Genomic DNA, 57,671 nt, shown 5'->3' with positions numbered 1-57,671 from the left:
ATTAAAGGTATCAACTCCAAAATCCTTATTTGTTGGCATATAAAACATCTTTAAATGCTCTTCTTGTCTATCTTTAGTTTCTTTTACAAAGCATCCTTTTTTACCATATAAAACAAAGCTAGGTCTTTCTTTTATTCTAAAGTAACTAGATTTAACAGATACTTTTAATACTCCATAATATAAATCCAAATCAAAATAGTCATTCATTCTACCTGTTCCTAGTAATTGTCTAACATCATAATTAATTTTATCTGGTTCTCCAAAATAACTTATAACTTGATCTAATGTATGACAAGCATGACCATATAAATATGAATCATAAGGTGAAAAACTATTAGTTGATTCTGGCACCTCTGGACGATAATAATCAAAATGCATCTCAAGCTCTAGCAAATCCCCAAGCTTACCTTCTTCTATTACCTTTTGAACTGTTAAAAAGTCACTATCAAACCTTCTATTTTGATATGCTTGAACTATTAGCCCTTTTTCCTTTGCTAAGTCAAATATTTCTTTTGCTTCATCATAAGTTTTCATAAATGGCTTTTCAACTAAACAATGCTTGTTATGCTCCAATACTAATTTTGCGTAATTATAATGACTATCTTGCCTTGTACAAACTACGATTAATTGTATATCTTTATCATTTAATAATTCATCTAGGTCAGATGTATAATTTACTCCTTCTATTCTATCCCAAGCTTCATTTTTGGGATTTCTTTGATATATTGTCTTTATATTTATATTTTTTCTTTGTAAAACAAATGGTAAATGATATCTATTAGTACTTTTACCATTTCCTATATAACCAATTGTAAGCATATTTCTCCTCCGTAAAATTTATATTTTATTTAAATTATATCATTTTTTTAGAAACTTCTATATTTTTATTATTTATTCTCTTGATTTCTTAACTTCCTCAATATATTCCCATGTTATTCCATCATCCTTTGATTGATATAATGCACTAGAATTCCCATTATAATCTCCATCAGCACCTTGACCAACTAATACATTTAAAACTCCATTTTCTTCATAAGGCATTTCAGGAAAATCAAATGGAGAAATAACACTTCCATTATCAAGAGTTACCTCTATCTTAGGAATATCTATTACTTCAAAAGATAAACCTCCATCTTCAGTACGATATAGTTCACCATAACTACCACCACTATGTGATAAAGCTATAAAGCCAAGCTTCTCATTTATAAAGGCTACTCCTGATGCTCCTCCACCTCTTCCCTTAAATGGATCTTCATTTATAATATCCCATGTAGCTCCCCCATCCTTAGTTCCTTCTAAAGAATAAAATCTACTACCTGCTGCTGCCCCAACAACTCTTAATTTATATCCAGTACTGTCGGATAAATAGAATTCTTTATCTTCACTATTTGCTGTACTCACAGGTTTTCTATTTTCAGTTTTATTTAGCTTATCGCCTTTTATATTATTTAACTCTTCCACTAAGTTATATCTAATAGGAGTATAAATATCCTCTTTTCCTGGAACATATACAGAAACTGTATAGCCTATTATTTCAGAAGATATTTCATCTGGTGACTTTGTATTACCCTCTTTATCTATATAAACAACCCCTTCTTTATTAAAACCAAAGCTTCTTTTTCCATAATAAAGAATTCCAAACTTATTTTCATTCCATTTACTTACTGTATCTTTAATCGGAATAACTTTCAATGTTTTAATTAATGGTTCTAGAAGCTTATCCTCATTAAAATCTGCATTAACATATCCATTTAAAGATATACTTATCTTTTTAGACTTATTACTGTCATACGAAATTAAATAACTTTCTAATTCATCTTTATCATTCTTTCCATAAAGAAAGCAATAAAAAGACTGAATTGTTCCTTCCGAATCAAACTCAAGACTAAAGTCATCAGAAAGATATAAAGTTTCTGGCATATGAAGCTTGTCATTAATATCATTAAATAGGCCTTCTATACCATCTTCATAAATATTATTATGTTCTAGTTTTATTTCTTTTTTATGACCTAAATCATATAAAACCCATGAAAGTTTTCCTCTAAAGTTGGTTGCACTATGATATATTTTTGCCCCATAAAATAATGTTGTAATAACTATAATAATTATTGCTATATATGTCCAAATTGTTTTTAAAGAAGATTTATTCAATGTACTTACATAATTATTTATGGAGTCCCTTATATTTTTTATTTCATAAGGAGTCTTATTCCTCATATTTAAAACTAAAATTTCTCTATTTTTAAATTCTATATAAGCATATTTATTATTTATTTTAAACAATTTAATTTCTTCAAAATCAAATCTTATTTCTGTATCTTTTAAAATTATTATACTATCACTGTAAAATATATAATTATCTATAATACGCCCTGAAGAAATCATGTATCTCCGCCTAGTCATGTCAATTAAATATATAATACATGACAAAAAGAATATCATACATATTTTTAAAAGTGTAATATTATGATCAACTCTTCCAAATCTACACAAAGTATAAAATTCATATAGTGATATCAAATATACTATTACAAATATTGGATTAATTATCATTGATAAAAATGTTCTAAACATTATTATTGCTTTATACTTTTTCATTTAAATTTTCCTCCTTCTTAAATATTATTAATATAGATAAATTATACACTATTATCTATAACTTAAATAAATTTTATATTTTAAATCCACGCTTGTCTCCTTACTATCAACTTCAGATTGTAATTGCTTATCTTCAAAATACTGATAATATTAAAATAATCATATAATAATTAATCTTTCAAATTCATACTAATCATTAAATATTATAAAAATCAAAAAAGCTCCTTAAAACATATATTAAAATATGATTAAGGAGCTTTTATTACTATTTATATAATTTTATAAATTATATTCTCTTGGTGGATTTCCTGAAAAATCTGATATTACAGCCTTAACTTCTTGAAGATAAAATATTTCAAAAATTGGATTTTCAGCATTTTTATATAAGGATTTAACAAGGCTGCTAGATTCTATAACTTCCCTTTTTATATCTAAATCATTTGAAAATACTACTTTCCCATTTAGTCTAAGCCACTCAAATTTAGGGCTTGATGCGCATACTTCTACATAAGGATTATTCTTAATTTCATTAAACACATCCTTTTTATTATTTGTACAAAAATATAGCTTTCCTTCCTTTTCAATCATAAATTGAAATGGACGTACTTTCGCCTTTCCATCTAAACCTACAGTTGCAAAATATTGAACTGGATTTTCTTTTAAAAATTCTACTACTTCATTCATCTTAAATTACCCCCCATTAATTTATTATAATTTTTCCTTGCAATATAATAATAAATTCAATAATATCAATTGTATAGTAAGCACTTGAAAGTGCTATAGTATCTATTTAGATACTATTGAAGGGGGATGTACATTATATGAATAAAGAACTACCGGCTTGTCCTGTTGAAGTTACACTACAACTTATTGGAGATAAGTGGAAGGTATTGATTATACGTGATTTACTTACTGGAACAAAAAGATTTGGGGAATTAAAAAAATCTTTAGGTACTATAACCCAAAAAGTTCTAACTTCAAACCTCCGCTCAATGGAAGAAAGTGGGCTATTAATCAGAAAAGTTTACGCTGAAGTTCCACCAAGAGTTGAATATACTTTAACAGAACTTGGACATAGTTTAAAACCTATATTAGATTCTATGCTTGAATGGGGGGCTGACTATAAAATTAATTACTTTAAAAATGTGGATACCTAATAACTAGAAACGGGGTCGCGAAACGCGACTCCCTTTGCTTATTTAATCTCTATTTCTTTCTTATCGGTATCAAAACTTCAAATTTTGAATTTTCAAGATCATTATTTAAATAAACTTCTATTATGGCATACTATTAATATATAAACTTATTTTATGATTAACATTTAAAATACCTATTTCTAGTTTAAACAAGAAAAGTCTATAATAACTATATTATTTCACTTAGGAAGAAGGTTTTATTATGAGTATTAAACTTATATGCATTGACATGGATGGAACACTTTTAATGGATCAACATAATGTTTCAGAGGAAGATAAAAATGCAATTAAATATGCATAAAGAAAGGTGTTCATGTTGCAATTACTACAGGAAGGGTTTATAACTGTGCTAAGCTTTATTCAGACTTAATAGGATTAACTACGCCTATTATTGCTTCTAATGGTGCATTTATTGGTGGTAGTGATGGAAAAGAAATATATAATAACCCTTTAAATATTGATGATGCTGAAAGTTTCCTAGAAATTTCTAAAAAATATAATTTATTTTCATATTTAACAGCTAATTTTGGAATTGTTTCTATGGAAGATTTACCTGAAAATAATATTTATAAAATATTAAATAAAACACTTAAGGAAGAAGATAAAATTAAATTAGAGGTTTTAAATAATATTCATGATATTTATAAATTATATGATGGTCAAATTTTAAAAGGAGTCTGCATAGAAAAAAATGACACTGCTAAGTTATTAAAAGCTAAAGAGGAACTTAAAGAAAAATGTCCTAACTTAGAAATAGTTTCTTCTTGGAATGATAATTTTGAGATTATGAAAAAAGGTAGTTCTAAGGGAGAGGCTGTAAAATATCTTACAAAATATTTATCCTTAGATAGAAGTGAAGTTATGTGTATTGGTGATAGTGAAAATGATCTTTCTATGATTGAGTTTGCTGAAGTTGGGGTTGCAATGGGAAATGCTATTGATAAAGTTAAAGAAGCTGCAACATTTATTACAGAATCTAATACAAATGCAGGTGTCGCTAAAGCAATAAGAAAATATGTATAATAATATGCCTGATGTTTAAAGTAACCATATATCTACATTATTTATTAGTAATAATCTCACCAGTATGATAATATTAACTAGACTAAATAAATCTAAAATACAATTTAATTTATCCAAATGGATTAAGATGGAGGCAATAATGGCTGTAAACCAAAACACAAAAAGAAATTTTCATTATAATAATATAGAAAAGAAAGATAAGAACTTTATGTATCAAAATCTTGAAAAAAGTAATTGTTATAACTGTAATTTTGCTGGTTCAAACTTTGATTATGTAAATTTTAGAGGAGCACACTTTAAATCATCTAGCTTTATGAAATGTAGTTTTAAATGGTCTGAATTTATAGGAACAAATTTTAGAAAGAGTAATTTTAAAAATGCAATTTTTGAAAACACCATATTTGACTCCGTTAAATTACAAGATGTTGACTTTAAAGATGCAAAATTTATAAATACTATATTTGTATCAACAGATATAAGTAAAGCTAAAAATTTAGATATTAATAATCCTGAAATAAGAATTTTTGATGAAATGCCTAAAATAGAAATAAGTGAAGAACTTAAAAATGCAGCTTTTAATACTTTCAATAATAAATACATAAAAGCTTCAAGAATTCTAGACACAAAAGATGGGGATCTTAATTACTTAAACATTATGATTCTTTTAGAAAACTTTAATGAAGAAACATTAATTAAAGGGTTAAATTATATTACTAATGAATTAGATAGAGATTTTTATACTCTAAGTTATATAATAAAACTTATTAAAAATATGCCAGAATCTGAAAAATAATAAATCTTAAATAATAATTTTTTTTAAAAGGGGCTCGCGTTTCGTTAGCCCCTTTGTGATTAATCTATAAATGTTACAACTTCTTCTAATGCTTTACGTGGTGGCTGTTTTGGAGTATTATCCTCAGGTACACCTAAAGCGACCATAGACATAAGCTCGTAACCATCTTTATTAAAGTTAATTAAACTTTCAATTTCACTTTTTGCATGTGTAGGTCCTGTCATGTAACAAGTTCCATATCCCATTTCTGTTGCTGCAAGCAATATATTTTCCACTGCTGCTCCTATTCCTTGAGCTGCTGATTGTGGTGATAATAATACATCTAAAACTTCTTTTGGTGCATTATTTTCTTTTAATATCTTATATTCTATCATTTTATATTCACTACCATATACTAATATCACAACAGGTGCATTTTTAAAACATGTATAATAGTTTATTACACTCATATGTCTTTTAAAATCTTTTTCATTTTTTGCAAGTTGTCCAATTCTTTCATGGCTTTTAGTAACTATATTAGCTACTTCATCTATTACTTCTTTATTCTGTAATACAACAAAGTGCCAGTTTTGTTGATGCTTTGGAGATGGTGCATAAGTCCCAGCCTTTATTATTTCTAATATATCTTCCTTTTTTACTGGTATGTCCTTAAACTGTCTTATACTTTTACGATTATAAATAAAATCCAAGTTTGTCATTAGCTATTTCTCCTTATAAACTTTAATACTACTGAAATTATAAATAAAAAGGCATTTCACGTCAACTTTTTAGGATACATACTACTCTTATTAAATACGCATTAAATTTTAAAATTACTCTAGCAATAGATATAAGTTGCTTTTCTCTTTCTGATAACTTAATTCCACAATCTCCTACAATAGTATTTTATAATTCCATCTATAGTTATTTTTACTAAACTATAATAAATTTTCTTTTATCCATGATGATGGTGACATCTTCCTGCTCCACATTTTCTATGATGGCAACTATGTCCATGATGCCCCTCTCCACAATTGTCATCATCCTCACCTATATTATTTAGTGATTCAAGATTCTTATTTACTTTATTTATAATACCTAACATTTTTTCTTTTTCTTCAACAGTTAAGCAATTAAATATTGAATTTGATAAATTATCATTTATATTTTCAACTTCTTCTAATGATGTCTTTCCAGCTTCAGTTAAATAAACATGCATAATTCTACGATCCTTTTCATCTTGCTCACGTTTAATTAATGAATTCTTTTCTAAACTAGAAAGCATTTCTGTCATTGATGATGGTCTCATATCAATCATTTCTGCTAAATCTCTTTGTATAATTCCATCATTTTCTGAAATTAAAGCTAATAATCTCATTTTCCCATGATGAATCCCATCTTTTGATTTCATTGCTTTATGTCTACTTCTGTGCATATATCTATTTAACTTTTGCATAGCATCATATAATTCACTTGAATTTTTATCTGTCATTTTAATTCCTCCAAACTATTTTAAATTACTTAGGTACCTAACTAATTTTAGTATATGCTACTATTTCCATAAATGTTAACAAAAATATTTAGGTTCCTAACTATTTTTGTATTTTTAAAATATCTTAAATAAAATATATGTTCAACAGATAAACAAAAATAATAATTATAAATTACGAATATAAATGCTACGATAACTTATATTCTGCCACTTTACACAGTTAAATTAGGAATTAGCCTCATTAATGATATGCATTAAATTGGAGATTTTATTATAATGAGAAACTACAAGTTAATACATATCATTATGTTTAATTCTCAATTTATAACTAATTTTAAAGTTTTTTAATCCATTCTACTGCTAAATTAAACCAAGTAGATACATGATCATTGATGTGTTCACTTTGCCCATTCATAGCAGTAAGTTCTTCACAAAGACTTAATCCATGTACACCGCTTGGATATATATGAAGTTCAAAAGGTACATTATTAGCTGCTAATGAATTTGCAAAAAATAAAGAGTTTTGTACTGGAACTGCTCCATCATCAAAAGTGTGCCATAAGAATGTTTTAGGTGTATTTTTTGATACTAATTTTTCTAAAGAAAGTTTTTCTCTTTCACCTTCACTTGTATTTTCTCCTAATAAATTATCAAAAGAACCTTTATGAGCAAATTCACCACTAGTTATAACTGGATAACAAAGTATCATTGCATTTGGTTTTATATCATCTTTGCTTAATCCTAAAGTTTCCTCTAAAATTTTATTATCCCATAAAACTCCTAAACTTCCTGCAAGATGTCCACCTGCTGAAAATCCACATACTATAATCTTATTACTATCAACATTCCACTCTTCACCTTTACTACGAATATAATTAACAGTAGCTGCAAGTTCTGTTAATGCTTTAGGAAATTTATTTGGAGCAACACTATATCTTAAGACAACCACATTGAACCCTTCTGCAATAAATTTAAATGCAACTGGTTCCGCTTCTCTATCAGATGTTCCTACATATCCCCCTCCTGGGCATATAATTATAGTTTCTCTTTTCTTATTTATATTAATTTCTTCACTATTTTCTGGAATATAAGTACTCATTATAGCATTGCTATCTTTTAATTTACTTGAAATATCCCTTAGATTTATTTTCTCATATATCATCTCTAACTCCCCTTTTATAATATCTATTTTATTTTCATATTAATTATATATCTTTTACTTTATTTTTTAAATGTATATATTTTATATTAATAATAATTCTTTTATTGACCTTACGCCTTTAATTACATAAATATATTTATACAGCTTTAATTTAAAATAAGAGACTATCACAGGAAATGTAAAATTAAGGATACATTATTTCCATTTCTTGTAGAATTATATTTCAAATAAATGTATAATTAAAATATATATTATTGCGTAATTGTATTAAAATATGAATTATTAGGGGGGATTTCAGATGGGAAAAAATAAGGTTATAACTATTTTTATTATTGATTTAATATTCATCATACTTATTCCCAAATTATCAAATGTGTTTACAAGGAATGGGTCTATTTTAGATTACTTAATACCTTTTTGTTCAAGTTTTATATGCTTTTTGACAATTGGAATATTAGTTGGAGTGTTATGCATTAAGAAAATTTCACAAAAATAAAGTATACTCTAAGGTGGTTATTAGTGTTTATTTAAAATCTGTAGAGAGCAAATTTAAATTAATTATAATTATTTAAGGTAATCCAATAGAATCTTTATGTACTAAATTTTAAACTATTACGAATTAAAAGTGGATAAATTTATTTATCCACTTTATACTTTCCATTATCAATAGCAATTTAAAACAGAGCCTAAATTTTTAATTATCTTTCTTATGCTCCTTCATTTAAGAATTTATACTGTGTCATGTATAAGTCATAGTAGCTACCTTTATTATTTAGCAACTCATTATGGCTACCCACTTCTTCTATTCTTCCATCATTTATAACCATAATTTTGTCACAATCTCTTATGGTAGATAATCTATGTGCTACAACAAAGGAAGTTCTTCCATGAAGCAGTTTTTCTATTCCTTCTTGTACTAATTTTTCTGTTTCTGTATCTATATTAGATGTTGCTTCATCTAATATTAATATTCTAGGATTTGCAAGTAATGCTCTTGCAAATGATACTAACTGCCTTTGTCCTAAAGATAATCTTGTACCTCTTTCATTTACTTCTGTGTTATATCCATTTTCTAATTTTAAAATAAATTCATGAGCATTAACTGCCTTTGCTGCATTTATAACTTCTTCATCAGTTGCATCCAATCTTCCATATCTTATATTTTCCATTATAGTTGTTGAAAATAAAAATGTATCTTGAAGCATTATTCCCATTTGACTTCTTAAAGATTCTAAATCTACATTTTTTATATTCTTTCCATCCACTAAAACTTCTCCAGATGTAGGATCATAAAATCTACTTAATAAAGAAACTATAGTTGTTTTTCCTGCACCAGTTGCTCCAACTAATGCTATTTTTTCACCTTTATTAACTTTGAAGTTTATATCTTTTAAAACTTTTGTATTTTCATCATAAGAAAAATTAACATCTTTAAATTCTACAATACCTTGAATCTTTCCTATTTTCTTTGCATTTTCTTCATTTTTTATTACTGGCTTCATATCTAAAATATCAAATATTCTATCTGCTGCTGAAAAGTTTGTGATTAAAGTATTATAAAAACTTGAAAGATTCATTATAGGTCTCCAAAACATTCCTACATACATTGAAAATGCTATTAATGTTCCTATTTGTATTTCATTATTTATAACTAATTTATATCCAACTGCAAATACTATTAAAGTACCAGCTCCCCATGATAATTCTACAAGTGGCCAAAAGAAATCATTTAACATAACAGCTCTTACAAAAGAATTACTTAATTCCTTTACCATTGATTTAAAATTATTTTCTGTTCCTTTTTCTTTAGCAAACCCTTGAACTATTTTTATTCCTGAAAAATCTTCATGAGTAAAACCATTCAAGTTTGACCTCTTATTTCTATAAATTTCCCATCTTCTTCTTGAATATATTTCAATACAAAACATAGCTATACCAAGTACTGGTAGTAATGCTACTGAGGCTAAAGCTAGTTTATAGTTAAGAAAAAACATAATAATAGCTACACATAAAAGATTTAATAATTGTGGTATAAGAGATTGAATACTTTGAGAAAATAAATTTTTTAATGAATTAACATCTGAAACTACTCTTGAAAGTATTTTCCCAACTGGTCTTCCATCAAAAAAATCAAATGATAAGTATTGTATATGGCTATATAATTCATGCCTTATATTAACTAAAATATTATTAGTTATTGAAGTTATCATATTCCATCTAATTTTTGATAAACCCCATGCAAGTAAATTTAATACTATTAGTATTATTCCTATTAAAATCAATCCTTTTACATCCTTATTTACTACATACTTATCTATTGCTATCTTTAAAAGCAATGGATTAACTATTGAAGATATCATAACAAATATCATAAGTAATATAACTATAAAGGATTTAAATTTATAAGGTTTAAGATATTCTAAAAGCTTTACTGTTATTTCGCTTTTACTTCTTCTTATTACTTCTTCATCTTTTTTTATTAAATTTGTATTTTCCATCTTAAACCACCTCCTCTTCTATTTCATTAAAGTCTTTAAATTGGTTGCAATAAATATCAAAATACTTTCCCTTAAGCTTTAATAGTTCTTCATGGGTTCCCTTTTCTTTTATTTCACCATTTTCTAAATAGATTATTATATCTGCATTTTTTACAGCAGAAATTCTATGAGCTATAATAAAAGTTGTGCTCTTTACATCTCTTTTTGATAGATTTTTTAATAATTCATGTTCTGTTTCCATATCTAATGCAGATGTAGAATCATCTAATATTAATACTTTAGAGTTTCTTACTAATGCTCTAGCTATTGATATTCTTTGTTTTTGTCCTCCTGATAAACCAAGTCCTCTTTCTCCTATTTCTGTATATAAACCTTCTTCTAGTTCTTCTATAAAATCTAAGGCACATGCTAATGAAGCTGCTTTTTCAACTTCTTTTGTTTGTGCATTTTCATTACTAAATTTTATATTGTTAATTATTGAATCTGAAAATAAAAATGTATCTTGTGGAACAATAGACATATTTTTTCTTAAAAAGTCTAAATCATAATCTTTTATATCTACATTATCTATTTTTATATTTCCTTCACTTAAATCATAATATCTTCCTATCAAATTAATTAAAGTTGATTTACCTGAACCTGTAGTTCCCATTATAGCTACTGTATCTCCAGATTTAATATCTAAATTTATATTCTTTAAAACATATTCATCATTATATTTAAAGCTAACGTTATTAAAGGTTATATCTCCTTTTAAGTCATCATTTTTATAGCTTTTTTCTTTACTTTTAATTTCAGGTTCTCTATCCATTATTTCAAATATCTTTTTAGCTGAAGCACTATTTCTAGAAAGTAAATCTATTAATTCTCCTAACATTCTCATTGGCCATATAAGATTCCAAATATACCCACTAAATGCTACTAGAACTCCTATAGTAATATTTTCTTTCATAACAAGATATCCACCAAAAACTATCATTATAACCAATGATATATTTGTTAAAAATTCTATTGGTGGAAAAAAGTCACCGATTATTTTAGCTTGTTTCATGTTTAAATCATAGTAACTTCTATTCATCTTTAAAAATTTAGTTATTTCATATTTTTCCCTTGAAAATGCCTTTACTAATCTTACCCCTGCTATATTTTCTTGAGCTGTTGTATTAATCTTAGCCGTTTGATCACTTATCTCTTCATAAGATTTCCCAAATTTATTTTCTAACTTTATTGCTATAAAACCTATTGGTATCATTATGATAAAGCAAGCTAAAGCTAAGGTAAAATTTAATTTGAATAAGATAACTGTAGAAACTACAAAGTATATTATATTTTCTATAAACAATCTAAGTCCAAACCCTATAGTTTGCCATATATTTTCTACATCTTCTCCTATTCTTGACATTAGCTCACCAGTATTCATATTATCAAAATACTTAAATTCTAATTTTTGAATATGATTAAATAAATCATTTTTTATATCTTCATGAACTCTTACACTTAAAAGATCATAAAGAAATTCTTTTAAATATCCAAAAATAGCTTTTATTATTGTAATTAATAGCATTCCTAACAAAACTTTAATTATTATATTGTTGTTTCCTGCTATAACTCCATCATCTATAAAGATTTGTTGCAAGTATGGTATAAATAAATCTACCCCAATTACTGCAAGCATAGATAATGTTCCAATTATTAGCATCGACTTGTATTTTGAAACATATTTTAGTACTCTAGTCATAAAATTTTCCCCCTTTAATTCATTACTAATATTATTTTTGATTATTTGTTATACATACACCCCTCTCTCCTTCTTAAAAAGACAAAAAGGCCACAGTTACCCATGACCTTTTACTTATATGTTTTTATAATTTTAAACAAAATAAAAAGCCAGGAGTAATAACCCTTGGCCCTAATTATCTTTATATAAATTCAAGTAATATTCTTATATTTTTAACGAATATATACTTTTATAAAGTAATATTGTATAAATCACCTACATATAAACTTACACAATGAGATAGGATTATTAATATAGTCTTTAATATATTTACTTTTATTATCTTTAAATAACATTTCTAAATTAAACATAATGTTTGACATTTTCCTACCTCCTTTTTATATTTTTACTTTATTACTTTACCATCATATTCCTATTTGTAAATTTTGTCAATATATTTTGTTGCTTTTAAATACTTTTTTCTTTGTTATAACTTTTTTATATTTAATTTAACTATAACTCAACCTTATCTTCATTAAGGTTTAAATACTTAAAAGAAAATATTAATCATTTTTTATTATACCACTGCAATCTATATTAAATATATTCTTTTATTATATCTTTCATTTCATTTTATATAAAATAAAAAAGGCTATCATAATTAATGGTTTTATATCCGTTAATTAGATAGCCTCTTTTATATTAATTTATATTTCTTAATCTAAACTATTAAAAATATAAATATAATTTCTAATAGTTATTATTCTGTTTTACTAACCTTTGATTTCATAATTGGTACTGTAGTAGCTATAACTAAAATAACTAATAATATTATAGCCATCATATTACCAGAAGCAAATCCAACTGGAGTTTTAGGAGTTATTAAACCTGTTACTTGTAAGATTATTCCTACTAGTCCTATTATTGAACCTCCTGCAACAAGCCCTGAAGATAAGCTTATTCCATTTGCAACTTTAGCTTCTTTTTCTTTTTCGTTCTTACTCATCTTTTCAACAAACACACGAATTAATGCTCCAACTAATATTATTGAAGTTGTTGATATAGGTAAGTAGAATCCAATTGCTATTGTCATTATTGGTAGATTTAGTAAGAATAAGAATAATGCCATAACAATACCTACAAGTATCATAGGCCAAGGTAAATCACCTGACATAATACCTGATGTTAATGTAGCCATTAAATTAGCTTGTGGTAATGCAAATTGTGCATCTGCACCAGTAACTGCTAATTGTTCTGATAGTATCTTTATTGTTCCTGTAACAACAACAACACCTACTATACTTGAAATTAAAAAGCTATTTTGCATTTCTTTTTTACTTCCACCTATTATGTAAGATACTTTTTGAGATTGACTGTATCCTCCAGCTACAGATATTGCAACAACCATAAATGCTGCAAATAAAAGCAATGATTTATTATCCGCTTGGCTACTCCATCCCATTATAACAAAAACTAATGTTAATATAACTAATGAAGCAATTGTCATACCTGATACAGGAAGGTTTGATGTTCCTATTGTACCTGTTAAACGTCCAGAAACTATTACAAAAAGTAAAGATAATAATAAAGAAACAATAACAGCTATTATAGCCATCTTAATACTTTGAGATATCATAAATGCAGCTATAAATGCAATAATGCTACCTGCTAAAAGTATTATTATTTCACTTGAATCACTTTCTGAGTTACTATCTTTGCCTGATTTTGCTTTTAATGTTTCTTTAATTGAAACAACTATAGTTGGTATAAGTTTAATAGCTCCTATTAAACCTCCACAAAGCATCATTCCAGCACCTATGTACTTAACGTAACTTCCTGATATCGCATTTACATCCATTTGGTTAAGTAATAATGAAGCATCATTCCAAGAATGCATATTATTTGCTGCCATATCAGTAAAATATCCTATTAATGGTGAAACACCAAAATTAGCTAATATTGAACCTGCAAACATAGTTAGTGATACTTCTAATCCAACTATAAAGCCTATACCTAGTAAAAGTGGATTTACTTCAGTAGAAAACTTCCATTTATAAAATTTACTTCCTACATAAGTTATACTGTTGTTTATAATGTTTAAAAATGATCCTGTTAATACATTTATAATACCACTTATTACAAATCCAATTCCCATGAACTTTATAGCATCCCCATCACCTTCTGAAGCAATAAGTGTTTCAGATATAGCCATAGATTCTGGATACATAAGTTTTCCATGCTCTTCTACTATTAGATATTTATAAACTAAAGATAGACATCCCATTCCAAATAGAACTCCACCTACACCTACAATTAATCCTTCTAAGAATGTAATATTACTTCCTATTAAGATAATTGAAGGTAATACATAAATCATACCACTAGCTACAGACTCTCCACCACTTGCCATACCTTGTGTTATATTTTTTCCAAGAATACCTTTATTACGAGCAAAAGCTCCTATAAGCATTGAACCTATTATAGCCCCTGGTATTCCTGCCGCAACAGTTAATCCTGACTTCATTCCAGAATAAGCAGTTGATGCTGCAAATACAGCAGACAATACTATTCCTATTATTATAACAGATAGGTTTGTTCCACTCTTCGACTTATCTGTTATGTATGGTACATAATCTTTACCATGTACGCCACCATAAGCTTCTTTAGACAATTTTTTCTTCATACGTACTCTCCTTCTTTTTATTGTATTTATTATTATATAGTTAGTATATCCATTTTTCAGTTTAACATAATTAGACATATTTTTTTTATAAATACCTTTATATTATGCCAAAAATATATGAAAAAGGAAAGCATTTTTTTTGCATAATATAAAAATCTTAGAATAATATTACAGCTTATTTATTAAAAGTATATATAGTAATATTATTTTTATAAAAAATAGAAGCAGATTACAATAATCCACTTCTTCTAGACCATATATATTTTTTAATAATGTTTAAATTTTTTAGAACTTAGGATCTATTTCTGTCATTTGTATTCTTTTTAAATCCTTTTGTCTTAATCTTGTTTCTTCCATTATTTTATCCCAAGACTCTCCTGCTATTATCATTTCCTTTGCTTTTGCATAAACTTGATTTTTAGTAAATTTATTAAAATATATTATTAGTTAGCTAATATAATCAATAATATTCATTTAACATAGTTTTTCATAAAATATAAGTGATTCATACAAAAATTGGAGTTGATATTTTTATTTTCATGTAAACTTCCTACTATCTATTCCAATATGGTGCTACTAATATCAAATATATTTCCATATCCACATGTTTCAATATAATTTACATTCCAATATGGTGCTACTAATATACTTAATTCAATCTCATCTTCTTCTATATATACATAATTTACATTCCAATATGGTGCTACTAATATGGCCCAACTGCAAACTTTAGAAAACCAGCTTGTAAAATTTACATTCCAATATGGTGCTACTAATATTATTAGGGTCATCTTGTCTCATACATAAAACTTTAGATTTACATTCCAATATGGTGCTACTAATATTCCACTAAATTCATATTGTAGTAACCTTTCCATCTCATTTACATTCCAATATGGTGCTACTAATATTTCAAAGCCTTTTTCATTAACTGTGTGTATTCCTTCATTTACATTCCAATATGGTGCTACTAATATTACATCCAGTCAAACTTGTTCCTGTTGCTACAGTTTCATTTACATTCCAATATGGTGCTACTAATATGCCCTTCTTATACATTCTTCTTTATCTGTATCTATAATTTACATTCCAATATGGTGCTACTAATATCATCTATAAGTAATTTATCTGCTAAGTCATAAAAAATATTTACATTCCAATATGGTGCTACTAATATGAAAGGGGTTGATTTTTTGATGAATTTGTGTTATTTATTTACATTCCAATATGGTGCTACTAATATTATATAAAATATATCCATATTATAACAAGATACTAAATTTACATTCCAATATGGTGCTACTAATATTCCATAAACTCTTACAGATCTATTAGTAAGATTGAAATTTACATTCCAATATGGTGCTACTAATATGAATCTTTCACCTAAACTAATCATCATTACATCAAATTTACATTCCAATATGGTGCTACTAATATGAAGAAAGAGTATTAAACTCTTATATAAATAGTGTATTTACATTCCAATATGGTGCTACTAATATAAACAATTTGAAGAGGAAACAAATAATAAAGTATCTATTTACATTCCAATATGGTGCTACTAATATGAAGATATTTTAATTCCATATACTTATGTATTCGGATTTACATTCCAATATGGTGCTACTAATATCCGTTCTCCGACAATCTACACTATTACTTATGTCTACGGGTCATTTTTGTCTATCTACTAATAATAAAATTATATTACTAATATAAACTACATAAATTATATAAAATATTTCTCTAATCTCTTAATATTACTATCATTGTCTACTTCCCTATATTTTAACATTATCTTAGATCGACAATTAAATAAAATTGCTAGTCTTATCCTCTTTTTTACCCCACATATCTTTAGATAACCATCTTTCATTTCTACTTTTAAATAATATTATAGAATCTTTATCCTTTCTTATTATACCATCTAATTCATATTTTAGCTTAATTATTTGTGACTCTGCTAACTCCCCTTCAAATACTGAGTTTTGTATATGAGATAAGTATTTTTTACATGTTTTAAAAGTCTTATTTAAAACTCTCTGTCCATCATCATCACTTTTTATATCATAAACTAATATAACATACATTTAAATCTCACCCCTACCACCATATTTTAAATGGATCATAATCTTTCTCTCCTAATAAATGCTTTATAAGTTTATAACATTCAAGCCTCATTAAATATTCATATGATACACTTTTATTTAAATCTTTATGTTTTATAGTTGTCTGTAGCCTCTGATCTAATTCTCCTACTATTATTTTTGATGCCTCTTTTGTAAGATGTAAGTAATTTAATTCTTTAGTAAAACTTTTTTCAGTTATCTGTTTTTTATTTAAAAGTGAAAATATAAGTCTATCTGCTAATATGGGTTTAAATATTTCTGCTATATCTAAACTTAACGAAAACCTTCTAACTCCTGGCTCATGAAGATAACTAACTGTAGGATTTAGTTGTGTATGATATATAGCTCCTAAGACTTTTGTGTAAACCAATGTATTTACAAATGATATTAATGTATTTATCATATTATCTGGTGGATTTTTCACTCTTTTAACAAAATCTATCTTTTGGTCTATAATTATATTCCAAGCCTCATAATATACTTTTCTTATATTTCCTTCATATCCCATTAACTCATTTATGTTTTCGCTAGTGTATATTCCTTTTCTTAAGGTTTCTATTTTATCCATATATATTTGTACATCTTTACCTCTTCCATTATAGTATCTTAAATTTCTATATATATTATAACTTGCTCCATCTATAAATTTTTTCGCTATTTCTAACCTTTTCTTTTCATCTGTATAATGAGCTACTTGATTAACTAGTAAATTTCCTGATACAAGCTTTTCTCTTGGCTGAAAACTTCCAGTATAAAAACTATAGTAATTAAAGAAATGTATCAATACATCATATTGCGATAAGAAATTTATTAAACTTGTATTAAAATTCATTTCAGACATAACATAAATTTCATTTACTGTCTCTATGGGAATATATCTCCTCTCACCTTCTTCATCTATAAATGCTATAGAGTTATCTTTTCTTTTTAGTTCACCATTGTTATAAATATAATAACTTCTTTTCATAAATTCTCATCCTCCTTTTATATAAAACATAAATCATAGTACGCACAAGACTTACATATTCTCTTTTTTTCTAAGGGAGGAGGATTTATAAATGCAACTATTTTTTGTATCTCCTCTAATATTTTTTCTATCATAATAATATCTTCGTCTGTTATCTCTACATCTATACTTTGTTTAAGCAATGGATAATCTATTTTTGCTTTTATATTTTCCACCCCTCTTTTGCTAAGAAAATATAAATAGTATTTTACTTGCAATATACTTGCTTCTTCTATTTTTTGCTTTTTTTAACTTCATGTAATACGCCTTTAGATCTTATGAAATCTATATTTATTATGTTATCTATATTTATGTGTTTTTTATCTCTCTTATAAGTTTCTTCATCTATTGCTTTACCTATCTCAACACTTTCATTACCTTGCTCCATTTGTATTTCATTATAAAAATACCATAGTTTTCTTTTGCAAACTTCATAGTAATATACCATTACTCCAGTAATTTCTTTTTTCATTTTCATACCTCTCAAAATACTCTATCACCATATATTAGTGCTTCTTCTCACTTCATCATACTTAATCTTTTTATATCCAACCTCATCATATTCACACTCTATAACCCTTATATAGTCATTTTTATATTTACTTAAACAAACCTTTTTAAAATTTATAGCCTGACCACTTGCCATTGCTCTCTCATAATTTTTAACATCATTTAGATGTATTGATAATGTAAATTTTCTTATTTCATCTTTTAACCTTATCCTTTCATAAGGACTAAGATTTCCATGTAATAGCTTATTCTCTATTTCTTCTATTTCTTCTAAATATTTTTCATAAACAGGACTTGGAATTATTTCTTCTGATAAAATATTTCTTAAATCTATTTTTTCTATCTCAAACTCATATGGTGGAACTATTTTTATATAATCATATATCTTTTTATATTCCCTCATATAATCACTTCCCTTAAGCTTTTCAGTTGTAAGATATGTTTCTATAAATTTTATTTTTTCTTGTTCTGATATTGGCCCATCATATGAAATTATTGCCTCTCTTGATAATTCGTATAACCTTTTATCAATAAATCCTTTATCTCCATTAGTTAAATTTGCATTATCAATTTCTGTATAAATATAGCAATTATAATTACTACTATCCTTTTTACCTTTTCTGTTACATCTTCCTAGCCTTTGAAATAATGAGTTTAAATCCTGTAGCTCTGTAAATAAATAATCAAAATCTATATCTAAACTAGCTTCAACTATTGATGTTGATATCCATATGCCATTTCGTTTATCTATATTTTTATTTTCATCAAAGGTTCTGCCAAACTCTATAATTTCTCCTTCTTTTTCTAGCCTATCTTTTCTTATAAATTTACTGTGTAATATATGAATTTCTTTTTGAGGAACTAAATCTTTTATCTGCTCATAAAGTTTTTGAGCTTCTTTTATTGTATTAGTTACTACTAATATCTTATTATTTTTATCTAATCTTTTATTTTCACTATACTTATTGTAAATATCTTCACTATTTATTCTTCCATTTAGTACTTTTAAATTATGTCTTTTGGTATTATTAGTAAAAGGGACTTCATTTTCCTTAAATCTTATATTTTTCATTAATAAGTCTTTTATAAACGGTGGTAAAGTAGCTGTAAGTATAGCTACTTTACCACCTAATTCAACGATTTTTTCTAACCCACATATTAAATATGCTAACAAGTCTGGCCCATACGCTTGAACTTCATCTATAACTATTTTTGAGTAAGATAACGTGGTAGCTTTTAATTCGTAACCTTGATATTTATATACAAAATCAAATAATTGATCCATTGTAGATATATTTAACGGTATTGATAGCTGTTTCCCTACTTTATGATAATTAAGCAAATCAATTTCTTCTTTTTCAACATTATCATTTTCAATATTTTTTATATAATATTCTAATGCGCTAGAATGAAGTATTGATATTCTTTCATCTATTAATTTATTATCTAATATATCCTTTCTTGCCCTATCGTATATTGCATTTATAGCAGTTCTAATAGGTAATACAAAAAAGCCCTTATTATTACCTATCCATAGCAATCCTGCCTCAGTTTTTCCCATACCTGTTTGTGCTATAGCTATTATATTTTCATTTCTATTTTCTATACAAAACTTTTGAAGTTTATTCCAAGAAGCTTCACTATTATTATTTTTCCACTTTTCCAATAACCCATAAAGTGAATCCTCTAAAAAGTTATTTGGATACTCTATTTTATCTCCTGAACTTGCACTATAATCACATTTGTGTAAGTATCCCTTTATTTTTATGCTTTCATTATTTTCTACTATACATTTAAGCTTAGGCTTTATTTTTCTCTTTACTTTATAAGTTTTAAAATCTTTCAATAAATTTCGTATTAATTCCTCTTTTTCACTTATTTCATCAAAATTATTACAATAGTTATGATGATTTAATACACTATGAGCAACTTTTAAATAGTCTTCAAAATTTTCAAAACTTTTACTGTCAATAAAGTATAATGATAATACATTATGAGCAACCTCCTTAGAGTCATCAAATCTTTTGCTTTTTCCAGTAACCCTATATTGAAATTCACAATTAAGTTTTCCTAAATCATGGTATATGCATGCTTTTTCTACTAATTTAAACAACTTACCTTTGTGTATATATCCTAATCCCTCGAGCACATATAAATTATCAAGTAAATCTAGAGTATGTTGTTTTATTGTTTTATCTGGCTTCGCCATATATTTCTGTATTAATTCTAATGTACCCTTATCTAATATATCTAATTTTTCCTCCATAGAACCTCTCCTAAATTTAAAGCAGCAAGGCTATTACCATACTGCTCAACATTCTTTTATATAAAGTTAACAATATATTCTTTATTATCTTCATCATCTATAAATACATTATCACTTGTACTTTCAATTATATATTGTGATGCATAAATAACTTTCTTTTTTTCGAAAATTCTTTTACCATCTTCTATTTTATAGTTTTTATTTAAATAATACTTTGTTCCACTAATACTTTGTCCTGCCTTTGCTTTATCAAAATATATACATTCATTTTTTACATCATCATAGTTTAAGTATGCAGAGTAATTACTTATAATATCGCAGTCATCATCTTCTTTTAGAGTTACAATTTTAGCTTCTGCTACATCTACAAAATCCTCACTTCTTCCAATTGACTTTAAATTATAAATATTTTTTTCTATATCTTTTAAAGTTTCATCATCACTTCTGACATGAATAACTAATTCTATATTATTTAATATTTCATAATATTTTAATGATGTTGTTAATGATCTAAATTTTGATATTGGTTTAATATAATTATATACTTCATAACTTTTTACTTTTTCTTTAAATTCATTTTCTTTTATTTTAATTTCTTTTTCCTTTTGAGATAACTCTAAAAATTCTTTTGATTTTTTATCTAGCGTCTTCTTTATTTCTGCAAGTTTAGCTTTTTCACTCTTAAACTTTTGTAGCTTTTCTTTATACTTATTCTTTTTATATTCATCTATTTTATCTTTTATATCTTTTAAATTCCTGTATTCATTTAATAACTGTTCATTATAAACTTGTATAGTTATTCCTTTTCTAAAACTATTACCTTGAGATTTTTTAGCACTAGCAACTTTATCAAAAACACTTGATAAAAGTCTTTCATTTTTCATCTTTACTAATATCCCTCTATCATCCATTATAGAGTTTAAAAAGCAATAGTCAGTATATGGCTCATTATGCATTGATTCAAACTTACCTTGTACACTGATATCCATAGCATGATATTCTCTATAATTGCAAGCATTATGAATAGCTCCTATTATTGTGGATATTGGTGGTAGCGGATAAGTCATTTTATTATCTATTGTTTCTTCTCTTTTATAGTTAGCACTACTTTGAGTTAGCACTATTCTTAATGCTTTCACTATAATTACCTACTTTCTTCTTTTATACTTATACATTAAAGTAAGTATTTACTTCATTTCTAACATTATCAAAGAACTTTGTTATAGAAATTGGATTTAAGTTAGCTTTTATTTCATTTTCATTTTTCAATGCTTTTCCTTCAAGTAAGCCAACATAGTAACCTTTTTTTATTTTATCCTTTAAATCCTCTGATATTATTAATTTATCTTCTTCTACCTTTACAACATTCTCAAAATAATGTGTCTTTCTATCTGATAAACCTCCAACTATAAATATTGGTTCTGCATTATCTAGATTTCCTTTAACTATTAAGCTTAAGTTTTCTATTGCCTCTAAAATTGAATTTATTCTATCTGCTTTTTCCTTATTATCTGCTTCTTTATATCCCTCTTCTTGTTCAAAATTTTCATCTTTTCCTATCATCTCTAAATCTACTGTTATGCTATATATTTTTAAAGATTTATCATATTCATATTGATAAGGCATAAGTCCAGCTTCTCCATCTTTTTCTTGTAAATTGATATTTTTACTCTTTGCTTCATTATTAGCTAAATATAAATTATTATGGAACCTTGTTTCATTTACAAAACTTTCACATGATATTGCATCTGTTAAATAAAAAGAACTTTTTCTAATATATGTAGTTCCTTTTGTACTCATATATCCCCCTTCAAGGGCCCTGCAATTAGATGCGTTTAAATCCTTATTAGCCAATTTCTGTGTTGCACCGTCAACTTCTGTTTCTAAATCATCATACATACCACTTTGAACCATAATAGAATTTTTTAAACTTTCCCTACTTCTTATAGTATATACTTTCCTATTTTTAAATACTTTTTGTACACTTGCTATATTACCTAACCCTTCCGAATAATTTGAAGTCATATTTGCTACTACAGTTAAAGTTAATGCTTTTTTATTTTTCATAATTCCACCTCTTATTATTTATTCTCGCTCTTTTTTGATAATGCATTTATAAAGGTATATGCTAAATCCTTATTTTCTTCAAAATCATCAAATAAATCATATACAAATCCAAACTCTACTCCCGAGTAATTGGTTAATTGAAGTAATATTTGACAAACTCTATCATAGTCTTTAAATATAATCGAACTTGTTAATTTTTGTTTATAGCTCTCTAATTTATTTATTTCTAATACTTCTGCTACTTGTTTAGCATTTTTATATGCCCCTTTTAATCTATCCTTCATTGATTTATCCCTCCTTATTAATACATTTATTTTTATAAGTTGACTTACTAAGCCATTTCTATATTTTTCCTTTAAAAATATTTCTATTAAATTATCTAATAATAAATTATTTAAAATACTATCGGTTACTTGCTTTTGAATATTTATATAATACTTTTCTGTTACCTTATAAGAAAAGCAAAATGACCTATAATCTATATTTTCTTCAGCAATTTTTTTAAATATATCTATACTTTCTTTTCTTATATATAAAGTTTCAAAATATCCCTTATCTCTATCCTTAAATATTACTTCTACATCTCTATCTATAAAATCTGTACTTTCTATAATTCCTTTAAATAAAACTTGCCTTGTATCTTTTGATTTGCTACTCCAATCTAAGCCACTTTCTACCTTTATTCTTAGAGTTTTATTAGATATTTTAAGTCTATCTATAGTATAATTATCATTTATAAAAAAAGCTTCTCTTGTTCCTTCAAAGGCAAATGGAATAAAATCAAATTCTCTTTCATCACATCCAACAAAAGTACTTATATTAAAATTAAACGCTGTAGATTTACCCTTTTTCCCGGAATCTATATAATATCCAATCAATCTGCAATTATTTTGAGAATCATTGAACAGTTGATTTGTATTAGCATAATTAGCATACATATCACTTTTACTTCTAAAAGTTTCTCTAATTAGCTCTTTTCTACTTTTAATAATAATATCTAATATTTCTTGTTTATTTGTTTTATCGTATTTTAACTTTCCAAAAGTCTTTTTCATTATTGTATTAGCTGATAACTTATCATTCACCAATTTTATTTCTTCATCACTTAACTCTTCTCTGGAAAGGATATTTTCTACAATCTTATGATGTAATTCTTCCCCATATTTATATTCTACAAATTCTAAGTACTTTTCTTCATTAATATCTTCTCTATTGTAATAAATACAATCGTCTTCTATCCTATAATCTAAATCATGATAATCTAAATATTGCATTAACCCAACTATAGCTGCTGAAAATCTCCAATCTGATGGTTCTAACATAGTATCATAACTATTATTTTGTAAATTTGTTTTCATATTACCCTCCTTTCTTATACTAAGTCTTGAGTTACTAAATCTATCATTCCGAATCCCATGCTATGCCTACTTCCCATGCCTACATCATAAAAATGTTGTAATATTCTATTATTAGCTTGTACCTCAAATATTCCAATTGTGGTGTCTATATATCTTCTATAATGCTTCACTACAACGTTCTTACACTGTATAGGATTCACCTTTACCTCTTCAGCCTCTTTTTTAGTAAAGCCTGCATTCAATAGTTGATTAGTTAATACTATCTTTAGCTTTTCTCTAAATCGCTCGTCACTGTATACATAATAAATATCTTTATTTGTTTCTATGTCATGATCTCTTACACATAAGCCACTTCCTAATGTAGTCTTAAATATAACTTTATTATTATATATCTCTTCTCTTTTATGATTTTTTATACTTTTCAAAATCATAAAATTATTATTGGGTAGTGGGTACTGCTTATTTTTTTGAGCAATAAATGCGTTATATAATATAAAGCCCATTCTATTATTATCAGTTGAAAAAAATATCCTTATCTCATTTCCATCTAGTATTATTTTATCTTTAATAAATTTAGATTTTGGTAGTATTACTGAAAAGCAATAATCCTTTTGCTTTGTGTCTTTAAAAAATTCTTCATAATATTTTCCATTATTACATTTTGATATTGCATTTTTAATATAGCTTAATATAACTTTTCTATATTCTATTGGTAATATATTCTCTTTCAATTGTAATATTAAACAAAATCGCATTTTTTTCTCCTTACTAACTATTAGAGTGTTTAATTTATATATAATCAATTATATTTTACATCATACTTCCTAATTTTGAAATATTTCCCAGATATTTTTTTTATTTATTAATCTTTCTATTATACTACTCACTTTACTCACCTCTTAACAAATAAAAAAGACAGGTAATAGAATTGCTTTTACACAGATCTATTCCTGTCCAGGTGTCTTTTACATTAATTCAAATTAAAATTTCATCTCACATTTCAATGTTATGCTACCCTGTAAGTTTATTGAGAATTAATTTCAAAATAATTCCTAATAAGTTTTTTAAAACTTAGGATCTATTTCTGTCATTTGTATCCTTCTTAAATCCTTTTGTCTTAATCTTGTTTCTTCCATTATTTTATCCCAAGACTCTCCTGCTATTATCATTTCCTTTGCTTTTGCATAAACTTGATTTTTAGTTTCTCTGTTCATTTTTTCCTCCAAGGTTTTATTAAGCATTTATAGCTCAATTTATTTTTATTTACCTTTATATTATTGGGAAAAATTATATTAATTATTACATTTTAAAAGTAAATTTATAATATACCGATTTCTTATTTATTAGTTTTATATATCTAACTAACCTAAAAGGACACCATTTCGGTATCCTTTCTCTCTATCTTTATTATTTTATATTTAAAATAGTTTTCTAATCTTTAAATTAATCCTATATCATTTCTAAAATATTTATCTCTAAATTCTACTTTTTCTATAGTATTATAAGCATCTTCTCTTGCTTTTTCTATTGTTTCTCCAAATCCAACCACTGAAAGAACTCTTCCCCCATTAGTTTTTAAAATTCCATTTTCAAGTTTTGCACCTGCTAGAAAAACTTTATCTTTAATTTCATCATCTATAGTAATTTCATATCCCTTAGGAAAACTTCCCGGATATCCCTTTGATGCTAAAACTACATTTACACATGCTCCTTTTTCCCATTTAACTTCTGTATTTTTCAAATTCTCTATTAATGAAGCTTCTATAAGTTCTAGTAAATCGCCTTCCATTAAATTAAGTACTGATTGTGTTTCTGGATCTCCCATTCTCACATTATATTCTAAAAGATATGATCCTTTTTTAGTTATCATAAGACCAAAGAATATTATACCTTTATAATCAAATCCTTCTTCTCTTATTCCAACTAAAGTCCTATTCATTATATTTTCTTCAAAATCCTTTAAAACCTCTTCTGTTACATATGGATTAGGTGCTACAACTCCCATCCCTCCAGTATTTGGCCCCTTACCACCATCAAAAATTTGTTTATGATCCTTTGCAGATATAAATGGTATAATAGTTTTTCCATCTGTAATTGAAAGAATAGATGCCTCTACACCTTCTAAAAACTCTTCTATAACTATTTTTTGCCCTGCTCCATTAAATATATCATCAACCATAAAAGATTTTACTGCATCTATGGCCTCTTCTTTATTTTCACAAATAGCAACACCTTTTCCAGCAGCTAATCCATCAGCCTTAACTACCGTAGGATATGGACAAGTTTCTAAATAATCTAAAGCTTTATTAACATCATGAAATACTTCATACTCTGCAGTTTTAACTCCATACTTTTTCATGAAATCCTTAGAAAAACTCTTACTACCTTCAAGCATTGCAGCTTTTCCACTAGGTCCAAAAATCTTAAGTCCATTCATTTTAAACTTATCAACGATCCCATTAGTTAAAGGATCTTCAGGTCCAACAACAGTTAAATCAATAGAATTATCTAAAGCAAATTTCAAAAGTTCATCTATATCAGTTATATTTATATTTTCACACTTATTTTCCCTAGCAGTTCCCCCATTACCAGGAGCAACAAATATTCTTTCTACCTTCTTACTCTTAGCAAGCTTCCAAGCCAAAGCATGCTCCCTACCACCAGATCCAATTAATAAAATCTTCATATACTAACCTCCAACAAATACTCTTTATTTTATTCCATTTCTATAACATTTACATTAAAAACGCCTAAACATTAATTTAACATCTAAGAAACAGAGAAAATCTTATGGAGGGATATATCGTAATGAACAGTTAGTATTTCCTGTTGTTAGAATAAAAATTGCGTTAAGAATTTCTGTTGTTTGACCGTAGGGAGTTACAGAAATTTAGTTATTTTTCTTTTACCAACAGTCGAAATACTCTGTGAAATTACTTAATATCCTGAAATAAGATTCTCTCTGTTCCTCTAGTTAATATTAATGCTTAAAGTGTCTAATACCCGTAAATACCATAGAAATTCCATGTTCATTACAAGCATCAATAGATTCTTGATCTCTTATTGATCCTCCTGGTTGTATTATTGCTTTAATACCATTTTTAGCACATTCATCTACTACATCTCTAAATGGGAAGAAGGCATCTGAAGCTAAAACCGTTGCACCTTTCCCTCTTTGGAGTGCTTCTTCTGTTGCCCAGATTCTATTAACTTGTCCTCCACCAATTCCAACTGCTACTCCATCTTTTATAGCAACAATTGCATTTGATTTTACGTATTTAACTACCTTCATACCAAATAATAAATCTTTCATTTCTTCTTCTGTTGGTGATTTTTCTGTTACTACTTTTAAATCATCAATTAAATTTTTATCTTCTTCTTGTAATAATATGCCACCATCAACTGTAACCATATATTTTTTATCCTTTGGAGTATTATTACATTTAATTACTCTTAAGTTCTTTTTAGTTCTTAGTACTTCTAAAGCATCTTCATCAAAATCTGGTGCAGCTACTACTTCTAAAAATATTTTAACCATTTCTTCAGCTGTAGCCTTATCTATTTTTCTGTTTATTGCAACTATTCCACCAAATATTGATGTTTCATCTGCATCATGTGCTTTTTTGTAAACTTCAAATGGAGTTTCTCCAATAGCTACTCCACAAGGGGTATTATGTTTAAGTCCACAGCAAGCTACTTCATCAAATTCAGATGCAACCTTCCAAGCTATATCTAAATCTTTAATATTGTTGTAAGATAACTCTTTACCATTTAATATTTCAAAACTATTCATAGCTCCATCAAATTCTGTTGAACTATAGTATGCTGCACTTTGATGTGGATTTTCTCCATATCTTAAGCTTTGCTTTTTCTTATATGATATTGAAAGATATTCTGGATATTCTTCATCTTCTAATAAAAAATTAGATATTGCTGCATCATAAGCACTCATTAAATTAAATACTTTTCCTGCAAGCTTTTTTCTTAACTTTAATGAGACATCTCCATTTTCAGATATTTCTTCCATAACAGCTCTGTAGTCCTCTTTCTCTGAAATCACTACTACATCTTTAAAGTTCTTAGCTGCTGCTCTAAGCATTGTAGGTCCGCCAATATCTATAAACTCAACCTTTTCATCAAAACTCAAATTCTCTCTAACCTTTTGAAAAAATGGATATAAATTAACTATAACCATATCTATAGGATTAATATTTCTTTCTCTAATAGTTTCCATATGTTCATCATTATTTCTTATAGCAAGTATTCCTGCATGAATAATAGGATGAAGAGTTTTAACCCTTCCATCTAACATCTCAGGAAAGTTAGTAACTTCATTAACTTCAATAACATTAACTCCATTACCCTTAAGATGTTTATAAGTACCACCTGTAGATATTATTTCAACACCCTTGCTTTCTAAAAAATTAGAGAAATCTAAAATACCATCTTTATCAAAAACACTAACTAAAGCTCTTTTTATCAACTTAAAAACCCCTTCCATTAATGGACAATTGATAATTGATAATGTACAATTATTGATGAAATTCCTACGGAATTTCTTTAATTGAATTTAATTTCATAACTCAGCTTGTCTGAGTTATATCCTTAATTATCAATTTTCCATTATTAATTATCAATTGTATTTATTCTTGTTTTTCCATTTATAATTTCAACCTTATCTCTACTAATCAAGTCAATTGCTTTTGGCAATATTTCATGCTCTTTTTCTAACACTCTTTTTTGTAATGATTCTTTTGTATCTTCAAAATAAACTGGCACCACTTCTTGAAGTAGTATTGCTCCACCATCTACCTCTTCATTTACAAAGTGAACTGTGCATCCTGAATATCTTACTCCAGAATTTATAACTGCTTCATGAACTTTTAATCCATACATTCTTGGCCCACAAAAGCTTGGTATCAATGATGGATGTATATTTATTATTTTATCTTTAAATTCTTTTAGGATATTTCCTTGTAATATTGAAAGATATCCTGCAAGAACTATTAAATCAACTTTCCCCTTAGTTAATTCTAATATCTTATCGCATGTAGTATCTTTATATTCTTTTTTAGATACTACATGAGTCTTTATTCCTTTTTTCTCCGCTCGCTCTAAAGCAAATATTCCCTCTTTACTTCCTATAACCATTTCTATCTTACAATTTAATTTTCCATCTTCTATTGAATCTATTATTGATTGAAGGTTTGTTCCTCCACCTGATGCAAGTACTGCTATTTTAAACAAACACCTTCACCTCCAGATGTTACATAACCTATATCATAAGCTTTTTCTCCCATTTCAATTAACGCTTTTATAACAGGCTTTGCATCTGCTTCATTAACACATAGTACAAACCCAATCCCCATATTGAAAGTATTGTACATATGCTCCTTATCTACACCTTTTTCTATTATCTTTTCAAATATTAACGGCAATGGATAGCTATCTTTTTTTATTATTGCTGTAAAATTTTCTCCATTAAACATTCTTGGAATATTTTCTATAAATCCACCACCTGTAATATGTGCCATTCCTTTTATTTCAAAGCTTTCAAGTAATTTTAAAATTGGTTTAACATAAATTTTTGTTGGAGTTATTAAAGTTTTCCAAGCTTCTTTTCCACCTAAGTCTTCATTTAAATCTTCAAATAATTTTCTTACTAGTGAATAGCCATTAGAATGTAAACCTGAAGATGTAATACCTATAAGCTTGTCTCCTTCTTTAATATTCTTACCATTTATTATTTTATCTTTATCTACAATTCCTACAGCAAAACCTGCCATATCGTATTCACCATCTCTATAAAACCCTGGCATTTCAGCAGTTTCTCCACCAACTAAAGCACAATCTCCTTGAAGACATCCTTCTGATACACCTTTTACTAAATCTGCTGCAACTTCAGCTTCTAGCTTTCCACAAGCTATATAGTCTAAGAAAAATAGTGGCTTTGCTCCATGGCATAAAATATCATTAACACACATTGCAACACAATCTATTCCAACTGTATCGTATTTTCTAGTTTTAAAAGCTATATCAAGTTTGGTTCCAACTCCATCTGTCCCAGAAACTAAAACTGGTTTCTTGTATCCTTCTGGAAGCTCAACCATTCCAGCAAAGCTTCCAAGTCCATTTAGTACATAATCACTCATTGTTCTACTTACATATTCTTTTATAAGCTTTACTGATCTATATCCTTCTTCTATATTAACTCCAGCTTCTTTATAAGTTATCATTTAACACACTACCTTTCAGCTTTTATTTTGCTCCTTCTATAGGTGTTGCTACTGGATATATTCCATTAAAGCAACCAACACAATATCCACAGTTTTCTTTAAAGCAACTATACATACCTTCCATACTTAAATATCCTAAGCTATCGCATCCTATTGCTTCTCTTATTTCTTCAATTGATTTTTTAGCTCCTATAAGCTCACTTCTATATGGAGTATCTATTCCAAAGTAGCAAGGAAATTTAACTATTGGTGAAGCTACTAAAAAATGTACTTCTTCTGCTCCTGCCCTTCTTAAAGAATCAACTAAGTGCTTTGATGTTGTTCCTCTAACTATTGAATCATCAATTAGTACAACTCTCTTTCCACTTATATTTGCTTTAAGTGGATTTAATTTTACTGCTACAGCTCTTTCTCTAATTTCTTGAGAAGGTGTTATAAAGGTTCTGCCCACATATCTATTTTTTACAAATCCAGTATCATAAGGTATTCCTGAAGCCTTTGAATATCCTATTGCTGCTGGTATTCCTGAATCTGGAACTGCAACTACCACATCTGCATCTATTTTATATTCTCTAAATAATTGTTCTCCTGACCTCACTCTTGATTCATGAACATCTAAGCCATCAATTGTTGAATCTGGTCTTGCAAAATAAATATACTCAAAAGCACATGTCTGACATTGTGTATTTTCTGAATACTTATAGGATTTAATTCCATTATCATCTATAATAATTATCTCACCTGGATCTACATCTCTAACTAATTCTGCTCCTATTGCATCTAAAGCACAACTTTCTGATGATAGTACATAACCTTCTTCTGTCTTTCCAAGACATAATGGTCTAATTCCATGTGGATCTCTAACTCCTATAAGCTTATCATTTGTCAAAATTACCATTGCGAAAGATCCTCTTATTGCTTGTATAGAATCAAATATCGCCTTTTCAAGACCTTTTTTAGCTCCTCTTGCTATAAGATTTGCTATAACTTCTGAATCTATTGATGTATGAAAGACATGTCCCCCATCTTCTAAAAGTTCTCTAATTACATCAGCATTTACTAAAGTACCATTATGAGCCATTGCTATTGAACTAAGCTTAGTTTGGCTAAGTAATGGCTGTGCATTTTCAATTCTAGTATCTCCGCATGTAGAATATCTAACATGCCCTATTGCTGCAAACCCTTTAAGTCTATTCAAATCCTCTTTAGAAAAAGCTTCTGTAATAAGCCCCATTCCTTTATGAATATCAACACTTTCACCATTTGCCACAGCTATTCCTGCACTTTCTTGCCCTCTATGCTGAAGTGCATACAACCCATAATAAGTCATAGATGCAACATCCATAGGCTTATTTACATAAACACCAAAAACACCACATTCATCCTTAAATTTATCATTACTCGGATCCAAAATTAAATTTGAGTTCAAAAAAACACCCCCCAATATTAATTGACAATTTATAATGGATAATGGATAATGGATAATTATGGATGCAATTTAGCTTAGCTGAATTGCTTATAATTTTAACTTTAATAACTCAGCTTGACTGAGTTATTACCTTAATTGCGCATTTTCCATTGTCCATTATCATTATTAATTATTTTTGTATTCTGTTTAATATTTCTATATAAGCATCTTTTACATTTCCAAGGTCTCTTCTGAATCTATCCTTATCTAATTTTTCTCCTGTTGTTGCATCCCAGAATCTGCATGTATCTGGTGAAATTTCATCTGCTAATATAACTTCTCCATTGTATCTTCCAAATTCTAATTTAAAATCTATTAATCTTATATTTTGCTTTATGAAGAATTCTTTTAGTAAGTTATTAATTTTTGCAGTCATTTCATAAATCTTGTTTAGTTCCTCAAATGTAGTAGCACCGATTCCTACTGCATGATAATCATTTATTAATGGATCTCCTAGTGAATCGTCTTTATATGATAATTCAAATACTGTAGTTTTAAGTTCAAATCCTTCTTCTAATCCTAATCTTTTAGCCATTGATCCAGCTGCTACATTTCTAACTATTACTTCTAAAGGTACTATTTCAACTTTTTTACAAAGTTGCTCTCTTTCATTTAATTTTTCTATAAAGTGTGTCTTTATTCCATTTTCATTTAGCATTTCAAAAATCATGGAAGTAATTGCATTATTTAAGGCTCCCTTATCTTCAATTTGCCCTTTCTTTTCTCCATTAAATGCTGTTGCATCGTCTTTATAGTACACAATAACTTCGTCTGCCTTTTCTGTAGCATATATTTTCTTTGCTTTTCCTTCATACATCATTTCTAATTTTTCCATTATAAATCTACCCCTTCTCCATTTTCTTCTATAAACTTACTTTTCATATCTAATCTAAATTCATTTAATTTTTCTCTTAACGAACTATCTTTTATTGCAAGCATTTGTACAGCAAGCATTCCTGCATTATAACTGTTATTAATTCCAACTGTTGCAACTGGAATTGATTTTGGCATTTGAACTATTGAAAATAAAGCATCTAACCCCTCCACTGCTCCTTTTATTGGAACTCCTATTACAGGCATAGTAGTTTGAGAAGCTATAACACCAGGCAGATGAGCTGCAAGCCCAGCTCCCGCAATAACAACTTCACACCCTTTTTCTTCAGCTTCCTTTAAAGTTTCCGTTAACTTTTCAGGAACCCTATGAGCTGATAATACATAAGCTTTAAACTCTACTCCAAATTCTCTTAAGCAATTAGCAGCTCCCTTCATAACATCAGTATCCGATTTACTTCCAAAAAATATAGCTACCTTCATATAAAAACCCCCGTTTTATTAATTGATAATGGATAATTGACAATTGCGCCTTGTCCATTGTCCGTTACTTAAAGTACTTCACTCCTGCTTTAAATATCTTTTGATCAAAGTTTCCTGGAACATTTTTATATAGGTTTTCTCCTATTCTTTCTGAATGTCCCATTTTACCAAGTATTCTTCCATCTGGACTTGTGATTCCTTCTATACCTAACATTGAGCCATTTGGATTAAAAGGCATATCACTAGATATTTCACCATTTAAGTCAACATATTGTGTTGCTATTTGTCCATTTTTTCTTAACTTTTCTATTAAATCTTGTGGAGCAACAAATCTTCCTTCTCCATGAGAAATTGCAATCGAATGTATATCTCCAAGATTTACTTCATTAAACCATGGTGACTTGTTTGATGTTATTTTAGTTCTAACTATTGAACTCATATGTCTATTGATTTCATTGTAAGTTAGAGTTGCCATATCTTCTTCTATATCTACAATTTCACCATAAGGTACTAATCCTAATTTTATTAGTGCTTGGAAGCCATTGCATATACCAAGCATTAAACCATCTCTATTTTTCAACAGATCCATTACAGCATCTTTTATTCTTTCGTTTCTAAATACTGTTGCTATAAATTTACCTGATCCATCTGGTTCATCTCCAGCTGAAAATCCACCTGGTAACATAATTATTTGGCTTTCTCTTATGCTCTTTTCCATTTCTAAAATCGATTGGTTTAATAAATCCTTGTTCATATTATTTAAAATAAACTCTGATACTTCTGCACCTTCATTCTGAAAAGCTCTTGCACAATCATATTCACAGTTTGTTCCAGGGAAAACTGGAATAAATACTTTTGGTTTTGCAACCTTTATTAAAGGTGTCTTTACTTCTTTAGATTCATATAATACTGTTTGAATTTTTTCTTTTCTATCTTCTGTTTTCACCTTAAATACATCTGATAACTTTTCTTCTAGTATCTTTTCTAAAAACTCTATATCAAAATTAATATCATATTCCTTTGAAACTATAGCCCTATTTTCTGTTGTATTACCTATTACTTTATAAGCGCAACCATTAAATTCTTTTTCTATTTCAACATCTTTTTTAACTTCTAAAACTAAGCTGCCATAATTAAGTTCAAATAATTCCTCTTTACTTAATCCTTCAAACTCTACCCCAATTCTATTTCCTAAACTCATTTTAGTTAAAGCTTCTGCTACTCCACCAAATTTTAATGATGAAGCAGAAATAACTTTTTTATTTAAAATAAGTTCATGTAACTTTTCTAAGTTCTTCTTATATCTGTCTACTTTTAATGTCATATCTTCATTTTTTTCAGCTATTAAAAGTACTATCTTAGAATTATTATTTTTAAATTCTGGAGATATAATATCTTTAGCTTTAGCAACATCCACTGCAAATGCCACTAATGATGGAGGTACATCTAAATCCCCAAAAGTACCTGACATAGAATCCTTACCACCAATAGCTGGTATTCCTAAATCCATTTGTGCTTGATATGCTCCAAGTAATGCTGAAAAAGGTTTTCCCCATTTGTTTTTATCTTTTCCTAATCTCTCAAAATACTCCTGTAATGTTAGTCTTGCTTTTTTATAGTTCCCACCCATAGCTGAAAGTTTTGTTACTGCTTCAATCACTGAATAATATGCCATATGGTAAGGACTCCACATCCCCATGTCTGGATTAAATCCATATGTCATTAATGTTGCATCTTTACTTTCTCCATTTAAAACTGGTATCTTAGCTGCCATACCTTCTGCTGGTGTTGCTTGATATTTTCCTCCAAAAGGCATAAGTACAGTTCCCGACCCTATAGTTGAATCAAATCTTTCAACTAAGCCCTTTTGCATTGATACATTTAAATTTTTTAATATATTAATCCACTCTTCTTTTACATCCACATCTTTTATGCTAAATGGGTACTCCTTTGGAGATTTCACTTCTACTTCTATTGCTTGTCTTGCCCCATTTGTATCTAAGAATTCTCTTTTTAAATCTACGATTTTTTTCCCTCTCCAGAACATTCTAAGTCTTTCATTATTAGTTACATCTGCAACTTTAATTGCCTCTAAATTTTCTTCTTCACATAAATCTATAAATCTTTTTTCATTTTCCTTGCTAACTACAACTGCCATTCTTTCTTGTGATTCTGAAATAGCAATTTCTGTTCCATCTAAACCTTCATACTTTTTAGGAACTTTATCTAAATCTATATCTAAACCTCTTGTTAATTCTCCAATTGCAACTGAAACTCCACCAGCTCCAAAATCATTACACCTTTTTATCATCCTCGAAACTTTAGAGTTTCTAAATAATCTTTGAATCTTTCTTTCAGTAGGAGGATTGCCTTTTTGAACTTCTGCTCCACACTCATTGATTGAATTTTCTGTATGTTCTTTAGATGACCCTGTTGCTCCACCTAATCCATCTCTTCCAGTTCTTCCCCCTAAAAGAATTACAACATCTCCTGCCTTAGGCTCTTCTCTAACTACATTTTCTTTTGGTGCTGCTGCTATAACAGCTCCAATTTCCATTCTCTTAGCAACATAATTTGGATGATATACTTCTGAAACTTGGCCTGTAGCAAGCCCTATTTGATTTCCATATGAACTATATCCATGAGCTGCTCCTAAGGTTATAGTTCTTTGAGGTAATTTTCCCTTTAATGTTTCTCCTATATTAACAGTTGGATCTGCAGCTCCTGTAACCCTCATTGCTTGATATACATAAGTTCTTCCTGATAATGGATCTCTAATTGCACCACCAAGACATGTAGCTGCACCGCCAAAAGGTTCTATTTCAGTCGGATGATTATGTGTTTCATTTTTAAACATTACTAGATATTCTTCTATTCCTTTGTTTGTTTCTATATTTACCTTTATTGAGCAAGCATTTATTTCATCAGATATGTCTAAATCTTCTAATAAACCTCTTTTTTTCATTTCTTTCATTGTTATAACTGCAATATCCATTAATGTTTCATCTCTGTCAGTTTCACCATAAACAAAATTTCTTGACTTTAAATACGCTTCATAAGATTTCGATATTGGATGTGTATAAAGTCCTTCTTCAATAACTACATTTTCTATAGCAGTTGAAAAAGTTGTGTGTCTGCAGTGATCTGACCAATATGTATCTATCACTTTTATCTCTGTAATGCTTGGATCTCTCTTTTCCTCTTTAAAATAATTTCTTATAAGTTTTATATCATCTACACTCATAGCAAGGCACATACTCCTGTGTAGCTCTTGTATTTCGTTATCATTTTTATTAGTGAATCCATTTAATATTTTCACACTTTTTGGCTTTGGAAGTTTTGATGCTAGTTCTAAGTTATCTATATTTACCTCTCTTGAATCAACCGAATTTATACAATATTTTTTAATTTTTTCCACTTCATTTCTTGATAAATTACCTTTTAATATTATTATTTTTGTCCATTTAACTTCTACTTTTTCTCCTGAAGTCAATAATTGATAACACTCCGCAGCCGAATCTGCTCTTTGATCATATTGCCCCGGTAGATATTCAACTCCAAAAGCTACTTCATTATCTTTTACTTCAAAATTATTTTCGTAAACATTATCTACAGTTCGTTCTGAAAATATTGTATAAAGAGCTTTTTTATAATCTTCTTCTTTCATTTCCCCTAAAGTATATTTATTTACAAGTCTAACTTCTTCTAAAGAATTAATTCCTAAGTTATTTTTATAATCTTCAAGCATACTTTTTCCTTCAACATCGAAGCATCTTTTTTTCTCTACAAATATACAACTCACCTTCAACCTTCATACCTCCAAGCTAGTATTTTCCAAAATTAAACATACGAATGTTTTTTTATAATATAAATATATATTTCGTTATTTATATCTAAAGATTACCACTCCGTTATATGATTGTCAACTTTATTAAATATATTTGCAATATAATTCGTATAATAACGAATTATATTGCAAATATATTTAATAATAATTCGACTTCATTTAAAGTTTACTTTATATCCATTTTATGTGAACTTATGTATTAATTATTTTTTTAAATTTGTTATTTAAATATCATTTTTACACAAACTAATATGGAGATAATTGAAGGTGGTGTTAATATGAAACATAACGCAAAAGAAAATTTAACAATAGCTTTAGATGAGCTTTGTTCATGTCAAAATCATCTAAACACTGCTTATTTACATGCAGAAGAAAATCATAATAGAAATGAAATTCATACTGCACTTGAAGCTATAGGTAGCGCTGTAGATTCCGCACAAACTGCTTTGAAAAATTATAAAGATTAGAAGGAGGTATTTAATATGGGACATAAGGCAAATGCAAAAGATGAATTAAAATGTGCTCTTTCTGATGTTACTCACGCTCAACAATTATTACATGATGCTATTAAATCTGTAGAGCAAGATGATAATAAGCAACTTATTCAAGATACTTTAGCAAATGTTAATGAAGCATTACATGCAACAAGAACTTCAACTTATGGATTTAAAGATTAATAAAATAAAAAGACTGTAGGAAAAACCTACAGTCTTCAGTTAACTATCTTCTGTTGTTTTGAGCTTTTCTTGCTCTTCTGCAATCAACGCATCTTACTGGTTCGTTGTCGAATCCTTTTTCTTTGTAGAATTCTTGTTCTCCTACTGTGAATACGAATTCCTTACCGCAGTCTTTACAAATTATTTTCTTATCTTCCATTTTAAATCCTCCATTCTAAAGACCAATATAATATCAACAAATCTCTACAATGGAGAAAGCTAATTTCTATTCAATCTTTAAACAAATATTTCGAAGTCTCATGACCTACTACTATATTTTATCATATATTTTTTTTTTTTGCTAGTAGTTTTTATTATATTAATCATAATTTAACACACTTTCTGTTAGTATATAATAGCATTTGTCAACATATTATATTCATTTCTTTTACATTTTATTTTTAATTTTTTACAAAAATAAAAGCTATAGGAAAACCTATAGCTTTTATTAATTACAACTATCTTCTGTTGTTTTGAGCTTTTCTTGCTCTTCTGCAATCCATACATCTTACTGGTTCGTTATCGAATCCTTTTTCTTTGTAGAATTCTTGTTCTCCTACTGTGAATACGAATTCTGAACCACAATCTTTACATACTAATTTCTTATCTTCCATTTTAAATCCTCCATTCTAAAGACTATTCAAGTAATTACTAATCTCTATAACGGAGAATATCATTATCTTTCAAAATCTTTAAACAAAATATTGTTAGTCTTATCGACTACTTATTCATAATAACATACTTAAATTAAAAAAGCTACTATTTTTTAATTTATTTTTCAAAAAAATACCGGTAGCTTTAACTACCGGCAAAGAAACCTACGTAACCCCGTGGGGTCATTTTTATTCTTATCATATTTATATGTTTATATTCTTAGTTTTATAATAATTTTATTTATATATTATGTGATTTTATTTTGATTCATGAACATTTTTACTATAAACCTTCTCTATCACATAATATTTCTAATAGTTCTTTTGGAGTTTTACCTCTAGAATTCATATGAAATTCAACTTCTTTTATTCTATTTTCCATTTTTTTAATAAAGTCATTTGTTTCTTTACTATTAAGTTCTTCATTATCAACTCTGGTATCATCTAAACTCAATTTAATTATATCTATAGCTTCAATTAATTCTTTTCTATAATCCTCATTACTTTTATTATCTTTATTGTTCGCTATTACTTCAATAGATGTTCTTTGATTATCATCCTTTATTTGATATATATAAAAATTATAATCATTCGGTTTCCCCATTAAATAATATCTGAGATTTCCATTCTTTTTAAAGTTCTCCATCGAATTAGAATGTTGACAAAAGTATATAGTTTTATTTTTATCTATTAAGTCAGTAATAGCTTGTGAATGAAACGTAATATTATTAGGCCTAGAATATTGAACTATATCTCCTGGCAATAAATTTAAATAAATTTCATCCCAATTTACTAATGCTTCTATTATTTTATATTCCTTGTATGAATGAACTCTTTTATATTCTTCTCCAAAATGTAAATGAAAAGGCTGTGCAGCTGTCCACGTTGAACTCCTATTAGGTAAGTTAGGAGAATAGTAAAACCAAGATTTTATACTTGTTGCAGTTGATTTATCCCCAACAAACTCCATTCCTCCAGCCCTTAAAACTTGAGATACAAAATTAGTACAATCTCCACCATCATTTACGTAATTATAATATTTACTATTAGATGATGTTGCCCATTTTATTGCATATTCTCGAGCTAATTCTCTATTATAATTATCATTTTTAACTTCTGCTGATATAGATTGCATATCTATACTTGCTATAAATAATACTAACATTAAAAATAATAATAAAAATAAATTTACTTTTCTTTTGATTAAACTTTTCATATTTTATCTCTCCAGATTATTTTAAACTATATTATATCTTTTGAAATAAAAGCAATTTCAATACATATTAATTACTTAATAAAAATCATCAAAAATGCACATAATAAAACAGACGTTGCAACAGATATTCTCATCATCTTTGTATCCTTATTTAAATCTCTTGGTATAAATTTAAATTCTTTATCAATCACTCTTTTAGAAACTCTACTTCCTATTATAATTACAGTAAAAATATAACCTATGAGAGAAGTAAAAATATCTGCTATAATTGCAATTCCACCATATTGAATCATACAAAAAAAGCAAAAAAGTTAAGGATGTCTTGCTTCGCAAAGCTTAATTTAAACTTACACGAATCATTTTCTGTTCAAAAATCCTTAATGGATTTTTCACACCTTAAATCTTTCGCTTTTTTATTCTTTCATTATTTCACTTTATTCTTTGCTTCCTTTAAGCATTTCGCCTATAGCTGCAATGCTTCCAAGTGAAGATAAAGTTTCATTTGGTAATATAAGCTTATTAGCTGGATTATTAGCCATTTCTTTAAGAGCCTCAACTTGTTTTAAAGCAATAACTGTTTCGTTAGTACCTGACTCTATAATTGCTTGGTTCACCTTTCTTATAGCTTCAGCTTCTGCTGTAGCTATTTCTTCTATAGCTTTAGCTTTACCTTCTGCTTCAAGCAATTGAGATTCTTTTAAACCTTCAGCTCTTCTGATATTTGCTTCTTTTTCAGCTTCTGCTGCAAGTATCTTAGATCTCTTTTCACCTTCAGCCTTTTCAATTTGAGATTGTCTTTGACCTTCTGCTTCAAGAATCATAGCTCTCTTATTTCTTTCTGCTTTCATTTGCTTTTCCATAGCTTCTTGAATTTCTGTTGGAGGTATTATATTTTTAATTTCAACAGAAAGTATCTTTATACCATATGCATCTGTAACTTCATCTATGATACTTAAAAGATCTTGATTTATTTTATCTCTTCCTGATAAAATTTCATCTAAACTCATGTTACCTAAGATATTTCTCATATTAGTTGTTGCTGAATATACGATACCTGATCTATAGTCTTCAATATTATATACAGCATCTTTAGCATTTAATAGCTTATAAAATATAACATTATCTACAGATATTTTAACATTATCTTTAGTAATAACTGATTGTGGTGGTACATCTAAAATTTGTTGCTTTGTTGAAACTTTTTTTCTAACAAAGTCAGCAAAAGGAATTAAGAAGTGCCATCCTGGTTCTAAAGTTTTATGATATTGACCAAACCTTTCTACAACGTATAAGTATCCTGTGTTTACGATTTTAATTGATGATAAGATTACTATTAATACAAAAAGTATTACTACTCCTGTAATTATTAACCCTACTAAACCATTCATCTAAATTTCCTCCTCTTTTTTAATTATTAATTTAATACCCTCAATACCTGTGATTTTAAAACTTTCGTCTTTTCTTATCACTTCTCCTGAGTTTTGCACAGTCCAGTATATTCCGTCAACTTTAATTTTAGCCCTATCTATTATATCTTCTTCTGCTTTCATAACTCTTCCTATATAAGTTTCTTCCATTAAAGGTGTACGTTTAACACCTTCTTTAAATTTACGTTTTGCCCATGGATAACCTACTGAAACAGTTATTAGATTTACTACTAAGAAAAGTACTACTTGAACCCCAAATGTTACTCCTAGTAAATCAGCTATCATTGCAACAAATGCTCCTACAGCAAACCAAGCAAATAAAAAATTACTTGTTGCTATATCTATAGCAATTACTACAGCTGCAACTATAATCCAAAAAATTACCGCTCCCATTATTTCCCCCTCCTTTTTTTCATTTAAGAATATTATATCATTTTTTAGTAAAAATTTGAATTCGATTAACTTATGAATTCATTATAATATATGCATTACTTTATTACAATATCTCATTTATCTTTTTATAAGGTATTTTATAACCTTTTATTTCGTTTAAAGACATCTTTCTTTTATTATCATTGATTTTCTATAGTTTTCCTTTTATTATTTAAATATATCATTTAATTAATACTTATATATTTAATACAAATAGTATATTTATTTATTAATATTCTTATTAAATAAATTTTTAAAATTATATTTGCTATTTAACTAAAGAAAATCATTAAGACATTTTTAAACAGAAATTACTTTACAAGGATGTTTTTAGTTTTGCAAATTAAAACCTCCTTAACTTTTCACTTATAAATTGCTAGGAGTTTTTTTATCACTGTGAATTTTAAATATAAAAAAGAGTTACAATACTTATATACTAAGTATTGTTTAATTTAATATGGATTGGAGAGATTTTATGGATTTTATAAAAGTTGCAGCTGCATGTCCTATCACTCGTGTAGCAGATATAGACTATAATTTAGAAAATATATTTATTTGTTTAGATGAAGCATATAAAAATGGGGCTAAGTCAATAGTTTTTCCTGAATTAGCTATTACTTCATATACTTGTGGTGATTTATTTATGCAATACAGCTTATTAGAAAAAGCTAACTTGGCAATAGAAAAACTAATTAAAAAGAGCACTGGCCTAGATATGCTGATTGCTATAGGAGCTCCTTTAAGCTTTAAAAATGTATTGTTTAATTGTGCTTACATAATTTTCAACGGAAAACTTCTTGGAATAGTTCCAAAATCATATATTCCAAATTACAGTGAATTTTACGAAAAACGTTGGTTTAGTGAAGGTCTTGGAATAATAGATGAAAAGGTAGATTTTGCTTTTCAAAAGGATGTTCCATTTGGAACTAATTTAATTTTCACTTCAGGAAGATATAGTTTTGGATTTGAAATTTGTGAAGACCTTTGGGTTACAATTCCTCCAAGTTCATATCTTTCACTTCTTGGTGCAAATATAATAGGAAATCTTTCAGCATCTAATGAACTTGTAAGCAAAAAAGATTATAGAGAAGCTCTTATATCTAACCAAAGTGCTAGATGTATGTCTGCTTATATTTATTCATCTGCTGGAGTTCATGAATCCACAACAGATCTTTTATTTAGTGGACATATGTTAATTGCCGAAAATGGTACTATTCTTAAAGAAAATGAAAGATTCCAAAGAGATAATGAAGTTATCTATTCATGTATAGATGTATTTAGATTAAACAGTGAAAGGCTTAAAAATATAAGCTTTAGAGATGCTTCAAGAATAGTACCATTTGAAGCTGAAATAATAAACTTCACTTATAATAATACTGAAATAAATAACTTCGATAGATTTATAGATAAGCATCCTTTCGTTCCAGCTAATATTAAATTACGTGAAGAAAGATGTAAGGAAATATTTAATATTCAAGCTGCTGCCTTAGCTAAGAGAATGGAACATACTAATTTGAAAAAAGCTGTTATAGGTATTTCAGGAGGACTTGATTCCACTTTAGCTTTACTTGTAGTGGTTAAAACCTTTGAACTTCTAGGTTTAGATAATAAAAATATTGTTACTATTACAATGCCTGGTTTTGGGACTACTGATAGAACTTATAATAATGCTTTAACATTATGTAAGGAATTAGGTTGTGATTTAAGAGAAATTAATATAGTAAAAGCTGCTCTTCAACACTTTGAAGATATTGGTCATGATAAAAATATTCATGATGTTACTTATGAAAATGTTCAAGCTAGAGAAAGAACTCAAATTCTTATGGATTTAGCCAATAAAGAAGGTGGATTATTAATTGGAACAGGAGATCTTTCTGAATTAGCTCTTGGATGGTGTACTTATAACGGAGATCATATGAGTATGTATTCTGTTAATCCATCAATTCCAAAAACTCTTGTTAGATATTTAGTTAGATATGTAGCAGAAAAGGAATCAACTACTGAAGTTTCAGATACACTTTTAGATATATTAGATACTCCAGTTAGTCCTGAACTTTTACCTAAGAGTGATAAGGGTGAAATTACTCAAAAAACTGAGGATATAGTTGGACCTTATGAACTGCATGACTTCTTCCTATATCACTTTATTAAACATGGTTCTTCAAAAGAAAGAATAAAGCTTCTTGCAGAACAAGCATTTAAAGATGATTATAGCAAAGAAGAAATTGCTAAATGGCTTGATAAATTTATTTATCGATTCTTTACACAACAATTTAAGAGAAGTGCTTTACCTGATGGACCTAAAGTTGGAAGCATATCATTGAGTCCACGTGGTGATTGGAGAATGCCTTCTGATGCTTCCTTTAACTCTTTTAAATAAAAGAAAGATATTGTATTTCAAGTAGTTAGTATCATTCACTGGGAGTTTTTATAATTCTACTTATTCAAAATACCTAAATTACCATAACTCGCATTCGCTCAAACAATGGTAATTCTTAACGGTATTTTGAAACATAGAATTATAAAACTCCAACAGTTCATGATAATACTACTTTCCATACAATATCTTTCTTTTTATATAAAACTAGTTGCACTTCATCTAACTTTTATCACATTATCTTATTTAAATTTTCTAAATTTCCATAACTCGCATTCGCTCAGACAATGGAAATTCTTAACGAAAATTTAAAACAATCAATTATAAAACTCTAATACCTTGTAATAATGCAGACCTCCACATAATGTGATTCTTTTATAAATATAAATTGAGTTAAATATATTAGTAAATTACCATAACTCGCATGCGCTCAGACAATGGTAATTCTTAACGAAAACTTAAACCGCCAAGTTATAAAACTCTAGTTCCTTGTAATAATGCAACTTTCCGCACAGCAGATTCTTATTTTATAATTTAAATTGAGTTAAATATATTAGTAAATTACCATAACTCGCATTCGCTCAAACAATAGTAATTCTTAACGGTATTTTGAAACATAGAATTATAAAACTCCAACAGTTCATGATAATACTACTTTCCATACAATATCTTTCTTTTTATATAAAACTAGTTGCACTTCATCTAACTTTTATCACATTATCTTATTTAAATTTTCTAAATTTCCATAACTCGCATTCGCTCAAACAATGGTAATTCTTAACGAAAACTTAAATCGCCAAGTTATAAAACTCTAGTTCCTTGTAATAATGCAACTTTCTGCACAACAGATTCTTATTTTATAATTTAAATTGAGTTAAATACATTAGTAATTTTCACCTTTTCTTAGATTTACACGTTTAAATCCAACTAGGCTATGATTTAATACTGCATATTTTGATTCTAAGTCTTTTAAATAGCATTGAACTACTTCATCAGTATCGCAGCTTCCTACATTTTTAATATCTAAACTTACCTTTACAGCTTCAAAATCATTTTTAATATCTTCTACCTTTAAGTTTGCTAATTCTACTTTTGAATAAGTTAGTCCATATCCAAATGGATATAGCACTTCTGATTCTACATATCTATAGGTTCTTCCCTTCATTGAGTAATCTGTGAAATCAGAAAGATCTTCTTCATTTTTATAGAAGGTTGCCTTTTCGGCTATTATTTCAGCTTCAACAAATCTATCATCAGCTTGACCTTATACTGAGATTCTATCTTTAAGCATGTGACATCCATCTGAATAAAATACTCTAATATCCTCTCCTACTGCTTCGTGAATACCTTCTAATATAGTTACATATTTTTAAACGGTAGCACAATAATTTGCAAGAATCATAATTTCACTATTTTCATTTGGTCCTATAACTGCAATAGATTTTAGTTTTTCTTTATTTAATGGTAGTATTCCATCTTTTTTTAATAAAATCATAGATTTTTTGCAGCTTCTAAAGATAAATCATTATGCTCTTTACAATCAATTATTTCATATGGTATATCATTATGTTCACAATTTTCATCAAACATTCCAAGTCTTATTCTTGTTTCCATTAATCTTTCTGCCGCTGTTGTTATATATTCTTCTGTAACTAAACCTTCTTTATATGCTAATAGCAATTGAAGATATACATTACCACAGTTTAAATCACATCCATTTTTAATAGCTAATGCTGCTGATTCTGTAGCTGTACTTGTTATATGATGGTGCAAATGGACATCTGCTATTGCAAAGCAATCGGAAACTACATGCCCTTGAAATTCCCACTTTCCTCTCAATATATCCTTTAAACAAAGTTTTACTGCCACAACAAGGTTCTCCATTTGTACGATTATAAGCTCCCATCACAGATTCAACATCGGCTTCCCTTACTGCCGCTTCAAAAGCTTGTAAATACGTTTCATATAAATCCTTTTGATTTACAACTGCATTAAATTCATGCCTTAATAATTCTAGATCGCTATGGACAGCAAAATGCTTTGCACAAGCAGCTGTCTTTAAATATTTTCCTTCTCCTTGCAATCCATTAATAAATGATACACCAAGTCTAGAAGTTAAATAAGGATCTTCCCCATAAGTTTCATGGCCACGTCCCCACCTAGGATCTCTAAATATGTTTATATTAGGTGACCATAATGTAATACCCTTATAAATATATCTATCTCCTCTTTTGCTATTTTCAGTATATTTTGCACGTGCCTCTGTAGAAATCATACTTGCTATTTGACCTAATAGCTCATCATCAAACATAGCAGCTAGTCCAATTGCTTGTGGAAATACAGTTGTTGTACCAGTTCTTTCAACTCCATGAAGCCCTTCATTCCACCAATTATATCTTGGAATATTTAAATGTTCTATTGGCGCTGCATTATATGTTAATTATGATGCCTTTTCTTGTAGTGTCATTTTTGCAACTAATTCTTTTGCTTTAGCCAAGGCTTCTTCATGTGTCATTCTATTTTCCTTATTCATATTTCTCTCTCCCTAATATTCAGTAGTTATAATTTATTTCTAAAATAGATTAATATTATTTTATTAAACTTTCTCTATATTCAGTTGGTGACATTCCTGTTTGCTTTTTAAAAGCTAACGAAAAATAATTTGTATCTTTATATCCAACTAAAGTTGCTATTTTTCCCGCTTTCATACTAGTGGTATTTAATAGTGATTTCGCTTTTTCTATACGTTTTCGAATAATATAGCTATTGCATCCTTCTCCAGTAATATGTTTAAATAGCTTTGAAAAATAAGTTGGACTTAAATAGAGCTTTTCCGAAATACTATAAACTGAAATATCTTCATTTAAATGTCCATTTATATATAATTTAGCTTTTCGTATAATTTCATGACTCTCTCCTATATCTGCCTTTAGAAGATTTAATATGAAATCTCTTGTTATTTTTACTTCATCATTTGTGTTACAAGTTTGTAATGACATTAAAAATGAATTGAAAATATTATCCTTAATCTCTATATCTTTATCAATACAAGAAAAATATACTCCGCAACCTATATCGAAGCAAGATTTCTTTACTAAAGCCTTAGATAAATTATAAACATCAACTGTTTCTATAAATGATTCAAACGTATCCATAACCTTTTCTAAATTCTCTATATTCTCCATCATAGTGCTTCTTATTTTTTGTATTCTATTGCTAAATAAGCTTAATCCCTTTACATCATTTTCTTCAAAACTTATAGCTTTTTCTTTTTTAAGCAATCTAAATGCATCATTATAAGATATATTAACTCTATCTAGTTCATTTACTATACTACCAAGTATTATCTTTGGTTTAATATTATACTCTCTTTTCAAATATTGAACTAAATTTTCTACATTTTTATTTGTTTTTTTTAATCTAGAATTTAAAAACATCGCAATTATTATATTTTTATTTTCATCTTCAAAAGTAATACCTTCTTTATTACAATCAAAGACTTCTATGCAAGCATTTTTAATTGATAAATTTAGTAATTCAAAATGTTGTTTCCACTTTGGATTATCATCTATAAAGGGAACTACAATTGCAATTTGTAAATCTCCATCTTTATCAAGATAATCTAACACTTCCTCTGTATTATCAGCTTTTATTCTTTTATATATCAGATTTTGCATTATTTGCTCTATCTTTAATTGCTCAGATAAACCACTTATTCTACTATTGATTTTTTCATTAAATAATCTTGCTTTTTCATTTTTTATATCATCTATTAATCGCTTTACAGTCTTTTCAAGTTCTATTTCATCAACTGGCTTTAATATATAATCATCAACTCGCATTTTACAACATTTCTGAGCATACTCAAAACTATCATAGCCTGTTAAGACTATAATCCTAGTTTTCTCATTTAATGAATTTACTTTTTTCACTAAATCTAGTCCATTCATTTCTCTCATGCAGATATCAGTTATCATAATATCGACTTTACTTTCTTTCATTAAATCTAAAGCTTCAATCCCAGATGATGCCATCCTAACTTCACTAATCCCCAAGCTATTCCATTGAATAAAATTAAATATTCCTTTTCTTATCATTTCTTCATCATCAACAATCATAGCTTTATACATTATTTTCACGCCCCTTTGGTAAAATAATGTCAACTGTAGTTCCACCATATTTATTTTGTTTATAAAATAGACCATACTCTGTACCAAACATCATTTCTATTCTTTTATTTACATTCTTTATTCCATACCCTTCATTTTCATCTAACTGAGATATTGATTTATTAATATTAAATAATTGCTCCTTGCTCATACCTATCCCATCATCTATAACAGAAACAATTACCCTATTGCTTAGTTCTGATACAGTAATTAAAATTTTCCCCTTAACCCTCTCTCTTACACGTATTCCATGATAAATTGAATTTTCAATTAATGGTTGCAATGTTATTTTAGGGACTAATATTTTTTTCATCTTATCATCAATATCTATTTCCAATTGAATAATATCGCTATATCTAGCATTTTGAATAATTAAGTAATTTTCAATATTAGATAATTCTTCTGAAAGAGTAACTAAATCTCTCCCTTTACTTAAAGATAATCTATAATAGTTTGCTAAAGCTTTCACCATACGAGATACTATTTTATTACCATCTGATAATGCTTGCCAATGAATACATTCTAAAGTATTATACAAAAAATGGGGCTGTATTTGCGATTGTAATTTGTTTAATTCAATTTGTTTAATTTCTTCTTGCTCCTTCTTTACTCTATCCATAAGTAAATGTATTCTTTGTATCATACTATTAAATCCATTTGTAAGTTGCCTGAAATCCCTTCCTTTCCATTCCTCATTTATCCTGACATCTAAATTTCCTGTAGATACCTCTTCCATTTTTTTTATAATTAGATCCATAGGTTTATATAAGCTTTTACTAAATTTATAAAAACCTATGCTAATTATTAAATCAATAATTATAACCCATAAAATAATTATTAATATCACACATTTAGTATCTTTTAATAAGGCTTCTTTAGGTATCTCTCCTACCATATACCAATCCCAGTTACTAATATTCTTATAAATAATTACTTTATTACTTATTCTTTTTTCTCCATTCTCTTCAATGAGAAAATCCTTATATTGGCTTTTAGTACCTATTAAATCTTTATATTCATTTGAAATTATATTTCCATCCTTATAAGTTAAATAAGTTTTTACACTTAACTCCTTATCTAAATTAGAATAAAATTCATTAATATGATTTTCACCTATACCAATTACTAAAATTCCAATATGTTGATCAAAAATATATTTTTCATAAACAGGCTGATAAATATTAAGTACATATTGTTCTTTATCAAAAACTTTCTTTTCTATATTAATTTTGCAATTATCAAAATTACTGCTTAATGCTTCATTATATCCATTTATTATTTCTTCTCTAAATCTATCATTAGTCCATTGTTCACCTACATAAACAACACCATTTCCATCTAATTTAACTAATCCAATATAATCAATATAACTATTGGAATCTAATATATATCTTATTAAATTATAAACTTCACTTGCATCTTTATTATACTTTTGAGATGTTTCATCCTCATTTGTTAAAAATTCCTTAGCACTATTATCTGAAGAAATTATATTAGATATCTCAATAAAATTCTTTAGAGTTATATCTAAATTTTCACTTATCTTTTCAAATTGTCCCTTAACAAATGCACTTGATTTCTCTGTTATTTCCTTACCAGCTAACTGATATACTGTAAAAATTATCAATGCATTAGTTAATAAAATTGAAAAAATAAAGACTATAGTAACTTTATAATTAAACTTTCTTGTATTAAATTTATATATAAATTTAATTATCAAATTTTTCATAATTCTATCATCTCTAAATTCTTCTTAAATTTCTAACCTTTCACCGCTCCTGCCATCATTCCTTTAATCAACTTATCTTGTCCAAATATAAATACAATTAGCATTGGTAGCATAGAAATTGTAAGCACAGCCATAATCATAGGTACATTCATTGTATATTGTCCTTGATATTCCCATATTGATAGAGGTAACGTTCTATTTTGCAATGACTGTGTTAGAGTTAAAGCAAAACTAAACTCATTCCATATACTAACTCCATTGTAAATTGCTAAAGTAGCTAACCCAGGCTTTGTTAGTGGTAAAATAATATTAAAGAAAATTCTATACTTATTACACCCATCTATTTCAGCTGCTTCCTCAAGCTCTTTAGGAATTTCCTTCATAAATGTAACTAGAATAAAAATTGAAATAGGCAAATTAAAAGCTACATATGGTCCTACTAATGCCCAAATACTATCATATAAACCTATTTTAGTTGTCATTATAAATATAGGAAGTAATGTTACATGAACAGGTACTGACATCAACGCTACTATCGTTGAATATACAGGCTTTCTTAGCTTAAATCTAAATCTTGATAAAGGGTATGATGCACATGCACTTAAAATAAGTAATATTACAAGAGATACTATTAGAACTATTATACTATTTTTAAAATATATAAAAATATTGCCCTTAAAAACTTCAATATAATTATTTAAAAATAAGCCTTTAGGAAAATCAAAAACATTACCCATAAGCAATTCAAACTGTTCCTTAAATCCTGCAAGTAACATAAATAGAAAAGGAATAATAGTAATTGACATCCATATTATTACTAATACACCAATAAAACATTTTATTGAAATAGTCTTTATTGTTAGTTTTTTTCTTATAGCAATCACAATTCTTCCTCCCTATTTAATACTTTAATTGTAAATAACGATATCACCGTTATAATAATGAACATTCCTGTTGCAATTGTAGAACCATATCCCATTCTTTGTGATGCAAAAGCATTTTTATACATATACGTTGCCATTAATTCAGATGATGATCCTGGACCTCCACCTGTCATAACATAAATTAAATCAAAATATTTTAGTGATCCAACCATAGATAGTACAATTGCACTTTTTATAGCTGGTTTCATTATTGGCAATGCTACTTTCCAAAAATATTGACTTTTTGTAGCTCCATCTATAATTGCTGCTTCATATAAATCTGAAGGAATATTAGTATATGAAGCTAAAAAATAAATCATATAAAACGGAATAAACTGCCAACATATTGCAACCGTGATTGTTAACAATGCAGTTTTAGGATTACCTAATAAATCTATTGATCCTCCCCCTAAAAACTTTGAAATTCCAGTAATTATCCCAGTATTAGCATCTAATGCGTATCTAAATAAATATCCAATAGCAACAGAAGACATAAGCATTGGTATAAACCAAATTACTTTAAATATATTTAACTTTCTTCCTCCAAAATCTAAAAAAGTTGCAAGAAGCATTCCAATGGGCAATTGAATCATTATAGATAATACCATTATCACTATATTATTAAGTAATGCCTTTCTAAAAACAGCATCACTTAATAGTTCCTTCCAGTTTCCTAATCCTATAAATACTTTATTTAAACCAATTCCATTCCATTCAAATGTACTTAATCTAATAGAATAAATTATTGGATATACTATAAATACTAGAAGAAATATGCATGCTGGGACTAAAAATATGATTGTTGCTCTTTTAGTTGATGAAGCACGTTTTTTTGCTAAGCTACTAACCTTAACTTGCATATTATTCTCTCCTTTATATTAATTTATAGGCTATTACAAACATTCATTTTATAAAATAATTTCAAAATATAATGCCTATGTAATAGCCCTTTTACTAATATTACTATTTATTTTTTTCGTTATATGCTTTCATAGCTTCTTGTAACTCTTTATTTGCTTCCTTCGGTGTCTTTGTTAATCCAAAAACTTCTTGTGATGTTGATTTATGAACTTCTGCAACTTCTGCTGGTAAATATTGATCATACCATAATTGAACTCCTGATGCATTTCCTACTGCATCAAAAATCTTTTGAGTTAATGGATCTTCAGGCTTAAAATCTTTGAATACCCCTATTCTACCTAAATTCTTACGATCTTGTACTGCTTGATCATCTAATAAACTTTGAATTACCTTAAATGCTCCTTCTTTATCTTTACAATTTTGTGATACTGAATATAAATTATCTCCAATAATACCTGCCATTATTGTTTGATCTGCTTTCGAATCTTCTATAGCTGGGAATGGGAAAAATCCAAGCTTATCTTTGAAATCTGGATTTTCACCTAAAACAGTAGACGTAAACCATGATCCCATTAACTCCATAGCTGCTTCCCCTTTATATAATAATTGTCTCGCTTGTCCGCTATCATCATCCATCCCATTAAATCCATCATTGAAGTATCCTTTTTGCACCCATTCTTGTATCTTATCTCCAGTATACTCAAATGAATCGTTTTCAAATGATCCCTTCCCTGAAACTGCATCAGCAAATGGCTCTAATCCACCATGCCTAGCTACTAAATACATGTAATACATAGATCCAGTCCATTTAGTTGCATTAGCTAATGCAAAAGGAGCTACCCCATTTTCTTTTAACTTGCCACAGATAACTTCTAATTCACTTAATGTCTTAGGCTCCTGTAATCCATACTTTTCAAAAATTTCTTTATTATAATAGAAACCTGCAACAGATACTCCCTCAACTGGTACTGCATATATCTTTCCATTAACTGAGCATTGTTCTATTGCTGCATTAAGAAATTTATCCTTATAATCATCTTTATTCATATATTCTGTTAAATCAGCTACCAAGTTAGAGTCTACATAATCTATTAATGTGGCTCCTCCCCAGTTAATAAATATGTCTGGAATTTGATTTGAACTCATAGCCATAGCTAATTTTTGTTTATACGAATCATTGCTCATATCAACTATTTCTACTTCATATTGAGGATTTTCCTTCGTAAATCTATCTACAGCACGATGTATAACATTTTTAGCTTCTGCTGTTTGAATTTGCCATAATGTCAGTTTTGTTTTTTCTGTTTTTCCATTATCTTTTGCTGAATCACCTGAACTATTACATCCAATCATCAAAGTTGAAACAATAAATAGAGTTGCTACAGCAGATACCATTTTCTTTAATTTTTTATTCATTCATCAATACCCCCATAAATTTTTATTATTTATTTTACACTCCTATATTATCATTAGAAATTTCAAATAAAAATTTAAATATTTATCTTTTATATATAAATTTATATGTTCTTGTAAACATTTAACAATAATATTTACTATAATTTATATTGAGAGGTATTTATAAGATAGATTTTCTATATAATCTAAATTTGTGCTAAGCCTTATTCTTTTTCCTATACTGTAATGGAGTCTTTCCTTTCAATTGTACAAATTTATTTATAAAATAATCTGTATTGTTATATCCTACTTGCTCTGCAATTTTATATATCTTCTCATCACTATTTATTAGTAACTCTTCTGCTACATCAACTCTATATGAATTTAAATAATCCTTAAATGACATGTTATATTGCTTTTTAAATACTTGTCCTAAATATGCACTGTTAATATAATATTTTTCGCCTAATGATTTTAAGCTTAACTTTTCCATATAATGCTCTGATATTTCCTTATTTATATGATTTAATATTCCTTGAGAATTACTTTGTCTAAGTTGAACTAAATAATTCGAAAATTCTAATGAAAACTTCTTTAAGTGCTTAGCACTTCCCCTACTCATATTTTCCTTAAATACTCCTAGACTTATATATTGAACTATCTTTTCTTGATCAACATTTTCATCAATGTTTTTTGCTATATTAATAAGGTTAAATAATAAATAATTAATATTAATTGTTATCATCTCTAAGTCTATAAAATGATTTTTAAAACTATTGTAAAACTTATCTATGCACCTCATAATCTCTTCTGTATCATTTTCTTCAATTGCTTTAATTAAATCATCCATGTATCTTTTTTCAATAGTATACGTTTTCGGATTATTCATTACGTCATCATAATATAATATTTTATTATCTATTGAAAAATTAGATAACATTTTTGCTATAATAGATGATTTATATGATATTTCAAGTTCTTCAATATTTCTAACCTTTTGTCCTATATAAATGAAAAAATCGTACTTATACCCTTCTTTTATATAATTTATAAACTCTGATATATATTCTTTCTCAGTAATACATTTTTCTCTTGATAATCTATTTTCATAAATTAATCCAATATCATAACAATCCTTTTCATTCGTTACATCAAATATAACATTATACCAATCTTTACCTAACCACTCTTTAATTTTTTTATATAAGTTGTGTTGTCCAAGTCTCTTTTCTTCATGTGAAATATTTAAATACTTACCATAATTATAGTTAACTTCTATATTTATATATCTAATCTCACTTCTAGGATTAAATCTTTTCTTTATATAATTTAAACTATTCTTATCATATCTTCCTGCAATTAACTCACTTATATATTTATCATAAATAAGCTTTTCATTATTTTCTTTTTCTTCTTTTTCAAGAAGTATCCTAACATATCTTTCCCTTATCTTCCCTAAAGAATTTATAAGCTCGTCTCTTTGTATTGGCTTTAAAATATAATCCTCTACATTATATTTTATTGCTTTTCTAGCATATTCAAACTCGCAAAATCCACTTAAAACTATAAAATTTATTTCTCTTTTTATATTTTTAGAGACATACTCTATAAGTTCAAGTCCGTCCATTTTAGGCATCTTTATATCTGTAATTACCAAATCTATTTCTTTTTCTTTTATTTTTTCTATAGCATTTAATCCATTTTCAGATTCATCTACAACTTCATATCCATATTTTGACCAATCAATTAAAACCCGTAGCCCCTGCCTTATAAATGGTTCATCATCTACTATTAAAGTTTTAATCATAAATTTTCTCTCCTCTTCAAAATTCCTCCATAGATATCTTTATTGTAATATCTGTTCCTTCTTGCTCTGCACTCTCTATCTCAAAATACATGTTATTATTAAAGTACATTTTCATTCTCATATATGCATTAAAAATACCTATACTCTTTTCTTCACTTATTGAATCAAATTTAAATTCTTCTATACGTTTTCTTATTCTTTGTAATAAATCTTCAGACATTCCCTCGCCAGTATCAGAAATTTCCATGTATAGATATTTCTCGTCTTTAAAAATAGAAACACTAACACCTGCATTATAAGATATTCTCTCTATTCCATGAACACATGAATTCTCAACAAATGTTAATAATGATAACTTTGGTATTTTATACTTCTTACAATCCTCCATAATATAGCAATTATAGGATAACTTTTCTCCAAATCTATATCTTTGAATGTCAATATAGTTATTAACAAACATCATTTCTTCTTCAATTGTAATATTATCATTACCCCAATTTATCGTTCTTCTAAGAAGCATAGAAAGCTTCTCAATTATCTCTGCAGTTTCATCTTCCTTTTTTATAAGGCTTCTCATTCTTATCGTTTCTAAAGTATTAAACATAAAATGAGGATTAATTTGACTTTGCAATGCATTAAGTTCAGCTTGCTTTTTAGCTAATTGTAGGATTTTTTTCTCTGCATCTTCTTTAAAAACTACTTCAATTAACTCCTTAATTTTCAAAACCATTAAGTTATAACTTTTTATTAAGCTTCCAATTTCATCGTTTCCTTCAACACTATCTATTACGTAAAACTCTTCATTTTTCACTTTACCTAAATAAGTATTTATCAATTTAACTCTATTTCCTAATGATTTTGATATTAAACTGATTATTATAGTTGGCAATACTAAATTAAATATAATTAAGCTAATAAATAATTTTCCCGAATCTTTTAAGTTTATGAATATAGATTCATCTTCTTCAGTAAAAATTATTTTCCAATCATTTTTTGATTCATTTAATTTTAATTTTTCATGTACTAAAATATTATTTGTATTTATTATATCCATTTTTTTAAAATCTTCTTTTGGAGAATATATTCCTTTATTAGATAATAGTATTAAATCATTATTTACTATATATAAACCTTCATTCATTTGCTCGTTTAATATATTACCTAGTAAAGCATCATAATTTATATCTATTTTTACTATTTTTTCTCTTCCATCTTTGAAATAGTCCAACTTTCTTACAACACTTATATTTCTACAAGGAATATTATCTGCAAATAATTTTCTATCTGCATCATATTCAACTGTAATAGTTGTACTTTCATTATTATTTCTATACTGTTTGTACCATTCTTTATTTTTTACTTCTGATGTCAGTTTAAAAATATTTGCACTATTAATTATGCTATCGTTTTCAACATAAATATTAATTCTATATATATGTTGAGGATTATAATAATCCTTTATTGCTGTATTTCTTAAAAGATCAAAATATTTATCATAGTAATCGACTGGTAACTTATATTCAGTTGATATTATAGTATTTAAATCTTCATCCGAATTTATATGATTACTAAGCATCATACATTCTGCTATAACACCATTTAAATTATAAGTTACTCTATCGATTACATGATCAATATTAATTTTCTGCTCCTTTTCCTCATTATTTCTAACTGTATATAACATTAAACTATTAGTAATAATAACAGGAATTAATACACAAAAAATAAATATAATTAATAATTTAGATTTGATACTACAGTTATTTAATAAATATTTTATTTTCATCTCTTTAACCTTTATCCTTATACCATAAGTCAATTATTTTCAGTAATATTCTAAGCATAAAAACAAATTAAAAGTTCTCTTCAGTAGTAAATGGTGAAGCTGGTAACCCTTCCTTGTTATAAAGATTTATATCTTTAGGCCCATTTTCCCATGCATATCTTACATCTTTAGGATCATACACCGCTTTACTCCAAACCTCTATATAATCTCCTTTTATCTCAGCATTTGCTTTGTAATATCTTTTATCTTCTCCACATATCTCGAAATTCTTCAAATCACCCCTTAAATTTAATAACTGACTTCCATCATTATTAAAGTATATATTTATTTTACTTCCATTTGACTTTTTTTCCTTATATAAAGGGCCATTACATACTATATCTTCCTCATATAATTTATTAATTGCTAATAATGCTAATCTTCTAGCTACTTCTTTTTTATTAAATGGATGTAGCTCATTATTTTCTCCAATATCTATTGAAACAGCCATTCCAGTATTTTTTATTTTTAGCGATCTTCTTTGTGCTTCCCTCAACTTTGCCCAATCATCATGCTTTCCAACATCAGATGGCTCAGAATAATTTGCAAGTTGAACATATAAAAATGGGAAATCACCTATATTCCAATTATTTCTCCATTCTTTTACTAGTATTTCAAATAACTCTTCATAATCATCTGGATACCCTGTATTCGACTCTCCTTGGTACCATATTGCACCAGCTATAGCATAATTCTTTAAAGGATAAATAACTGAATTATATAACCCTGTAGGCATATATTCGAAATGAGTTCTATCAGAAATACTATTCATTTCACATCCTATTTTATATTTCCA

Annotated in this window: 45 protein-coding genes, 3 pseudogenes and 1 CRISPR repeat array (2 of these 49 cut by a window edge); of the genes and pseudogenes, 7 read left to right on the top strand and 41 right to left on the bottom strand. The window is 27.5% G+C overall.

Annotated features, from left to right (window positions below; genetic code table 11):
• The 3 genes from NSA50_RS06870 to NSA50_RS06860 all read right to left on the bottom strand — a co-directional run.
• On the bottom strand, positions 1-819 hold the 5' portion of the coding sequence (locus NSA50_RS06870) for an oxidoreductase (protein ID WP_195429566.1). 198 nt of this gene lie to the left of the window's left edge; 819 of the gene's 1,017 nt are visible here — the first part of the coding sequence; it begins with the start codon at positions 817-819; its stop codon lies beyond the left edge, outside the window.
• Positions 820-891: 72 nt separating this feature from the next.
• Positions 892-2,598 (bottom strand): WD40/YVTN/BNR-like repeat-containing protein, encoded by a 1,707-nt coding sequence (locus NSA50_RS06865; RefSeq protein WP_257443996.1) that lies wholly within the window; start codon positions 2,596-2,598, stop codon positions 892-894.
• A 279-nt stretch (positions 2,599-2,877) separates the two neighbouring features.
• Complete coding sequence (locus NSA50_RS06860) at positions 2,878-3,282, bottom strand: pyridoxamine 5'-phosphate oxidase family protein (RefSeq protein ID WP_257443994.1); 405 nt, start codon at positions 3,280-3,282, stop codon at positions 2,878-2,880.
• 137 nt (positions 3,283-3,419) lie between these two features.
• On the opposite strand from NSA50_RS06860, the gene NSA50_RS06855 reads away from it, so the two are divergent.
• The 3 genes and pseudogenes from NSA50_RS06855 to NSA50_RS06840 all read left to right on the top strand — a co-directional run bounded on the left by NSA50_RS06855 (position 3,420) and on the right by NSA50_RS06840 (position 5,610).
• Complete coding sequence (locus NSA50_RS06855) at positions 3,420-3,755, top strand: winged helix-turn-helix transcriptional regulator (protein ID WP_257443992.1); 336 nt, start codon at positions 3,420-3,422, stop codon at positions 3,753-3,755.
• 241 nt (positions 3,756-3,996) lie between these two features.
• A pseudogene (locus NSA50_RS06845) lies at positions 3,997-4,817 on the top strand (Cof-type HAD-IIB family hydrolase).
• A gap of 139 nt (positions 4,818-4,956) precedes the next feature.
• A complete protein-coding gene (locus NSA50_RS06840) occupies positions 4,957-5,610 on the top strand; it encodes a pentapeptide repeat-containing protein (protein WP_257443988.1) in 654 nt (217 codons plus the stop codon).
• A gap of 59 nt (positions 5,611-5,669) precedes the next feature.
• Here the strand turns inward: NSA50_RS06840 and NSA50_RS06835 are convergent, their stop codons facing one another.
• The 3 genes from NSA50_RS06835 to NSA50_RS06825 all read right to left on the bottom strand — a co-directional run bounded on the left by NSA50_RS06835 (position 5,670) and on the right by NSA50_RS06825 (position 8,243).
• On the bottom strand, positions 5,670-6,308 hold the full coding sequence (locus NSA50_RS06835; RefSeq protein ID WP_195263415.1) for a nitroreductase family protein: 639 nt from the start codon (positions 6,306-6,308) through the stop codon (positions 5,670-5,672).
• Between the two features lie 236 nt (positions 6,309-6,544).
• Complete coding sequence (locus NSA50_RS06830; protein WP_257443986.1) at positions 6,545-7,081, bottom strand: MarR family winged helix-turn-helix transcriptional regulator; 537 nt, start codon at positions 7,079-7,081, stop codon at positions 6,545-6,547.
• A 334-nt stretch (positions 7,082-7,415) separates the two neighbouring features.
• Positions 7,416-8,243 carry an alpha/beta hydrolase gene (locus NSA50_RS06825; protein WP_257443984.1) on the bottom strand — a complete coding sequence of 276 codons (828 nt, stop codon included), beginning with the start codon at positions 8,241-8,243 and terminating at the stop codon, positions 7,416-7,418.
• 298 nt (positions 8,244-8,541) lie between these two features.
• Here NSA50_RS06825 and NSA50_RS06820 point away from each other — a divergent pair, with 298 nt between their 5' ends.
• On the top strand, positions 8,542-8,739 hold the full coding sequence (locus NSA50_RS06820; RefSeq protein ID WP_257443982.1) for a hypothetical protein: 198 nt from the start codon (positions 8,542-8,544) through the stop codon (positions 8,737-8,739).
• A gap of 211 nt (positions 8,740-8,950) precedes the next feature.
• On the opposite strand, the gene NSA50_RS06815 is transcribed toward NSA50_RS06820, so the two are convergent.
• The 20 genes and pseudogenes from NSA50_RS06815 to NSA50_RS06720 form a co-directional block, all read right to left on the bottom strand.
• Positions 8,951-10,741, bottom strand: a complete 1,791-nt coding sequence (locus tag NSA50_RS06815; protein ID WP_257443980.1) for an ABC transporter ATP-binding protein — start codon at positions 10,739-10,741, stop codon at positions 8,951-8,953.
• A 1-nt stretch (position 10,742) separates the two neighbouring features.
• On the bottom strand, positions 10,743-12,479 hold the full coding sequence (locus NSA50_RS06810) for an ABC transporter ATP-binding protein (protein ID WP_257443978.1): 1,737 nt from the start codon (positions 12,477-12,479) through the stop codon (positions 10,743-10,745).
• A gap of 739 nt (positions 12,480-13,218) precedes the next feature.
• Positions 13,219-15,141 carry an OPT family oligopeptide transporter gene (locus NSA50_RS06805; protein ID WP_195429545.1) on the bottom strand — a complete coding sequence of 641 codons (1,923 nt, stop codon included), beginning with the start codon at positions 15,139-15,141 and terminating at the stop codon, positions 13,219-13,221.
• 553 nt (positions 15,142-15,694) lie between these two features.
• Positions 15,695-16,777: a CRISPR direct-repeat array (repeat unit 30 nt; unit sequence ATTTACATTCCAATATGGTGCTACTAATAT).
• Between the two features lie 178 nt (positions 16,778-16,955).
• Entirely contained in the window at positions 16,956-17,234 is a 279-nt protein-coding gene (gene cas2, locus NSA50_RS06800) for a CRISPR-associated endonuclease Cas2 (protein WP_257443975.1), read from the bottom strand.
• Between the two features lie 13 nt (positions 17,235-17,247).
• On the bottom strand, positions 17,248-18,240 hold the full coding sequence (cas1b, locus tag NSA50_RS06795; protein ID WP_257443973.1) for a type I-B CRISPR-associated endonuclease Cas1b: 993 nt from the start codon (positions 18,238-18,240) through the stop codon (positions 17,248-17,250).
• Positions 18,241-18,257: 17 nt separating this feature from the next.
• Positions 18,258-18,727 (bottom strand): annotated as a pseudogene (cas4, locus tag NSA50_RS06790) (CRISPR-associated protein Cas4).
• Positions 18,728-18,775: 48 nt separating this feature from the next.
• Positions 18,776-21,055: a CRISPR-associated helicase Cas3' gene (gene cas3 / locus NSA50_RS06785; protein WP_257443971.1), complete on the bottom strand. Its 2,280-nt coding sequence runs from the start codon at positions 21,053-21,055 to the stop codon at positions 18,776-18,778.
• 56 nt (positions 21,056-21,111) lie between these two features.
• A complete protein-coding gene (cas5, locus tag NSA50_RS06780) occupies positions 21,112-22,194 on the bottom strand; it encodes a CRISPR-associated protein Cas5 (protein ID WP_257443969.1) in 1,083 nt (360 codons plus the stop codon).
• 28 nt (positions 22,195-22,222) lie between these two features.
• Positions 22,223-23,122 carry a type I-B CRISPR-associated protein Cas7/Cst2/DevR gene (gene cas7i / locus NSA50_RS06775; protein ID WP_257443967.1) on the bottom strand — a complete coding sequence of 300 codons (900 nt, stop codon included), beginning with the start codon at positions 23,120-23,122 and terminating at the stop codon, positions 22,223-22,225.
• 14 nt (positions 23,123-23,136) lie between these two features.
• Positions 23,137-24,480 carry a type I CRISPR-associated protein Cas8a1/Csx8 gene (gene cas8a1 / locus NSA50_RS06770; protein WP_257443965.1) on the bottom strand — a complete coding sequence of 448 codons (1,344 nt, stop codon included), beginning with the start codon at positions 24,478-24,480 and terminating at the stop codon, positions 23,137-23,139.
• Positions 24,481-24,494: 14 nt separating this feature from the next.
• Entirely contained in the window at positions 24,495-25,235 is a 741-nt protein-coding gene (gene cas6 / locus NSA50_RS06765) for a CRISPR-associated endoribonuclease Cas6 (protein WP_257443963.1), read from the bottom strand.
• Positions 25,236-25,544: 309 nt separating this feature from the next.
• Positions 25,545-25,694: a hypothetical protein gene (locus tag NSA50_RS06760; protein WP_257443961.1), complete on the bottom strand. Its 150-nt coding sequence runs from the start codon at positions 25,692-25,694 to the stop codon at positions 25,545-25,547.
• Positions 25,695-25,918: 224 nt separating this feature from the next.
• Positions 25,919-27,166, bottom strand: coding sequence for a phosphoribosylamine--glycine ligase (purD, locus tag NSA50_RS06755; protein WP_195263408.1), 1,248 nt, complete (start codon positions 27,164-27,166; stop codon positions 25,919-25,921).
• A gap of 294 nt (positions 27,167-27,460) precedes the next feature.
• A complete protein-coding gene (purH, locus tag NSA50_RS06750; RefSeq protein ID WP_257443957.1) occupies positions 27,461-28,963 on the bottom strand; it encodes a bifunctional phosphoribosylaminoimidazolecarboxamide formyltransferase/IMP cyclohydrolase in 1,503 nt (500 codons plus the stop codon).
• Positions 28,964-29,106: 143 nt separating this feature from the next.
• A complete protein-coding gene (purN, locus tag NSA50_RS06745) occupies positions 29,107-29,727 on the bottom strand; it encodes a phosphoribosylglycinamide formyltransferase (RefSeq protein ID WP_257443954.1) in 621 nt (206 codons plus the stop codon).
• Positions 29,715-30,716: a phosphoribosylformylglycinamidine cyclo-ligase gene (gene purM, locus NSA50_RS06740; RefSeq protein ID WP_257443953.1), complete on the bottom strand. Its 1,002-nt coding sequence runs from the start codon at positions 30,714-30,716 to the stop codon at positions 29,715-29,717. Before purM ends, purN begins: the two co-directional genes overlap by 13 nt.
• A gap of 22 nt (positions 30,717-30,738) precedes the next feature.
• Positions 30,739-32,145: an amidophosphoribosyltransferase gene (gene purF / locus NSA50_RS06735; protein WP_257443951.1), complete on the bottom strand. Its 1,407-nt coding sequence runs from the start codon at positions 32,143-32,145 to the stop codon at positions 30,739-30,741.
• 169 nt (positions 32,146-32,314) lie between these two features.
• The gene (gene purC, locus NSA50_RS06730; protein ID WP_195429534.1) at positions 32,315-33,019 is read right to left on the bottom strand and encodes a phosphoribosylaminoimidazolesuccinocarboxamide synthase; all 705 of its coding nucleotides are present in this window, start codon (positions 33,017-33,019) and stop codon (positions 32,315-32,317) included.
• Positions 33,019-33,498, bottom strand: coding sequence for a 5-(carboxyamino)imidazole ribonucleotide mutase (gene purE, locus NSA50_RS06725; protein ID WP_195429532.1), 480 nt, complete (start codon positions 33,496-33,498; stop codon positions 33,019-33,021). The genes purC and purE overlap by 1 nt, the downstream gene beginning before the upstream one ends.
• Before the next feature lie 64 nt (positions 33,499-33,562).
• Positions 33,563-37,306 carry a phosphoribosylformylglycinamidine synthase gene (locus tag NSA50_RS06720; protein ID WP_257443948.1) on the bottom strand — a complete coding sequence of 1,248 codons (3,744 nt, stop codon included), beginning with the start codon at positions 37,304-37,306 and terminating at the stop codon, positions 33,563-33,565.
• 317 nt (positions 37,307-37,623) lie between these two features.
• Here NSA50_RS06720 and NSA50_RS06715 point away from each other — a divergent pair, with 317 nt between their 5' ends.
• Together NSA50_RS06715 and NSA50_RS06710 are read left to right on the top strand one after the other, a co-directional pair.
• Positions 37,624-37,812, top strand: a complete 189-nt coding sequence (locus NSA50_RS06715; protein ID WP_195263400.1) for a hypothetical protein — start codon at positions 37,624-37,626, stop codon at positions 37,810-37,812.
• A gap of 15 nt (positions 37,813-37,827) precedes the next feature.
• Positions 37,828-38,022 (top strand): hypothetical protein, encoded by a 195-nt coding sequence (locus tag NSA50_RS06710; protein ID WP_008677525.1) that lies wholly within the window; start codon positions 37,828-37,830, stop codon positions 38,020-38,022.
• Between the two features lie 43 nt (positions 38,023-38,065).
• On the opposite strand, the gene NSA50_RS06705 is transcribed toward NSA50_RS06710, so the two are convergent.
• The 6 genes from NSA50_RS06705 to NSA50_RS06680 form a co-directional block, all read right to left on the bottom strand.
• Positions 38,066-38,221, bottom strand: a complete 156-nt coding sequence (locus NSA50_RS06705; protein ID WP_195263399.1) for a zinc-ribbon domain-containing protein — start codon at positions 38,219-38,221, stop codon at positions 38,066-38,068.
• 298 nt (positions 38,222-38,519) lie between these two features.
• Entirely contained in the window at positions 38,520-38,675 is a 156-nt protein-coding gene (locus NSA50_RS06700) for a zinc-ribbon domain-containing protein (protein WP_195263398.1), read from the bottom strand.
• Between the two features lie 322 nt (positions 38,676-38,997).
• Positions 38,998-39,930 (bottom strand): amidase domain-containing protein, encoded by a 933-nt coding sequence (locus NSA50_RS06695; RefSeq protein ID WP_257443946.1) that lies wholly within the window; start codon positions 39,928-39,930, stop codon positions 38,998-39,000.
• A 71-nt stretch (positions 39,931-40,001) separates the two neighbouring features.
• Positions 40,002-40,223: a hypothetical protein gene (locus tag NSA50_RS06690; protein WP_195263396.1), complete on the bottom strand. Its 222-nt coding sequence runs from the start codon at positions 40,221-40,223 to the stop codon at positions 40,002-40,004.
• A 141-nt stretch (positions 40,224-40,364) separates the two neighbouring features.
• On the bottom strand, positions 40,365-41,318 hold the full coding sequence (locus NSA50_RS06685; protein ID WP_195263395.1) for an SPFH domain-containing protein: 954 nt from the start codon (positions 41,316-41,318) through the stop codon (positions 40,365-40,367).
• Positions 41,319-41,750 carry an NfeD family protein gene (locus NSA50_RS06680; RefSeq protein ID WP_195263394.1) on the bottom strand — a complete coding sequence of 144 codons (432 nt, stop codon included), beginning with the start codon at positions 41,748-41,750 and terminating at the stop codon, positions 41,319-41,321. It lies immediately after the preceding gene.
• A 514-nt stretch (positions 41,751-42,264) separates the two neighbouring features.
• Here NSA50_RS06680 and NSA50_RS06675 point away from each other — a divergent pair.
• Positions 42,265-44,169: an NAD(+) synthase gene (locus NSA50_RS06675; RefSeq protein ID WP_195429527.1), complete on the top strand. Its 1,905-nt coding sequence runs from the start codon at positions 42,265-42,267 to the stop codon at positions 44,167-44,169.
• Between the two features lie 886 nt (positions 44,170-45,055).
• Here the strand turns inward: NSA50_RS06675 and NSA50_RS06670 are convergent.
• From NSA50_RS06670 to NSA50_RS06630, 9 genes and pseudogenes are all read right to left on the bottom strand, one after another.
• Positions 45,056-46,699 (bottom strand): annotated as a pseudogene (locus tag NSA50_RS06670) (glycoside hydrolase family 3 N-terminal domain-containing protein); the annotation flags it as partial.
• Positions 46,700-46,754: 55 nt separating this feature from the next.
• The gene (locus tag NSA50_RS06665; RefSeq protein WP_257443945.1) at positions 46,755-48,296 is read right to left on the bottom strand and encodes a response regulator; all 1,542 of its coding nucleotides are present in this window, start codon (positions 48,294-48,296) and stop codon (positions 46,755-46,757) included.
• On the bottom strand, positions 48,289-50,064 hold the full coding sequence (locus tag NSA50_RS06660; RefSeq protein WP_257443944.1) for a sensor histidine kinase: 1,776 nt from the start codon (positions 50,062-50,064) through the stop codon (positions 48,289-48,291). The genes NSA50_RS06665 and NSA50_RS06660 overlap by 8 nt, the downstream gene beginning before the upstream one ends.
• A gap of 32 nt (positions 50,065-50,096) precedes the next feature.
• Positions 50,097-50,870 (bottom strand): carbohydrate ABC transporter permease, encoded by a 774-nt coding sequence (locus tag NSA50_RS06655; protein ID WP_306813917.1) that lies wholly within the window; start codon positions 50,868-50,870, stop codon positions 50,097-50,099.
• Between the two features lie 74 nt (positions 50,871-50,944).
• Positions 50,945-51,847 (bottom strand): carbohydrate ABC transporter permease, encoded by a 903-nt coding sequence (locus tag NSA50_RS06650; RefSeq protein ID WP_257443943.1) that lies wholly within the window; start codon positions 51,845-51,847, stop codon positions 50,945-50,947.
• 103 nt (positions 51,848-51,950) lie between these two features.
• A complete protein-coding gene (locus NSA50_RS06645; protein ID WP_257443941.1) occupies positions 51,951-53,264 on the bottom strand; it encodes an extracellular solute-binding protein in 1,314 nt (437 codons plus the stop codon).
• 196 nt (positions 53,265-53,460) lie between these two features.
• On the bottom strand, positions 53,461-55,050 hold the full coding sequence (locus tag NSA50_RS06640) for a response regulator transcription factor (RefSeq protein ID WP_257443939.1): 1,590 nt from the start codon (positions 55,048-55,050) through the stop codon (positions 53,461-53,463).
• Positions 55,051-55,066: 16 nt separating this feature from the next.
• Positions 55,067-56,836: a sensor histidine kinase gene (locus tag NSA50_RS06635; RefSeq protein WP_257443937.1), complete on the bottom strand. Its 1,770-nt coding sequence runs from the start codon at positions 56,834-56,836 to the stop codon at positions 55,067-55,069.
• Between the two features lie 67 nt (positions 56,837-56,903).
• Positions 56,904-57,671, bottom strand: partial view of a sialate O-acetylesterase gene (locus NSA50_RS06630; RefSeq protein WP_257443935.1) — the end only. 1,101 nt of this gene lie beyond the right edge of the window; the window shows 768 of its 1,869 coding nt (coding positions 1,102-1,869); the start codon falls outside the window, past its right edge; it ends in the stop codon at positions 56,904-56,906.

This window comes from Clostridium mucosae (assembly GCF_024622765.1).
GTDB lineage: Bacteria > Bacillota > Clostridia > Clostridiales > Clostridiaceae > Clostridium.
This window is presented reverse-complemented; position numbering and strand designations above follow the sequence as displayed.

Excerpts from the sequence above, each read along its gene's own strand:
- NSA50_RS06865 (WP_257443996.1), bottom strand. The coding sequence starts at position 2,598 with ATGAAAAAGTATAAAGCAATAATAATGTTTAGAACATTTTTATCAATG.
- NSA50_RS06860 (WP_257443994.1), bottom strand. The coding sequence starts at position 3,282 with ATGAATGAAGTAGTAGAATTTTTAAAAGAAAATCCAGTTCAATATTTT.
- NSA50_RS06855 (WP_257443992.1), top strand. The coding sequence starts at position 3,420 with ATGAATAAAGAACTACCGGCTTGTCCTGTTGAAGTTACACTACAACTT.
- NSA50_RS06840 (WP_257443988.1), top strand. The coding sequence starts at position 4,957 with ATGGCTGTAAACCAAAACACAAAAAGAAATTTTCATTATAATAATATA.
- NSA50_RS06835 (WP_195263415.1), bottom strand. The coding sequence starts at position 6,308 with ATGACAAACTTGGATTTTATTTATAATCGTAAAAGTATAAGACAGTTT.
- NSA50_RS06830 (WP_257443986.1), bottom strand. The coding sequence starts at position 7,081 with ATGACAGATAAAAATTCAAGTGAATTATATGATGCTATGCAAAAGTTA.
- NSA50_RS06825 (WP_257443984.1), bottom strand. The coding sequence starts at position 8,243 with ATGATATATGAGAAAATAAATCTAAGGGATATTTCAAGTAAATTAAAA.
- NSA50_RS06820 (WP_257443982.1), top strand. The coding sequence starts at position 8,542 with ATGGGAAAAAATAAGGTTATAACTATTTTTATTATTGATTTAATATTC.
- NSA50_RS06815 (WP_257443980.1), bottom strand. The coding sequence starts at position 10,741 with ATGGAAAATACAAATTTAATAAAAAAAGATGAAGAAGTAATAAGAAGA.
- NSA50_RS06810 (WP_257443978.1), bottom strand. The coding sequence starts at position 12,479 with ATGACTAGAGTACTAAAATATGTTTCAAAATACAAGTCGATGCTAATA.
- NSA50_RS06805 (WP_195429545.1), bottom strand. The coding sequence starts at position 15,141 with ATGAAGAAAAAATTGTCTAAAGAAGCTTATGGTGGCGTACATGGTAAA.
- cas2 (WP_257443975.1), bottom strand. The coding sequence starts at position 17,234 with ATGTATGTTATATTAGTTTATGATATAAAAAGTGATGATGATGGACAG.
- cas1b (WP_257443973.1), bottom strand. The coding sequence starts at position 18,240 with ATGAAAAGAAGTTATTATATTTATAACAATGGTGAACTAAAAAGAAAA.
- cas3 (WP_257443971.1), bottom strand. The coding sequence starts at position 21,055 with ATGGAGGAAAAATTAGATATATTAGATAAGGGTACATTAGAATTAATA.
- cas7i (WP_257443967.1), bottom strand. The coding sequence starts at position 23,122 with ATGAAAAATAAAAAAGCATTAACTTTAACTGTAGTAGCAAATATGACT.
- cas8a1 (WP_257443965.1), bottom strand. The coding sequence starts at position 24,480 with ATGAAAACAAATTTACAAAATAATAGTTATGATACTATGTTAGAACCA.
- cas6 (WP_257443963.1), bottom strand. The coding sequence starts at position 25,235 with ATGCGATTTTGTTTAATATTACAATTGAAAGAGAATATATTACCAATA.
- NSA50_RS06760 (WP_257443961.1), bottom strand. The coding sequence starts at position 25,694 with ATGAACAGAGAAACTAAAAATCAAGTTTATGCAAAAGCAAAGGAAATG.
- purD (WP_195263408.1), bottom strand. The coding sequence starts at position 27,166 with ATGAAGATTTTATTAATTGGATCTGGTGGTAGGGAGCATGCTTTGGCT.
- purM (WP_257443953.1), bottom strand. The coding sequence starts at position 30,716 with ATGATAACTTATAAAGAAGCTGGAGTTAATATAGAAGAAGGATATAGA.
- purC (WP_195429534.1), bottom strand. The coding sequence starts at position 33,019 with ATGGAAAAATTAGAAATGATGTATGAAGGAAAAGCAAAGAAAATATAT.
- purE (WP_195429532.1), bottom strand. The coding sequence starts at position 33,498 with ATGAAGGTAGCTATATTTTTTGGAAGTAAATCGGATACTGATGTTATG.
- NSA50_RS06715 (WP_195263400.1), top strand. The coding sequence starts at position 37,624 with ATGAAACATAACGCAAAAGAAAATTTAACAATAGCTTTAGATGAGCTT.
- NSA50_RS06710 (WP_008677525.1), top strand. The coding sequence starts at position 37,828 with ATGGGACATAAGGCAAATGCAAAAGATGAATTAAAATGTGCTCTTTCT.
- NSA50_RS06705 (WP_195263399.1), bottom strand. The coding sequence starts at position 38,221 with ATGGAAGATAAGAAAATAATTTGTAAAGACTGCGGTAAGGAATTCGTA.
- NSA50_RS06700 (WP_195263398.1), bottom strand. The coding sequence starts at position 38,675 with ATGGAAGATAAGAAATTAGTATGTAAAGATTGTGGTTCAGAATTCGTA.
- NSA50_RS06695 (WP_257443946.1), bottom strand. The coding sequence starts at position 39,930 with ATGAAAAGTTTAATCAAAAGAAAAGTAAATTTATTTTTATTATTATTT.
- NSA50_RS06690 (WP_195263396.1), bottom strand. The coding sequence starts at position 40,223 with ATGATTCAATATGGTGGAATTGCAATTATAGCAGATATTTTTACTTCT.
- NSA50_RS06685 (WP_195263395.1), bottom strand. The coding sequence starts at position 41,318 with ATGAATGGTTTAGTAGGGTTAATAATTACAGGAGTAGTAATACTTTTT.
- NSA50_RS06680 (WP_195263394.1), bottom strand. The coding sequence starts at position 41,750 with ATGGGAGCGGTAATTTTTTGGATTATAGTTGCAGCTGTAGTAATTGCT.
- NSA50_RS06675 (WP_195429527.1), top strand. The coding sequence starts at position 42,265 with ATGGATTTTATAAAAGTTGCAGCTGCATGTCCTATCACTCGTGTAGCA.
- NSA50_RS06665 (WP_257443945.1), bottom strand. The coding sequence starts at position 48,296 with ATGTATAAAGCTATGATTGTTGATGATGAAGAAATGATAAGAAAAGGA.
- NSA50_RS06660 (WP_257443944.1), bottom strand. The coding sequence starts at position 50,064 with ATGAAAAATTTGATAATTAAATTTATATATAAATTTAATACAAGAAAG.
- NSA50_RS06655 (WP_306813917.1), bottom strand. The coding sequence starts at position 50,870 with ATGTCAATTACTATTATTCCTTTTCTATTTATGTTACTTGCAGGATTT.
- NSA50_RS06650 (WP_257443943.1), bottom strand. The coding sequence starts at position 51,847 with ATGCAAGTTAAGGTTAGTAGCTTAGCAAAAAAACGTGCTTCATCAACT.
- NSA50_RS06645 (WP_257443941.1), bottom strand. The coding sequence starts at position 53,264 with ATGAATAAAAAATTAAAGAAAATGGTATCTGCTGTAGCAACTCTATTT.
- NSA50_RS06640 (WP_257443939.1), bottom strand. The coding sequence starts at position 55,050 with ATGATTAAAACTTTAATAGTAGATGATGAACCATTTATAAGGCAGGGG.
- NSA50_RS06635 (WP_257443937.1), bottom strand. The coding sequence starts at position 56,836 with ATGAAAATAAAATATTTATTAAATAACTGTAGTATCAAATCTAAATTA.